Origin of the sequence: Synechococcus sp. BMK-MC-1 (genome assembly GCF_014279955.1) — a bacterium.
GTDB lineage: Bacteria > Cyanobacteriota > Cyanobacteriia > PCC-6307 > Cyanobiaceae > Synechococcus_C.
In genome coordinates, this window is record NZ_CP047939.1 from 1 (window position 1) to 55,023 (window position 55,023).

General features: G+C 62.0%; 59 protein-coding genes and 1 tRNA gene (1 of these 60 only partly in view). 33 read left to right on the forward strand and 27 right to left on the reverse strand.

The annotated features are described in order from the left end of the window. The first annotated feature begins 173 nt into the window (after positions 1–173). The 4 genes from dnaN (at position 174) to purF (ending at position 5,989) form a co-directional block, all read left to right on the forward strand. Positions 174–1,343 carry a DNA polymerase III subunit beta gene (gene dnaN / locus SynBMKMC1_RS00005; RefSeq protein WP_186472247.1) on the forward strand — a complete coding sequence of 390 codons (1,170 nt, stop codon included), beginning with the start codon at positions 174–176 and terminating at the stop codon, positions 1,341–1,343. A gap of 3 nt (positions 1,344–1,346) precedes the next feature. Next, positions 1,347–2,096, forward strand: coding sequence for an RNA methyltransferase (locus tag SynBMKMC1_RS00010; protein ID WP_186472248.1), 750 nt, complete (start codon positions 1,347–1,349; stop codon positions 2,094–2,096). A gap of 90 nt (positions 2,097–2,186) precedes the next feature. Beyond that, complete coding sequence (purL, locus tag SynBMKMC1_RS00015; RefSeq protein ID WP_370593960.1) at positions 2,187–4,484, forward strand: phosphoribosylformylglycinamidine synthase subunit PurL; 2,298 nt, start codon at positions 2,187–2,189, stop codon at positions 4,482–4,484. Beyond that, on the forward strand, positions 4,484–5,989 hold the full coding sequence (gene purF, locus SynBMKMC1_RS00020; protein WP_186472250.1) for an amidophosphoribosyltransferase: 1,506 nt from the start codon (positions 4,484–4,486) through the stop codon (positions 5,987–5,989). The genes purL and purF overlap by 1 nt, the downstream gene beginning before the upstream one ends. Positions 5,990–5,991: 2 nt before the next feature. On the opposite strand, the gene SynBMKMC1_RS00025 is transcribed toward purF, so the two are convergent. From SynBMKMC1_RS00025 to queG, 3 genes are all read right to left on the reverse strand, one after another. Continuing rightward, positions 5,992–8,457, reverse strand: coding sequence for a DNA topoisomerase (ATP-hydrolyzing) subunit A (locus tag SynBMKMC1_RS00025; RefSeq protein ID WP_186472251.1), 2,466 nt, complete (start codon positions 8,455–8,457; stop codon positions 5,992–5,994). An 89-nt stretch (positions 8,458–8,546) separates the two neighbouring features. Further along, a complete protein-coding gene (locus SynBMKMC1_RS00030; protein ID WP_011931941.1) occupies positions 8,547–9,443 on the reverse strand; it encodes a tetratricopeptide repeat protein in 897 nt (298 codons plus the stop codon). A gap of 15 nt (positions 9,444–9,458) precedes the next feature. Further along, positions 9,459–10,421, reverse strand: a complete 963-nt coding sequence (gene queG, locus SynBMKMC1_RS00035) for a tRNA epoxyqueuosine(34) reductase QueG (RefSeq protein WP_186472252.1) — start codon at positions 10,419–10,421, stop codon at positions 9,459–9,461. 41 nt (positions 10,422–10,462) lie between these two features. Between queG and SynBMKMC1_RS00040 the strand changes: the two genes are divergently transcribed. From SynBMKMC1_RS00040 to SynBMKMC1_RS00070, 7 genes are all read left to right on the forward strand, one after another. Further along, positions 10,463–11,122: an HpsJ family protein gene (locus SynBMKMC1_RS00040; RefSeq protein WP_186472253.1), complete on the forward strand. Its 660-nt coding sequence runs from the start codon at positions 10,463–10,465 to the stop codon at positions 11,120–11,122. A gap of 49 nt (positions 11,123–11,171) precedes the next feature. After that, the gene (locus tag SynBMKMC1_RS00045) at positions 11,172–11,909 is read left to right on the forward strand and encodes a DUF502 domain-containing protein (protein ID WP_041428714.1); all 738 of its coding nucleotides are present in this window, start codon (positions 11,172–11,174) and stop codon (positions 11,907–11,909) included. Between the two features lie 18 nt (positions 11,910–11,927). Then, positions 11,928–12,560 (forward strand): transcription antitermination factor NusB, encoded by a 633-nt coding sequence (gene nusB, locus SynBMKMC1_RS00050; RefSeq protein ID WP_186472254.1) that lies wholly within the window; start codon positions 11,928–11,930, stop codon positions 12,558–12,560. A gap of 5 nt (positions 12,561–12,565) precedes the next feature. After that, positions 12,566–14,026, forward strand: a complete 1,461-nt coding sequence (gene ftsY, locus SynBMKMC1_RS00055; RefSeq protein WP_186472255.1) for a signal recognition particle-docking protein FtsY — start codon at positions 12,566–12,568, stop codon at positions 14,024–14,026. 74 nt (positions 14,027–14,100) lie between these two features. Further along, positions 14,101–15,513: a PP2C family protein-serine/threonine phosphatase gene (locus tag SynBMKMC1_RS00060; protein ID WP_186472256.1), complete on the forward strand. Its 1,413-nt coding sequence runs from the start codon at positions 14,101–14,103 to the stop codon at positions 15,511–15,513. Positions 15,514–15,544: 31 nt separating this feature from the next. After that, a complete protein-coding gene (argH, locus tag SynBMKMC1_RS00065) occupies positions 15,545–16,957 on the forward strand; it encodes an argininosuccinate lyase (RefSeq protein WP_186472257.1) in 1,413 nt (470 codons plus the stop codon). 119 nt (positions 16,958–17,076) lie between these two features. After that, on the forward strand, positions 17,077–17,661 hold the full coding sequence (locus SynBMKMC1_RS00070; RefSeq protein WP_186472258.1) for an RNA-binding protein: 585 nt from the start codon (positions 17,077–17,079) through the stop codon (positions 17,659–17,661). Between the two features lie 18 nt (positions 17,662–17,679). On the opposite strand, the gene dusA is transcribed toward SynBMKMC1_RS00070, so the two are convergent. Next, a complete protein-coding gene (gene dusA, locus SynBMKMC1_RS00075) occupies positions 17,680–18,684 on the reverse strand; it encodes a tRNA dihydrouridine(20/20a) synthase DusA (RefSeq protein ID WP_011931950.1) in 1,005 nt (334 codons plus the stop codon). Between the two features lie 60 nt (positions 18,685–18,744). Here dusA and msrB point away from each other — a divergent pair, with 60 nt between their 5' ends. After that, complete coding sequence (gene msrB / locus SynBMKMC1_RS00080) at positions 18,745–19,263, forward strand: peptide-methionine (R)-S-oxide reductase MsrB (protein ID WP_186472259.1); 519 nt, start codon at positions 18,745–18,747, stop codon at positions 19,261–19,263. Between the two features lie 34 nt (positions 19,264–19,297). Beyond that, positions 19,298–20,497 carry an NAD(P)/FAD-dependent oxidoreductase gene (locus SynBMKMC1_RS00085; RefSeq protein ID WP_370593961.1) on the forward strand — a complete coding sequence of 400 codons (1,200 nt, stop codon included), beginning with the start codon at positions 19,298–19,300 and terminating at the stop codon, positions 20,495–20,497. A gap of 21 nt (positions 20,498–20,518) precedes the next feature. On the opposite strand, the gene SynBMKMC1_RS00090 is transcribed toward SynBMKMC1_RS00085, so the two are convergent. From SynBMKMC1_RS00090 to SynBMKMC1_RS00100, 3 genes are read right to left on the reverse strand one after another with little or no spacing between them, the layout of a single operon-like run. Next, positions 20,519–21,775 (reverse strand): type II secretion system F family protein, encoded by a 1,257-nt coding sequence (locus tag SynBMKMC1_RS00090; RefSeq protein WP_186472261.1) that lies wholly within the window; start codon positions 21,773–21,775, stop codon positions 20,519–20,521. A 16-nt stretch (positions 21,776–21,791) separates the two neighbouring features. Further along, positions 21,792–22,865, reverse strand: coding sequence for a type IV pilus twitching motility protein PilT (locus tag SynBMKMC1_RS00095; RefSeq protein WP_186472262.1), 1,074 nt, complete (start codon positions 22,863–22,865; stop codon positions 21,792–21,794). 10 nt (positions 22,866–22,875) lie between these two features. Further along, positions 22,876–24,561 carry a GspE/PulE family protein gene (locus tag SynBMKMC1_RS00100; protein ID WP_186472263.1) on the reverse strand — a complete coding sequence of 562 codons (1,686 nt, stop codon included), beginning with the start codon at positions 24,559–24,561 and terminating at the stop codon, positions 22,876–22,878. A gap of 95 nt (positions 24,562–24,656) precedes the next feature. Between SynBMKMC1_RS00100 and grpE the strand changes: the two genes are divergently transcribed. The 4 genes from grpE to rsgA are packed head-to-tail and all read left to right on the forward strand — an operon-like array spanning position 24,657 to position 27,706. Further along, positions 24,657–25,379: a nucleotide exchange factor GrpE gene (gene grpE, locus SynBMKMC1_RS00105; protein ID WP_255486232.1), complete on the forward strand. Its 723-nt coding sequence runs from the start codon at positions 24,657–24,659 to the stop codon at positions 25,377–25,379. A gap of 50 nt (positions 25,380–25,429) precedes the next feature. Beyond that, on the forward strand, positions 25,430–26,560 hold the full coding sequence (dnaJ, locus tag SynBMKMC1_RS00110) for a molecular chaperone DnaJ (protein ID WP_186472265.1): 1,131 nt from the start codon (positions 25,430–25,432) through the stop codon (positions 26,558–26,560). A gap of 2 nt (positions 26,561–26,562) precedes the next feature. Then, positions 26,563–26,805: a sulfurtransferase TusA family protein gene (locus SynBMKMC1_RS00115; protein ID WP_186472266.1), complete on the forward strand. Its 243-nt coding sequence runs from the start codon at positions 26,563–26,565 to the stop codon at positions 26,803–26,805. A 19-nt stretch (positions 26,806–26,824) separates the two neighbouring features. Beyond that, the gene (gene rsgA / locus SynBMKMC1_RS00120) at positions 26,825–27,706 is read left to right on the forward strand and encodes a ribosome small subunit-dependent GTPase A (protein WP_050815906.1); all 882 of its coding nucleotides are present in this window, start codon (positions 26,825–26,827) and stop codon (positions 27,704–27,706) included. Here rsgA and SynBMKMC1_RS00125 read toward each other — a convergent pair. From SynBMKMC1_RS00125 to murC, 3 genes are read right to left on the reverse strand one after another with little or no spacing between them, the layout of a single operon-like run. After that, the gene (locus tag SynBMKMC1_RS00125) at positions 27,681–28,022 is read right to left on the reverse strand and encodes a YbaB/EbfC family nucleoid-associated protein (protein ID WP_011931961.1); all 342 of its coding nucleotides are present in this window, start codon (positions 28,020–28,022) and stop codon (positions 27,681–27,683) included. The two genes, rsgA and SynBMKMC1_RS00125, sit on opposite strands and share 26 nt — an antisense overlap. A 24-nt stretch (positions 28,023–28,046) precedes the next feature. Next, positions 28,047–28,979, reverse strand: coding sequence for a UDP-N-acetylmuramate dehydrogenase (murB, locus tag SynBMKMC1_RS00130; RefSeq protein WP_186472267.1), 933 nt, complete (start codon positions 28,977–28,979; stop codon positions 28,047–28,049). Continuing rightward, positions 28,955–30,346, reverse strand: coding sequence for a UDP-N-acetylmuramate--L-alanine ligase (gene murC, locus SynBMKMC1_RS00135; RefSeq protein WP_370593962.1), 1,392 nt, complete (start codon positions 30,344–30,346; stop codon positions 28,955–28,957). Before murC ends, murB begins: the two co-directional genes overlap by 25 nt. 231 nt (positions 30,347–30,577) lie before the next feature. Here murC and gap point away from each other — a divergent pair, with 231 nt between their 5' ends. Then, on the forward strand, positions 30,578–31,603 hold the full coding sequence (gene gap / locus SynBMKMC1_RS00140; protein ID WP_011931964.1) for a type I glyceraldehyde-3-phosphate dehydrogenase: 1,026 nt from the start codon (positions 30,578–30,580) through the stop codon (positions 31,601–31,603). 63 nt (positions 31,604–31,666) lie between these two features. On the opposite strand, the gene thiL is transcribed toward gap, so the two are convergent. Further along, entirely contained in the window at positions 31,667–32,653 is a 987-nt protein-coding gene (gene thiL / locus SynBMKMC1_RS00145; RefSeq protein ID WP_186472268.1) for a thiamine-phosphate kinase, read from the reverse strand. Between the two features lie 6 nt (positions 32,654–32,659). Further along, on the reverse strand, positions 32,660–33,739 hold the full coding sequence (locus SynBMKMC1_RS00150) for a peptidylprolyl isomerase (protein WP_370593963.1): 1,080 nt from the start codon (positions 33,737–33,739) through the stop codon (positions 32,660–32,662). A gap of 71 nt (positions 33,740–33,810) precedes the next feature. On the opposite strand from SynBMKMC1_RS00150, the gene efp reads away from it, so the two are divergent. Both efp and accB read left to right on the forward strand, forming a co-directional pair. Then, positions 33,811–34,374 carry an elongation factor P gene (gene efp / locus SynBMKMC1_RS00155; RefSeq protein WP_006042657.1) on the forward strand — a complete coding sequence of 188 codons (564 nt, stop codon included), beginning with the start codon at positions 33,811–33,813 and terminating at the stop codon, positions 34,372–34,374. A 2-nt stretch (positions 34,375–34,376) separates the two neighbouring features. Further along, positions 34,377–34,856, forward strand: coding sequence for an acetyl-CoA carboxylase biotin carboxyl carrier protein (accB, locus tag SynBMKMC1_RS00160; RefSeq protein ID WP_186472270.1), 480 nt, complete (start codon positions 34,377–34,379; stop codon positions 34,854–34,856). Here accB and pdxA read toward each other — a convergent pair. Next, positions 34,843–35,871 (reverse strand): 4-hydroxythreonine-4-phosphate dehydrogenase PdxA, encoded by a 1,029-nt coding sequence (pdxA, locus tag SynBMKMC1_RS00165; RefSeq protein WP_186472271.1) that lies wholly within the window; start codon positions 35,869–35,871, stop codon positions 34,843–34,845. The two genes, accB and pdxA, sit on opposite strands and share 14 nt — an antisense overlap. Between pdxA and SynBMKMC1_RS00170 the strand changes: the two genes are divergently transcribed. Continuing rightward, positions 35,870–36,061: a hypothetical protein gene (locus SynBMKMC1_RS00170; RefSeq protein WP_011931969.1), complete on the forward strand. Its 192-nt coding sequence runs from the start codon at positions 35,870–35,872 to the stop codon at positions 36,059–36,061. The genes pdxA and SynBMKMC1_RS00170 overlap by 2 nt on opposite strands. On the opposite strand, the gene SynBMKMC1_RS00175 is transcribed toward SynBMKMC1_RS00170, so the two are convergent. Next, positions 36,027–36,953 (reverse strand): SDR family oxidoreductase, encoded by a 927-nt coding sequence (locus tag SynBMKMC1_RS00175; RefSeq protein WP_186472272.1) that lies wholly within the window; start codon positions 36,951–36,953, stop codon positions 36,027–36,029. The two genes, SynBMKMC1_RS00170 and SynBMKMC1_RS00175, sit on opposite strands and share 35 nt — an antisense overlap. A 54-nt stretch (positions 36,954–37,007) precedes the next feature. Between SynBMKMC1_RS00175 and SynBMKMC1_RS00180 the strand changes: the two genes are divergently transcribed. After that, positions 37,008–37,220, forward strand: coding sequence for a serine protease inhibitor (locus SynBMKMC1_RS00180; protein ID WP_255486234.1), 213 nt, complete (start codon positions 37,008–37,010; stop codon positions 37,218–37,220). Here the strand turns inward: SynBMKMC1_RS00180 and SynBMKMC1_RS00185 are convergent, their stop codons facing one another. After that, positions 37,221–37,655 carry an HNH endonuclease gene (locus SynBMKMC1_RS00185; RefSeq protein WP_011931972.1) on the reverse strand — a complete coding sequence of 145 codons (435 nt, stop codon included), beginning with the start codon at positions 37,653–37,655 and terminating at the stop codon, positions 37,221–37,223. A 252-nt stretch (positions 37,656–37,907) separates the two neighbouring features. On the opposite strand from SynBMKMC1_RS00185, the gene SynBMKMC1_RS00190 reads away from it, so the two are divergent. Further along, on the forward strand, positions 37,908–39,416 hold the full coding sequence (locus tag SynBMKMC1_RS00190; protein WP_186473255.1) for a DEAD/DEAH box helicase: 1,509 nt from the start codon (positions 37,908–37,910) through the stop codon (positions 39,414–39,416). Here SynBMKMC1_RS00190 and SynBMKMC1_RS00195 read toward each other — a convergent pair. The 3 genes from SynBMKMC1_RS00195 to SynBMKMC1_RS00205 form a co-directional block, all read right to left on the reverse strand. Beyond that, on the reverse strand, positions 39,371–39,763 hold the full coding sequence (locus tag SynBMKMC1_RS00195; protein WP_186472273.1) for a hypothetical protein: 393 nt from the start codon (positions 39,761–39,763) through the stop codon (positions 39,371–39,373). The genes SynBMKMC1_RS00190 and SynBMKMC1_RS00195 overlap by 46 nt on opposite strands. Next, entirely contained in the window at positions 39,763–40,167 is a 405-nt protein-coding gene (locus SynBMKMC1_RS00200) for a DUF6554 family protein (RefSeq protein WP_186472274.1), read from the reverse strand. The genes SynBMKMC1_RS00195 and SynBMKMC1_RS00200 overlap by 1 nt, the downstream gene beginning before the upstream one ends. A gap of 63 nt (positions 40,168–40,230) precedes the next feature. Continuing rightward, positions 40,231–40,746 (reverse strand): AbrB family transcriptional regulator, encoded by a 516-nt coding sequence (locus SynBMKMC1_RS00205; protein ID WP_186473256.1) that lies wholly within the window; start codon positions 40,744–40,746, stop codon positions 40,231–40,233. Between the two features lie 132 nt (positions 40,747–40,878). On the opposite strand from SynBMKMC1_RS00205, the gene SynBMKMC1_RS00210 reads away from it, so the two are divergent. From SynBMKMC1_RS00210 to SynBMKMC1_RS00220, 3 genes are all read left to right on the forward strand, one after another. Beyond that, the gene (locus SynBMKMC1_RS00210) at positions 40,879–41,148 is read left to right on the forward strand and encodes a hypothetical protein (RefSeq protein ID WP_011931977.1); all 270 of its coding nucleotides are present in this window, start codon (positions 40,879–40,881) and stop codon (positions 41,146–41,148) included. A 38-nt stretch (positions 41,149–41,186) separates the two neighbouring features. Beyond that, the gene (locus SynBMKMC1_RS00215; RefSeq protein ID WP_255486235.1) at positions 41,187–41,432 is read left to right on the forward strand and encodes a hypothetical protein; all 246 of its coding nucleotides are present in this window, start codon (positions 41,187–41,189) and stop codon (positions 41,430–41,432) included. 122 nt (positions 41,433–41,554) lie between these two features. Then, a complete protein-coding gene (locus tag SynBMKMC1_RS00220) occupies positions 41,555–41,803 on the forward strand; it encodes a hypothetical protein (protein ID WP_186473505.1) in 249 nt (82 codons plus the stop codon). Between the two features lie 23 nt (positions 41,804–41,826). On the opposite strand, the gene SynBMKMC1_RS00225 is transcribed toward SynBMKMC1_RS00220, so the two are convergent. Continuing rightward, positions 41,827–41,898 (reverse strand) — tRNA-Gly (locus SynBMKMC1_RS00225). A gap of 59 nt (positions 41,899–41,957) precedes the next feature. Beyond that, positions 41,958–43,109, reverse strand: coding sequence for an alanine--glyoxylate aminotransferase family protein (locus SynBMKMC1_RS00230; protein WP_186472275.1), 1,152 nt, complete (start codon positions 43,107–43,109; stop codon positions 41,958–41,960). Between the two features lie 55 nt (positions 43,110–43,164). On the opposite strand from SynBMKMC1_RS00230, the gene cbiD reads away from it, so the two are divergent. The 5 genes from cbiD to mrdA all read left to right on the forward strand — a co-directional run bounded on the left by cbiD (position 43,165) and on the right by mrdA (position 48,830). Continuing rightward, on the forward strand, positions 43,165–44,307 hold the full coding sequence (gene cbiD / locus SynBMKMC1_RS00235) for a cobalt-precorrin-5B (C(1))-methyltransferase CbiD (protein ID WP_186473257.1): 1,143 nt from the start codon (positions 43,165–43,167) through the stop codon (positions 44,305–44,307). 46 nt (positions 44,308–44,353) lie between these two features. Then, on the forward strand, positions 44,354–45,940 hold the full coding sequence (gene guaA, locus SynBMKMC1_RS00240) for a glutamine-hydrolyzing GMP synthase (protein WP_186472276.1): 1,587 nt from the start codon (positions 44,354–44,356) through the stop codon (positions 45,938–45,940). A gap of 63 nt (positions 45,941–46,003) precedes the next feature. Then, positions 46,004–46,615 (forward strand): hypothetical protein, encoded by a 612-nt coding sequence (locus SynBMKMC1_RS00245; RefSeq protein ID WP_041428720.1) that lies wholly within the window; start codon positions 46,004–46,006, stop codon positions 46,613–46,615. An 18-nt stretch (positions 46,616–46,633) separates the two neighbouring features. Next, positions 46,634–47,011, forward strand: coding sequence for a hypothetical protein (locus SynBMKMC1_RS00250; RefSeq protein WP_186472277.1), 378 nt, complete (start codon positions 46,634–46,636; stop codon positions 47,009–47,011). Between the two features lie 4 nt (positions 47,012–47,015). After that, positions 47,016–48,830 (forward strand): penicillin-binding protein 2, encoded by a 1,815-nt coding sequence (mrdA, locus tag SynBMKMC1_RS00255; RefSeq protein ID WP_186472278.1) that lies wholly within the window; start codon positions 47,016–47,018, stop codon positions 48,828–48,830. 9 nt (positions 48,831–48,839) lie between these two features. Here mrdA and SynBMKMC1_RS00260 read toward each other — a convergent pair whose 3' ends face one another. The 4 genes from SynBMKMC1_RS00260 to SynBMKMC1_RS00275 form a co-directional block, all read right to left on the reverse strand. Continuing rightward, positions 48,840–49,988, reverse strand: coding sequence for a glycosyltransferase family 1 protein (locus SynBMKMC1_RS00260; RefSeq protein ID WP_186472279.1), 1,149 nt, complete (start codon positions 49,986–49,988; stop codon positions 48,840–48,842). A gap of 13 nt (positions 49,989–50,001) precedes the next feature. Further along, a complete protein-coding gene (locus tag SynBMKMC1_RS00265; RefSeq protein ID WP_186472280.1) occupies positions 50,002–51,195 on the reverse strand; it encodes an NAD-dependent epimerase/dehydratase family protein in 1,194 nt (397 codons plus the stop codon). A 58-nt stretch (positions 51,196–51,253) separates the two neighbouring features. After that, a complete protein-coding gene (gene psb34 / locus SynBMKMC1_RS00270; RefSeq protein WP_011931988.1) occupies positions 51,254–51,421 on the reverse strand; it encodes a photosystem II assembly protein Psb34 in 168 nt (55 codons plus the stop codon). 100 nt (positions 51,422–51,521) lie between these two features. Beyond that, on the reverse strand, positions 51,522–52,334 hold the full coding sequence (locus tag SynBMKMC1_RS00275; protein WP_186472281.1) for a thiazole synthase: 813 nt from the start codon (positions 52,332–52,334) through the stop codon (positions 51,522–51,524). A gap of 107 nt (positions 52,335–52,441) precedes the next feature. On the opposite strand from SynBMKMC1_RS00275, the gene SynBMKMC1_RS00280 reads away from it, so the two are divergent. After that, positions 52,442–52,951, forward strand: a complete 510-nt coding sequence (locus SynBMKMC1_RS00280; RefSeq protein WP_186472282.1) for a hypothetical protein — start codon at positions 52,442–52,444, stop codon at positions 52,949–52,951. On the opposite strand, the gene SynBMKMC1_RS00285 is transcribed toward SynBMKMC1_RS00280, so the two are convergent. The 3 genes from SynBMKMC1_RS00285 to rpmI are packed head-to-tail and all read right to left on the reverse strand — an operon-like array spanning position 52,919 to position 54,136. Next, positions 52,919–53,512, reverse strand: a complete 594-nt coding sequence (locus SynBMKMC1_RS00285) for a hypothetical protein (protein ID WP_186472283.1) — start codon at positions 53,510–53,512, stop codon at positions 52,919–52,921. The genes SynBMKMC1_RS00280 and SynBMKMC1_RS00285 overlap by 33 nt on opposite strands. A 34-nt stretch (positions 53,513–53,546) precedes the next feature. Further along, on the reverse strand, positions 53,547–53,894 hold the full coding sequence (gene rplT, locus SynBMKMC1_RS00290; protein ID WP_011931992.1) for a 50S ribosomal protein L20: 348 nt from the start codon (positions 53,892–53,894) through the stop codon (positions 53,547–53,549). Positions 53,895–53,938: 44 nt separating this feature from the next. Beyond that, a complete protein-coding gene (gene rpmI, locus SynBMKMC1_RS00295) occupies positions 53,939–54,136 on the reverse strand; it encodes a 50S ribosomal protein L35 (protein WP_011931993.1) in 198 nt (65 codons plus the stop codon). A 59-nt stretch (positions 54,137–54,195) separates the two neighbouring features. Here rpmI and SynBMKMC1_RS00300 point away from each other — a divergent pair, with 59 nt between their 5' ends. After that, positions 54,196–55,023, forward strand: partial view of a SpoIID/LytB domain-containing protein gene (locus SynBMKMC1_RS00300; protein WP_186472284.1) — the 5' portion only. 750 nt of this gene lie beyond the right edge of the window; only the first 828 of its 1,578 coding nucleotides appear in the window; its start codon is at positions 54,196–54,198; its stop codon lies beyond the right edge, outside the window.

Genomic DNA, 55,023 nt, shown 5'->3' on the forward strand with positions numbered 1-55,023 from the left:
CGGGGTTTTCCACGTTTTCCCCACCCCCTAATACGGCTGTTTAGTAGTTCTTTTCTTGAAATCATTTCAATCCAGTAGAACGGGGACAGCACGTTGATCTCGGTGCCATTGCACTTCCGGCTCGCCTGTGAAACCTTGGGTGATCTCATTCCCCAGCTGCGGTCACCAACGCGATGAAACTGGTCTGTTCCCAGACGGAACTCAACAGCGCACTTCAGCTGGTCAGTCGTGCTGTGGCGTCCCGTCCCACCCATCCAGTACTCGCGAATGTGCTGCTCACCGCCGATGCCGGCACGGATCGACTGAGCCTCACGGGATTTGACCTCAGCCTGGGGATTCAGACCTCCTTGCCTGCTTCCGTCGACACCAGCGGGGCGGTGACGCTCCCGGCGCGATTGTTCGGCGAGATCGTGTCCCGTCTCTCCAGCGATTCCCCGATCACCCTGACCACCGATGACAGCGGCGAGCAGGTGGAGCTCACCAGCCTGAGCGGGAGCTATCAGATGCGCGGCATGCCGGCTGACGACTTCCCCGACCTGCCTTTGGTGGAAAACGGCACCGCGGTCAAGCTTGATCCGGCTGCTTTGGTTCGTGCACTGCGCAGCACGCTGTTTGCGAGCAGTTCTGATGAAGCCAAGCAGTTGCTCACCGGTGTGCACCTGCGTTTCGATCAAACCCGTCTGGAAGCCGCGTCCACTGATGGGCACCGTCTCGCCGTGCTGAGCGTGGATGATGCTTTACAGGACGCGATTGCCAACGAGGAGGCTCCCGATGCTGAAGGCAGTGCGGGGCTGGCGGTCACCCTCCCTGCCCGCTCCCTGCGTGAGGTGGAGCGTTTGATGGCTGGCTGGAAAGACAGCGATCCTGTCAGTCTCTTCTTCGAGCGTGGCCAGGTGGTGGTTCTGGCCGCTGATCAGATGGTCACCAGCCGCACCCTTGAAGGCACCTATCCCAACTACCGACAGCTGATTCCTGAGTCGTTCAGCCGCACCATGGCCTTGGATCGACGGGCCTTCGTGGCCTCTCTCGAGCGCATTGCAGTACTGGCGGATCAGCACAACAATGTTGTGAGAATCAGCAGTGATCCCAGCAAGGGGCTGATTCAGATTTCAGCTGATGCCCAAGACGTGGGCAGCGGATCGGAGTCTCTTCCCGCACAAATCGAAGGGGAGGAGGTGCAGATTGCCTTCAACGTGCGTTACGTGCTCGACGGCCTCAAAGCCATGGATGCTGAACGCATCGTTCTGTCCTGCAATGCACCGACCACCCCGGCGATTCTCTCGCCGGCGGATGATGGAGCCGGCCTCACCTATCTCGTGATGCCCGTGCAGATTCGCTCCTGAGCCTTGCCCCTGCCCGATCTGTTTCTTCTGAGCGATCTGCTTCGCCATCGCGTGCGCTGCGATCAGGGGTTGGACCATGGACCCGGTGTGATGGCCTGGATGCATCCTCCAGTGCATCGTCTGCTGGGTTGGGTCAGCCGTCCTTCTGCCTTGCGCAACCACCGAGACGTTTGGCGTCTGGATCAGTGTCGCGGCGTGGATGATCAGCAGGTGTATGTGAAAGGTTTCCCGGCGGAGACCGACCAGCTGACCCTGGATCGACTGCCCACGCTGTTGGATGCGGATCTCCTCGATCGGGATGGCGAGCGACTGGGTCAGATCGCTGACCTCGCCTTTGTTCCCACATCCGGTGAAATCCTCTACTACCTCGTCTCCCGCAGCGATCCAAGGCTTCCCGGTAGCAGCCGTTGGCGTCTCAGCCCCGAGCGCATCGTCGACCAGCAACCCGGACGGGTCTCCACAGCCCTGCGCAATCTTGATGATCTTCCCCAGGCTCGCGCCAGCGTCCGTCAGGACTTGGTGCGACGGTCCCGTCACTGGCGTGAGCAGCTCCAGCAGTTCGGTGATCGTGCCGGAGAACGGTTGGAAGGTTGGCTGGAGGAGCCCCCTTGGGAGGAACCCTCTTGGGGGGAACAGCCGCGGCCATCCCCCCAAGAGTCCCGCGAAGCCTGGGATGACGAGGACTGGTCAGAGCCTGGAGAGCCTCGCCGGGATCGATCCCGGTCTGATCACGACGAAGACCCCTGGATCTGAATGCGGAGGGCCTGCAGGCCGTCGGCAACACTGGGAAGAGATGAACGGTTGGCTGTGACTCAGTCCCCTTCAGCAGATGGATCCTTTGATGTGGCCTCTGCACTGCGCCAGGAAGGGCTAACGCAGGAGGATTACATCGAAATTCAGCGCCGCCTTGGGCGAGATCCCAACAGGGCGGAGCTGGGAATGTTCGGCGTGATGTGGTCCGAACATTGCTGCTACCGCAATTCCCGGCCACTCCTGCGTGGTTTTCCCACCGATGGACCTCGCATCCTGGTGGGTCCAGGAGAAAACGCTGGCGTGGTGGACCTGGGGGAGGGTCACCGCCTGGCGTTCAAAATTGAAAGTCATAACCATCCGTCGGCGGTGGAGCCTTTCCAAGGTGCCGCCACAGGGGTGGGAGGGATCCTCCGGGACATCTTCACCATGGGTGCTCGACCGATCGCTTTGCTGAATGCCTTGCGCTTCGGTCCCCTTGATGAACCTGCCACTCGAGGTCTTGTGGAAGGTGTCGTGGCGGGGATCTCCCATTACGGCAATTGCGTCGGGGTGCCGACCGTGGGCGGGGAGGTTGCCTTCGACCCCGCCTATCGCGGCAACCCCCTGGTGAATGCGATGGCTCTGGGTCTCATGGAGACCGATGACATCGTGAAATCGGGGGCCTCCGGTGTGGGCAATCCCGTGGTGTATGTGGGCAGCACCACGGGCCGGGACGGGATGGGCGGTGCCAGCTTCGCCAGTGCCGAGCTCAGCGCCGATTCCCTGGATGATCGCCCTGCGGTGCAAGTGGGCGATCCCTTTCTGGAGAAGGGATTGATTGAGGCTTGCCTCGAAGCCTTCCAGAGTGGGGATGTGGTGGCGGCCCAGGACATGGGCGCTGCGGGTCTCACCTGCAGCTGCTCGGAGATGGCGGCCAAGGGGAATGTGGGGGTGGAGCTGGATCTCGACAGGGTTCCAGCCCGTGAACAGGGCATGACGGCTTACGAGTTCCTGCTGTCTGAATCGCAGGAGCGGATGCTGTTCGTGGTGCAGGCCGGACGGCAGGAGGCGTTGATGCAGCGTTTCCGCCGCTGGGGGTTGCAGGCAGCTGTTGTTGGGCAGGTGCTTGAAGAACCCGTTGTGCGTGTGCTGCAGCACGGATCGGTGGCTGCTGAGGTTCCTGCCCGGGCTCTGGCGGAAGACACCCCGATCAATCAGCACACCTTGATCTCAGAGCCTCCAGAGGACATCCAGCAGCATTGGCGCTGGTTGGAAACGGATCTTCCCTCGGTGTCAAGGGATCACGACTGGGGGGCGGATCTGCTGGCTCTGCTGGATGATCCCACCATTGCCAGCAAACGCTGGGTGTATCGCCAATACGACCAGCAGGTCCTCGCCAACACGGTGGTGCCCGCCGGTGGCGCTGATGCTGCTGTGGTGCGCCTTCGGCCTCAGCAAGGGGATGCGTCGCTTCGGGGGGCGAATCGAGGGGTGGCGGCCACGGTCGACTGCCCCAATCGTTGGGTGGCTCTGGATCCCGAACGGGGGGCGATGGCCGCGGTGGCGGAGGCTGCCCGCAATCTCAGTTGCGTTGGGGCGGTCCCGGTAGCTGTCACCGACAACCTCAATTTTCCGTCTCCGGAAACGCCCAAGGGCTACTGGCAGCTGGCCATGGCCTGCCGAGGTTTATCCGAAGGCTGTCGGGTGTTGGGCACTCCCGTGACCGGGGGAAATGTGTCGCTCTACAACGAAACCCGCGCTGACGACGGCAGCCTGCAACCGATTCATCCCACCCCTGTGGTGGGCATGGTGGGGCTGGTTGAGGACCTTGGCCGGGTGGGTGGCCTGGCCTGGCGTCAAGCGGGCGATGCCGTTGTGCTTCTTGGGGTCTCCAGCGACGAACGCCAGGATGATCGGGTTGGTTTGGCCGGCAGCAGCTATCAGGGGGTGATCCACGGACTGCTGACAGGAAGACCTCCGCGGGTGGATCTCGATCTTGAGCAGCGCGTTCAGGCCCTGGTGCGCCAGGCCTGGGAGCAAGGACTGCTGGCCTCCGCCCACGACAGCAGCGATGGAGGGCTTGCTGTTGCCTTGGCTGAATGTTCGATCGCCTCGGGTCTCGGTGTGGATGGGGCATTGCCTGGCGACGGCGTTGCTCCTGAGCGCCGTCTTTTTGCTGAGGGGGGAGCCCGGATTGTTGTGTCGGTGCGGGCGGAATGCATGGATGCCTGGACCTCCCTGCTCGCTGATGAGGCCCATGCCGCTGTTCCGGTAACCATCCTCGGGGCTGTGGCTGATCACGGACGTTTCCGGCTCTCCCTGGGATCGCAACCCGTGCTGGATCAGGCCGTGCAAACCCTGACGGAGCGTTTTGATCAGGCGCTTCCCCGTCGGCTGGGAACAGCGTGATGCAGAATTCTGAAGGAAATCCGAAGTCGAGGCGGACCGTGCATCAGCTCGAGGCGGAGCGTCCCGATCGGATGGAGGAAGCCTGCGGCGTGTTTGCCGTTCAGGCCTCTGAGCAACCGGTGGCCAACCTGGCTTATTTCGGTCTGTATGCCTTGCAGCACCGCGGCCAGGAGTCCGCGGGCATCGCTGTGTTTAACCAGGGCAAGGTCCGTCTTCATAAAGACATGGGCCTGGTCAGTCAGGTGTTCGATCAAGACGTGCTCGCCCGGATGCCTGGCGATCTCGCCATTGGCCACAACCGTTATTCCACAACTGGCAGCAGCAGGGTCTGCAATGCCCAGCCAGTGGTTCTGATGACGCGCCTCGGTCCCTTTGCGCTGGCCCACAACGGCAATCTGGTCAACGCTGCCGAGTTGCGCGAACGCATTGATGACGGACAGGTGGAATTCACGTCCACCACGGATTCCGAGTTGATTGCGTTTGCTGTTCAGCAGGCTGTGGATCGTGGGCTCGACTGGAAGGCTGCGATCACCTCGGCGGTGTCGCTTTGCCAGGGCGCCTTCAGTTTGGTGATCGGCACTCCGGGAGCGCTCTACGGCCTGCGCGACGGATACGGCATCCGGCCCTTGGTGTTCGGGTCTCTCGGTGAGGAGTCCAGTGGTCAGTGGGTGCTCAGCAGTGAAACCTGTGGGCTCGACATCATCGGGGCCGCCTTCGTTGATGACGTTCAGCCTGGTGAGATCGTCACCTTCCTGCCCGGGGACCCCACCCCGCAAAGGGAGAGCTGGATTGAGCCCACCACGCGCATGTGCGTGTTCGAGATGATTTATTTCGCCAGGCCGGACAGTCGGTTTTTCGGTGAATCGCTGTACAGCTATCGCCAGCGCATCGGTCAGATCCTTGCCAGGGAATCGGCGGTGGAGGCTGATCTGGTCATCGGTGTTCCAGATTCCGGCATCCCCGCTGCGATCGGTTACTCCCAGGCCACAGGACTGCCCTATGCCGATGGTCTGATCAAGAACCGTTACGTCGGTCGTACCTTCATTCAGCCCACCCAAGCGATGCGCGAAGCCGGCATCCGCGTGAAGCTCAATCCCCTTCCCGATGTGCTCAACGGCAAACGCGTTGTGGTGATCGATGATTCGATCGTGCGCGGCACGACCAGTCGCAAGCTTGTTCAGGCCCTTCGCGATGCCGGAGCGACTGAAGTGCACATGCGCATCAGCTCACCACCGGTGACCCATCCCTGCTTCTACGGCATCGATACCGATACCCAGGATCAACTGATCGCTGCCCGCTACACCCTGGAGGAAATTGAGGCCCATCTCAAGGTGGACTCCCTGGCCTATCTCAGCAAGGAAGGAATGGTGGAGGCGGCTGGTGCTGACTCCAAACAGTTCTGTACCGCTTGTTTTGACGGCGATTACCCGGTGCCGATGGATGAGTCGATGCGCTCCAGCAAGCTGATGCTGGAGCCTGCCGGTGTGGCTGCCAACCTGGGTTGAGATCAGCTCAGAAGCGGAACAATCCGCTCGAGCGTTTCGCCGGATTTGAGTGTCAGGTCCTTGGGCTCAGTCGCGAGCAGCCGACCATGACGGCCGGATGAGGTGACGACGCCAACCAGTCCGGAGCCGGTACAAGCCGCACAGAGTCGATCCTCCGGGTCGCGTCCATCCTGTTCGGGTTGCCAACCGATCACACCCAGATCTCCCCGTTGGCAGGCACGCACAGCGTCGCGTGCCAGGGATTTGATTCTTCCTTGGCGGCTGAACAGCAGCAGCGGATCCTGCTGATCGGGATTTGTGGCGACGGCTGCAATCAGGGATTCCCCAGGAAGCAGTCGCATGGTCACGGGACCTTGGGCCAGCTTGCCCATCAAGGGCAGGTTGGCCTCGCTGACCGGGAGATGCAGGACGCGACCGAGATCACTGATCAGAGACAGGGCTCCTCCCTCCTGGCAGATCACGGCTGTTTTGAGTTCAATGCCCTCCTTGAGCTTCACCACACTGGCTGCCCGTCCGGAGAGGTCGAGCAGTTCCTGCATCACTAGCCGTTTGAAACGGCCGTCGCTGCTCAGCAGTCCGAGAGATGAGACCGCTGCCGCGTTGCTGTCAGCCTCTGCATCGGGCAGCTGCAAGACCGACACCACCGGATCTCCCTGCAGAGCCGTGGGCAGGAATCGCTCCAGGCTTCCGGGTTGCTGCCCTGCGAATTCCCAGCGAATCAGTGCAACCCGTCCGCTGGCAGTCACAGCCAGCAGTTTGGCCACGGGTTTGATCGGCAGGATGATTCGGGCCGGAGAAGGCTCATCCCCCAGTGCCGTTGGCTCATTGAGGTGCAGTCGGCCCATCAATTGCGGACTGATGACTTTCACCTGACCGTCGTCTTGGATCAGGATGCGCGAATCGGGAGGGAGGGCCTCGAGGGCCTGGCGGCGCTGCAGTTCAGCATTGGGGCGCTGACTGGCAGCCCGCTCCGCCAGGAGGTGATCTCCCCCTTCCACCAGGCGTGTGCGGCGAGGGGTGGCAAAACGCTTCTTGAGCTGACGCAGTTCCTGAACGAGGGCATCCAGCAGCTGATCGCGGTTGTCAAGGAGCAGCTTCAGGCGTTGGCGTTCCGCTCGCAGCTCCTCCGCTTCCTGCCGGAGGCTTTCCCGCTCCAAACCGGTTAACCGCCGCAGGGGCATGGCCAGCACGGCGTCGGCCTGCCGTTCGCTGAGATCGAGGTGCACCATCAGGCTGGCCCTTGCGGCCGCGGCATCCTGTGCCTCCTGAATCATGGCGATCACCCGCTGCAGGGATTGCAGGGCGGTGATCAAACCCTCCACCACCTCCAGACGGTCTTCCGCTTTGCGCAGGGCATGGCTTGTGCGCCGGATCAGGGTCAGTTCCCGGTAATCGAGGAACGTCTGCAGAAGCCGGCGCAGGGACAACTGCTGGGGTTGGCCATCCACGAGGGCCAGCATGATGGCGCCGAAATTGCTCTGCAGGGATGTCCGGCGTTGGAGATCCTTCAGAACCGCATCGGGATCGGCATCGCGGCGCAGTTCCACCACGACGCGCATTCCTTCGCGGTCGCTTTCATCTCTGATGTCGGCGATGCCGCCGATCTTGCCGTCATTGACCTGTTCAGCGAGCTTTTCAATCCACCCGGCCTTACTCAGCTGGTAGGGCAGTTCGGTCACGATTACCGCATTGCGTTTGTGACGGCCCTTGCCGAGTTGCACCTCTTCCACATGGGCGACACCGCGCATGGGAATGCTTCCGCGACCGCGCAGGTAGGTGTCTCGGACCCCGCTGCCCAACAGCACTTCACCGCCGGTGGGGAAATCGGGTCCAGGGATCAGGCTGAGCAGCTTGTCGTCGCTCAGATCCGGTTTGCGCACCAAGGCGATCAATCCATCCACCACCTCTCCCAGGTTGTGGGGCGGGATGCTGGTGGCCATGCCCACAGCGATGCCTGAACACCCATTCAGGAGAAGAAAGGGAAGCTGGGCAGGCAGAACCGTGGGTTCCTGCTGAGACCCGTCGAAGTTGTTGGCGAAGTCGACGGTGTCGTTGCCGATCTCGTCGAGGAGGCCTTCATGGGCGATCGGCGCCAGGCGGGTCTCCGTGTAGCGCATGGCGGCCGGCGGGTCGTCATCGACCGATCCGAAATTGCCGTGACCATCCAGCAGGGGGTGACGGCTGGAAAAGGTCTGCACCAGACGAACAAGGGCGTCGTAGACCGCCTGATCGCCGTGGGGGTGGTATTTGCCCAGAACATCACCGACGACCCGTGCACATTTGCGATAGGGGCGATCAGGTGTGAGGCCCAGTTCATGCATCGCGTAGAGGATGCGGCGTTGAACCGGTTTCAGTCCATCGCGGACATCAGGCAGCGCCCTGCCCACGATCACGCTCATGGCGTACTCGAGGTAGGAGCGCTGCATCTCTTGATGCAGGGCGATCGGTTGAACGCGCTCCTCGGCCATCCGTTTTGGAATCAAGAAGGCAGAAGGGGCCTCAGCCTACAGATCTTCTTTCGCTTGACCAGCCCAAAGACCGCGGAAAGGGCGGCTATTCATTCAGCCGTTGTGGGATCAGCATTGGCCTCGGCCCGTTCCACGGCTCCTTTCAAAGCTCCTTCCGAGAGCAAGGTTTCCGTGGCTTGACGCAGTTTCAGGCCCCAGAGTTGGTTTTCCTGATGACCCGGGAGGACGTAATTGGGGTCCTCCGCAAGGGCCTTGCGTGCCAGTTCGATCGATTCAGTGTCTCCGGGTTTCTGCTTGTTGAGAGCCGCAGCCAGCGCCAGCATCGGTTCAGCGTTGCGTTTGATCGTGAGCACGGAACGCCAGCGTTTGATCGCTTCGCGCGTGTTGCCCATTTCGAAGAGCACCAGCGCCTGATTGTTGAGCGCCTCCCAAAAACTCGGTTTGATGGTGGTGGCCTGTTCAAAGGCACGCAAGGCCTGGCGCAGGTCGTCCTGCATCACCCGAGCATTGCCGAGATCGAAGTAGGCCCCTGCGTTCTTGGGATCAAGTCGCAAGCCCTCATCCAACAAGTCAATGGCGTCATCGGGGCGGTTGTCCCGTAAAGCCAGGGAGGCTTCCGCGAACCAGAGCCCTGCTTTCCCGGGGTTCAGAGATTTGGCCTTGGCCAGGGATCCCGCTGCAGCCTTGAGTTGATCACTGCGGAGCTGGGCTTCCGCCAGCACCGACCACAGGCGTTCGTCGTTCGGTTGCAGCCGAACAGCCAGAGCTGCCAGACGGGAGGCTTCCTCCGGCTGGCCGAGTCTCAGCAGCTGTGCAGCTGTGCGGCCGATGCCGATGCCTGCACCTTCCAGTTCTTCGGTGCTGGGCGTGTACACGTAGGGGACCAAGGCCCTGGCAGGGGGCGTTGTGGAGGCACCAACCAATCCCAGGGTCAGGGAGAGCACTAGGGACTTCTGCCAGAGCTTCCAGGTACGTGCCGGTCCCATCGTTGAACCCAAAAGTCAGCTCAGGGTAGGTCCGTCATCGAGGCGTGCCGCTTCTGCGTTGCGACGCCACATCCAGGGTTTGATGCGTTTCAGTGCCGACCCTTTCAACCGTTCCGCCCAGTCCTGATCTGTCCAGCTCTGGATGCGTTCCGGGGTCAGATCCAGCAGCCAGGGTCTCGGCTGCAGGTCGGGATCTTCACTGGAGGGCACATCAGCCTGATTGAAGGGGCAGACGTCCTGGCAGATGTCGCATCCGGCCACCCAGGGGCCTAGGGCATTGGCGATCGCTGCTGGAAGCCGCTCACTGCGGTTTTCAATCGTGTGGTAAGCGATGCATCGCCTGGAATCCACCACAAAGGGTTCGGTGATCGCTTGCGTCGGGCAGGCGTCCAGACAGGCACGGCAACGCCCGCACCGGGATGCAGCCGGTTCATCAGCCACGAGGGGTTCCGTGGTCAGCAGATGTCCGATCACCATCCACGACCCTCGCGTGGGGTGAATCACGTTGCTGTGTTTTCCGATCCAGCCCAGCCCAGCTTCCTCAGCCCAAGCCTTATCAAGCAGGGGTTCAGCATCCACGCAGGCCCGCCAGCGGCAGTTCGGTTGTTGATCCTGGAGCCAGCGACCCACTCTCCGCAGGCGCTGGTTCACCACCCGGTGGTAATCGCGGCCCCAGCCGTAGCGAGCCACCGCCAGGCGGTCGTGGCGGCGGTCGTGGGCCACGTGATAGTTCAGCCCAACGGCCAGCACACTTTGGGCTCCGTCCAACAAGGTGTCTGCTGACCGGCGTCGCGGTGCTGCCATCCAGCCCATATCGGCTTGGTGTCCAGCGTCCAGCCAACGTTGCAGAGCCTCCGTGCGCAGGCGCAGGCGAGGACTGCCAGGGAGGGAGGCGATGCCGACGGGTTCAAATCCCTCGGCTCGGGCCCGCTCCTTGAGAGCCAAGCTCAGCTGCGCTCCGACGTCGGGGACGTTCACGAAAACTAACCGTAAAGTTGGGCACCTTTTGACATCGTGACGTGTCTGCTTCCCACCAGGAGTCCTCACCTCGTCTCGCGCCGCTCCTGCGTTGGCTTGGGCTCACCCTGGTTCTGCTTCTCGCTCTGCAGATCGGTGTGGTGCTCAGCGCTGCGGATTGGAGTGATGAGGTTTACCAGCAGCTCCTCATTGAGCGGTTGGTCAATCAGGCGCCGATGGGATTCATCGGTCTGTTGCTCATGCTCATCGCGTCGCGGTTGGATCAGCCCGGATCAGCGCGTCCGCCGATCCGGATCGTGGTCTGCATTCTTTCGGCACTGATGGCTCTGGCCATGATCGCCGTGATTCCCCTTGGCATCAGTGGCAATCAGTCCCTCTCCGGTGAAGCCGACCAAAGCCTGAACCAGAAGCGAGGGCAGTTGGAGATGGCAAGACAGCAGTCCGCCAATCCCGACAACGTGAAGATTCTCGGTGAGCAGCTTGCCCAGGCCGGTCAGCTTCCCGCTGATGCAACCGATGAGGACAAGACCAAGGCGGCGCAGGAGTTCATCGACAATCAGTTGTCACAGATGGATCAGCAGATCCAGCAGGCCGAGCGCCAGCGCAATCTGGCCGTGAATCAGCGACGGTTCGGCGGCACCTTCAGTGCGGTGGTGCTTGCTGTGGCTCTGGCACTGCTGGCTGTAGCCGCTGTGCTCTGATCGCTGGTTAGGTTGGTTGCACACGTTGGCCGCAGGCCCCGGGCGTTCCTTGGTCCAGTCCAATCCAAGACCTGATCAGCCACTTGGCGCCAGGCTTCAACAGGATCTCAAGAATGACCTGATCGCAGGTCTGCTTGTGGTGATTCCTTTGGCAACCACGATCTGGCTGGCCACGATCGTCAGTCGCTTCGTGCTGGCCTTTCTCACGTCGATCCCCAAGCAGTTCAATCCGTTCATCACGCTCAATCCGCTTCTGCAGGATCTGATCAACCTGGCTCTCGGGCTCACGGTTCCTTTGCTCGGAATCCTGTTGATCGGTCTGATGGCTCGAAACATCGTCGGGCGTTGGTTGCTTGAGTTCGGTGAAGGAACCCTCCTGCGCATTCCCTTGGCGGGATCGGTTTACAAAACCCTCAAACAACTGCTTGAGACTTTTCTGCGCGATAACTCCCAACGCTTCCGAAGGGTTGTGCTTGTGGAATATCCCAGGGAGGGTCTCTACAGCGTTGGGTTTGTCACCGGAGAAGTCGGCCCTTCGCTGCAGTCAGAACTGGAAGAGCGCTTGCTGAGTGTGTTTATTCCCACTGCACCCAATCCCACCACCGGTTGGTACACCCTCGTCCCTGAATCGTCTGTAAGGGATCTGGATCTTTCCGTTGAGGATGCGTTCAAAACGATCATTTCCGCTGGAATCGTGAATCCTGACGCCCGGGAAGCGCCTGCCGGCCGCAGCTTTTCGAGCCTGATCGCCCAGCTCAGAGCCTCTGTGGCACCCTCCTCCTCCTGAGTCGTTCGTTAACGATCCATGCAGACCCGTTCCCTCTCCCGAGAGCTCGCCCTCCTCGTTCTCAGCCAGTGCGCAGAGCGGGATCGCTCTCTGTCTGTGGAGTCTCTCGAGGCGCTTCTGCAGAAGGCTCTGGAGAGTTTGATGCAGCATTGGCGCGAGGTTCTCGATCGCTGCGCCGCTGATCTCGAGAAAGCCCAGCAATCGTTACTGGACAGCGAGCTGCAGGAGGGATCAACGGCTGCAGTCATGCCGGTTCGCGAGCATCTGCGTGACTCCTTAACCAGCGCGGAGCAAGTGTTGAACGGTCTCTCCGCCAGCCTTGAATTGCCCCGATTGTTGGCCTTGGCTGATCAGGAGATGGTGCAAAAGGAGGCGATGCGCAGGATTCAACTGGTTCTCGATGCCCGTCCATCCCTGGATGATCAGCTCGACAGCGTGATGGAAGGCTGGCGTTTGAGCCGTCTTCCCCGCATCGACCGCGACATCCTTCGTCTTGCTGTTGTTGATCTGCAGTCGATGAAGACGCCAGCGTCCGTTGCTTGCAATGAAGCTGTTGAGCTCGCCAACCGCTACAGCGATGAGCAAGGTCGCCGCATGATCAATGGGGTGCTGCGCCGCCTGCAGAATGCCTCTTCCCAGGCAGTGTCCTGACCCCCATGGTCTACGACTGGTTCAACCGGCAGTCTGAGGCTGCTCCAACCCCACCTCCAGCTGATGCCGACGCGTCAGCGCAGGAACCGCAGCAGGACGCGGCCGCCAGTGCGGATGACGATCCTCTGGAGTGGGCACGGCAGGCCTACGCCCGTTTGAAAGCTCAGAAGGAGCAGGCGAACGCGACCCCTGCGGCACCCCAATCCGACTCCCCGGCAGAGCCAGAGACCAAGCCCGAGCCTGAACCAGAGCCAGCGCCAGCGCCAGCGCCAGCCGAACCCGAGCCAACACCTGTGGCTGGTTTGTCTTTGCTCGAGCAGGCCGCGGCCCAACGCCAGGAACGACAGCAGCAGCTCGAACAAGAGCCGCAGGTTGCTCAGCAACCGGTCGCCGAGCAACCGGTTGCTGCTGCAAGCGTTGAAGTGGATCGCGAGCAGGACGAGCCCAGTCTCGGCGCGTTCGACGACACCTTCACCTGGTCGGCGGAGGTGTTGGCCGCCCAGGGTCGTGAGGCAGAGCAGGTCACCCTCGAGGAGATCGACTGGCTCGGTCGCTTGCGCCAAGGCCTTGAGAAAACCCGCCAGGGTTTTGTCTCCGGGCTTCTGGAGAACTTGGGTGATGACCCCCTCACCCCGGAGGTGCTCGATGATCTGGAGTCGTTGCTGCTTCGTGCCGACGCTGGCGTGAAGGCCACCGATCAGGTGCTGGATGCTCTGCGCAAGCGCATGAACGAGCAGGTGGTGGACCCGAGCGAAGGCATCCGCTTTCTCAAGGAGCAGCTTCGGGATCTCTTAGAGGCTCCGATCAAGTCCAGCGGCGTGGATCTTTTGGCCCCTCAGCGCGGTCAGCTGAACGTTTGGCTGATGGTGGGTGTGAATGGCGTGGGGAAGACCACAACCCTCGGCAAGCTGGCCAACCTGGCGGTGCGTAGCGGCTATTCCGCCATGATTGCCGCCGCTGATACGTTCCGGGCGGCTGCGGTTCAGCAGGTGCAGGTTTGGGGTGATCGCAGTGATGTTCCTGTGGTGGCTAACCCATCGGACAATGCGGATCCTGCAGCTGTGGTGTTTGATGCCATCGGGGCCGCCCGGTCGAAGGGCACGGATCTGGTGCTTGTGGACACCGCTGGCCGCCTGCAGACCAAACACAACCTGATGGAAGAGCTCAACAAGATCCGGCGGGTTGTGGATCGATTGGCTCCTGATGCAACTGTGGAATCCCTGCTTGTGCTCGATGCCAGCCAAGGCCAGAACGGTCTCAAACAAGCGATGGCCTTTGCGCGTGCCGCCGGGTTGACCGGGGTGGTCATCACCAAACTCGATGGCACGGCCCGAGGGGGTGTTGCTCTCGCTGTTGCCTCCGAAGCCGGGCTCCCGATCCGTTTCATCGGTGCCGGTGAAGGAATCCGTGATTTGCGGCCGTTCAACAGTTTTGAATTCGTGGAAGCTTTGCTCGCCTCTCGCTGAGTGCTCGCTTGCCCTCGGGCTGCAGTTACCGGTAGTAAACCTTGCTACGTTGCGGGTCCTGCCATGGTGATGCTGTGAGCAGCAAGCCACCACGGCGACATCCGGCCTCTCCTGCCCGTAGTGCCAGTCAGCAGCCCCTGACGGCCACGGCGTCCTTGCGTCAGCTGCTCGACAGCTTGGTTCGTGAACAACGTTCCAACCAAGAGCTGTTGGTGTCGCTCGGTTTTGCGTTGCGCAGTTTCACCAACCTCAACCGTTTTCTCGAACTGGTTCCGGTGGTGGCAGCGCGTCTGGTTGGTGTGGAAGGCGCACTGCTCGTGCCGTTTCAGGGGGATGGTCGCCTCTGGGCCGATCAGATTCAGATGCTCCCCGGCGTGCGTTCAGAGTCGCTGCTCCAAACGTTGAGCCAGCATGAACCTGGCCGGTCTGCAGGGTTCGGTTCCGATGACGCCCTTGTGCTGGCGCTGGATCGCCTGGTTCAGGGTCAGCTGGGCTCCTCTGGACTGTTTGCCACCTCTGTGGTGGCGAGGGGCCGGCAGCGCGGTCGTCTTTATGTGTTCGAGCCCAAAGGATCGCTGGTGTGGAGCGATGTGCATCGCCGGCAGGTGCAACTGGTTGCTGACCTCACCGGAGTCGCGATCGAAAATGACCAGATGCTGCAGGAAGCCAGGCGCCATGAGCGCGTGGATCGTCAGCTCAGCATCGGTGCGGAGATCCAGGCGCAGCTTCTGCCGGATCATTGCCCGGTGATTGAAGGGGTGGAACTGGCGGCGCGCTGTCGGCCGGCGTTTCAAGTGGGAGGCGACTACTACGACTTCATCCCCATGCGCCCGGAGTTAATTGGACGCCGCCGTGAACGGGGTCGCTGGGCCTTGGTGATGGGTGATGTGATGGGCAAGGGGGTGCCTGCGGGTCTCCTGATGACCATGCTGCGCGGCATGTTGCGCGCTGAGGTGCTGAGCGGATTGCCGCCGGATCGCATTCTTCACGATCTCAATCAGCTGGCTCTTGAGGATCTGTCTCAGTCCCATCGCTTCGTGACCCTGTTTTATTCGGATTTCGATCCGCGCTCCCGGCGCTTGCGCTTTGCTAACGCGGCCCACAATCCGCCTTTGATCTGGCGCGCTCAGCAACGCACGATCAGCCGTTTGGATGCGCCGGGGTTGTTGATCGGTCTGCAGCCCGAGGCGGATTACGGCACTGGCTCCGTTGTGTTGGAACCTGGAGATGTGCTGCTCTATTACACCGATGGTGTCACTGAAGCTCCAGGGATCACAGGGGATCGCTTTGACGAGGCAAGGCTGATTCGCAGCCTGGAATCAGCCTGCCGCTCTGGCACGGGGTCTCAGGGCATTCTCGATCAGTTGTTCGACCGCCTGGATCGTTTCGTTGGCGCCGATCGTCAGCTGGAAGACGATGCCTCCATGGTGGTGTTAAAGGTGCGCGAGGAGGTGATGCTGCCTTCAGTTCCCCGTTCTCCGGCCTGACAAGCTGTGGAGATCTGAGCAGAGGTGAGCGATGGCTGGCGGAGTGACAGGAGGAGGCTCCGCAACCTGGAGTGATCGTTTCGAGCAGGGATTGCATCCAGCGATCGAGCGTTTCAATGCCTCCATCGGTTTCGACATCACCCTTCTGCAGGAGGATCTCGATGGATCCATGGCCCATGCCCGTATGCTCGCGCAGTGTGGTGTGATCCGTGAAGCTGAGGCGGATCAACTCTGCGGTGGCTTGGAGCAGATTCGGGCCGAGGCAGCTGAGGGCCGTTTCCAGCCAGGCCTGGACGATGAGGATGTGCACTTCGCCGTGGAGCGCCGGCTGATCGCTCTCCTGGGACCTGTCGGTAAGAAATTGCATACCGGCCGCAGTCGCAATGACCAGGTGGGCACGGATCTGCGCCTCTGGCTGCGGCGACGCATTGATGAACTCATTCCCCAGGTGAAGACGTTTCAACGGGCTCTTCTGCGTCAGGCCCTGAGCCATCGTCGGACCTTGATTCCCGGTTACACCCATCTGCAGCGGGCGCAACCGGTTTGTCTGGCCCATCACCTGCTGGCTTATGTGGAGATGCTGGAGCGGGATCGTCAGCGTCTTGAGGATGTGCGCAAACGGGTGAATGTTTCACCGCTCGGTGCCGCGGCGCTGGCGGGAACGCCCGTGCCCATCGACCGGCGCAGCACGGCCGCGGCTCTTGGTTTTGACGGCCTCTATGCCAACAGCCTTGATGCCGTGAGCGACAGGGATTTTGCGGTGGAGTTCTCGGCGGCCATGTCTTTGGTGATGGTGCATCTCAGCCGCCTTGGGGAAGAGGTGATCTTCTGGGCTTCCGAGGAATGCGGCTTTGTTCGGCTCAGTGATCGCTGCGCGACGGGCAGCAGCCTGATGCCTCAGAAAAAAAATCCCGATGTTCCCGAGTTGGTGAGGGGAAAGTGCGGACGGGTGTTTGGTCATCTCCAGGGCTTGCTCACGATGATCAAGGGCCTTCCCCTGGCTTACAACAAGGATTTTCAGGAAGACAAGGAGGCCCTGTTCGACGTGGTCTCCACCGGTTCTCAGTGCCTGGAAGCGATGACGATCTTGATGGACGAGGGCCTCAGCTTCCGGGAGGACCGTTTGGAAGCTGCGGTGGCTGCTGATTTCTCCAATGCCACCGATGTGGCCGATTACCTCGTGGCCCGCCAGGTTCCCTTCCGGGAGGCCTATCAGATCGTCGGCTCTGTTGTGAAACAGTGTCTGAGCGAGGGGGTGTTGTTGCGCGACCTCAGCCTCGAGCGCTGGCAGAGCTTTCATCCGGCGATTGAATCCGATCTCTATGACGCATTGGCTCCGCGCCAGGTTGTGGCGGCGCGCACCAGTGAGGGCGGAACTGGCTTCGATCGTGTGGAGGAACAGTTATCGGCCTGGAGTGAGCGCTTGGACTTAGCGAATGGATGAACATTTCGCGTGGACGGGTCTACGCTGAACAAGCCGGAGGTGCCGCGTTCCTTCACCGGATCTTGACCCGATGGCTTGTCTGATCCCCAGGGTCACTTTCATTCAGGTTCATCAGGAACGTGAGCATTTTTGTAGGCAATTTGCCCTTCCGCGCTGAGCAGGAAGACGTCATTGAATTGTTCGCTGCCTTTGGAGAGGTCACGAACTGTGCCCTCCCCCTGGAGCGCGACACCGGCCGCAAACGTGGTTTTGCTTTTGTGGAGATGGCTGATGACGCGGCCGAGGCCGCGGCCATCGAAGCCCTCCAGGGTGCGGAGCTGATGGGCCGTCCCCTGCGCATCAACAAAGCGGAGCCCCGCGGCAGCGCACCCCGTCGTGGCGGTGGTGGCTACGGCGGCGGTGGCGGTGGCTATCGCGGCGGCGGCGGTGGTTACGGAGGCGGTGGCGGTTACGGCGGCGGTGGAGAACGCCGTTCGGGCGCCCGAGGTTGGGAAGATCGCAGTTACGGCGGTGGAGCCTCTGGTGGTGGTGGCTACGGCGGTGGCGGTGGCGGCTACAACGATGGCGGCGGTGGCGGAGATGACGGCCGCAGCCGGCGCCGGCGTGGTGGAGCTGCACCCAGTGAGGGTGGTGGATTCAACGATGGCGGTTACGGCGGCGGCGGTGGAGATGACTACGGCGGTTACGGCGGCGCTGAAGGCTGAGCTCCTTGTGCTGCCTCGTTAGAGCCCGGCATCGATCAGCTGCCGGGCTGAGGCCTCCAGCACCGTGAGATCGGCGCCGCTGCGCTGTGCCTTTTGGCCCAGGTCACGGCGCCAGTGACGGGCTCCGGGAACGCCTTCCACCAGTTGCACGAGATGGCGGCCAATGTCCCAGAGCCGGCCTCCGCGTTGCAGGTGGCGTTCGGCGTGGGGAATCAGGCCGATCAGCACATCCGATGCCCGCACGGTTTGCGGGGCATCGCCATAGATCAGCGTGTCGACTGAAGCCCAACGCAAGGGGTGGGCGTAGGCCGCACGACCCACCATGGCTCCATCACAGTGCTGCAGGGCATCAAGGCATTGTTCCGGCGTGTCGAGGCCTCCGTTCAGTTCGATCGTGAGCTGCGGTCTGCGCGCTTTCAGGGCGATCACCCGGTCGTGCTGCAAGGGCGGAATCGTGCGGTTCTGTTTGGGGTCGAGACCCTCCAGCCACGCTTTGCGCGCATGCACGCTGAAGCGAGAGGCTCCGGCATCGGCCACCCGGTCCACGAAGGCCGTGAGCAGGTCGTCGCTGTCGAGATCATCGATGCCCACACGGTGCTTCACCGTGACGGGCCGATCGCTGGCCGACACCATCGCCTCTACGCACTGCGCCACTCGCTCGGGTTCCGCCATCAGACAGGCACCGAAATTGCCGGCCTGCACCCGCGGGCTGGGGCAGCCCACATTCAGGTTGATCTCGTCGTAGCCCCAGTCTGCGGCCATGCGGGTGGCTTCGGCCAGCAGCTGGGGGTCATCGCCTCCCACCTGCAGAACAATCGGATGTTCTTCTGGATCGAAACCGAGCAGTCGTTCCCTGCGGTTGCTGTGGTGCAGCGCCTGGGCCACCACCATTTCGCTGTAGAGCAGTGAACGGCGGCTGATCTGTCGCATCAACTGGCGGAAATGCCGGTCGGTGCAGTCCAGCATCGGGGCGACGCTGAAACGCCAGGGGGGTTCCCGATCGGCATCGGTGAGGGAATCCATCCCTCCATGGTGCCTGTCCCTGGGGTTCGGTTTGCTTAGAACGGATGGAACACAGCTGAGATGACAGCGATGACTCCCACCGTTGAGCAGTGGTTGTTGAGCCGCCGGTCCCTGATGGTGGCGATGGCAGCGAGTTTGTTTGGCGTGTTCAGGGCTCCAGATCGGGTGTTGGCGGCTTCCAAAGCCTCGGATGCGGCCTGGGATCTGACGGACGCAGACTGGAAGAAGCGCCTCACACCGGAGGCCTATTCGGTGTTGCGCAAGGAGGGCACGGAACGTCCGTTCACGAGCGCGTTGAACAACGAGAAGCGAACCGGCACGTATCACTGCGCCGGTTGCGACATGCCCTTGTTCTCCTCCAACGCCAAGTTCGACAGTGGCACCGGCTGGCCCAGTTTCTTTGAGCCTCTACCCGGTGCGATCGCTACGAAAGTAGATTTCAAACTGATCGTTCCGCGCACGGAATACCACTGCAGCCGCTGCGGCGGACACCAGGGCCATGTGTTCAATGACGGCCCCCGGCCAACCGGTAAGCGCTACTGCAACAACGGCGTTGCCCTGCGCTTCCAGCCTGCTTGATCTGATCGTTGTTGGTGGTGGTCCTGCCGGAACGATGGCAGCGATCACCGCTGCCGAGCAGGGTCTGGAGCGGGTTCTGGTGCTCGAAGGCACCCCGGAGCCCCTGCAGAAGGTGCGCATCAGTGGGGGCGGTCGCTGCAATGTGACCCATGCCTGCTGGGATCCGCGCGAGTTGGCCAGCCACTACCCTCGTGGCAGCAGACCCTTGCGTGGTCCGTTCAGTCGCTTCGCCTGTGGTGATGCGATCGCCTGGTTTGATGAACGGGGTCTCACCCTGGTGGAGGAGCCCGACGGACGCCTGTTCCCCCAGGAGAACCGATCGGAAGCGGTGATCCGCTGCCTGCAGCAGGCGGCCGCTGCCGCGGAGGTGCAATGGCAGATGCGGGCGATGGTGCAGCAGATCACGCTCCATCCTGAAGGTGGGTTTCTGGTAGAGGGTCGCGGCCTGGAGCAGCCCCTGCGAGCCCGCAGCGTGATGCTGGCCACCGGCGGTCATCCCAGTGGCCGCAAGTTGGCTGCAGCGCTGGGTCACCAGGTGGTGCCACCGGTGCCGTCGCTGTTCAGCCTCTCGCTGCAGGCCCGGGAGCTCAGCGCTTGCAGCGGCATCGCCCTGGATGATGTGGGCCTGGATCTGAAGTTGGGTGATCAGCGCTTTCGCCAGACCGGCCGGGTGCTGATCACCCACCGGGGTTTGAGTGGACCGGCCACGTTGAGGCTGTCCGCTTTTGCGGCCCGGGCTCTGCATCAGAGCCACTACAAGGGTGATCTGAAGGTGGATTGGAGTGCTGGGCTGGGCCGCTCCGGGGTGGAGCAGCGCTTGCAGCAGTGGCGGCTGGAGCAGGCTCGTCGCACCGTGTCAGCGGCCAAGCCTTTGGATCACCTGCCGCGTCGTCTGTGGCAGGTTTTTCTGGCATTGGCTGGTGTGGAGGCGGAGCGGCGCTGGGCAGATCTGCCGCTGAAGGCCGAGCGTCAGCTGCTGGAGATTCTCTGCGCGCAGCGGCTGAAGATCCAGGGACGTGGTCCCTTTGGAGAGGAGTTTGTAACGGCTGGCGGTGTGGATCTCGGTGAGGTGAACCTGGCCACGATGGAAAGCCGCCGCTGCCCTGGTTTGTATCTGGCTGGTGAGTTGTTGGATGTGGATGGAGTGACCGGCGGCTTCAATTTCCAGGCCTGCTGGAGCGGCGGCTGGCTGGCGGGGATGGCGATTGCAGGAGTTGATCCAGCGGATCGATAGGGACGAGATTGTTGATTCTGTTTATTGAATCTGATCAAACACGGTGAACATCGGCAGGTACATCGCCAGCAGAATGGAGCCCACAATGCCGCCCACCACCACGATCATCGCGGGTTCCAGCATCGAGGTGAGCGCTTTCACGGATGCCGAAACCTCGTCTTCGTAGAAGTCGGCCACCTTGCTGAGCATCTGGTCCATCTCACCGGTTTCCTCGCCGATCGAGAGCATGCTCAGGGCCATCTCCGGCAGCACCTTCTGGCGGGTGAGCGCCGTGCTCAGCAGCACGCCTTCCTGCACCAGGCCGCGCGATTCCAGGATGGCGTCGGAAATGATGGAGTTGCCTGCTGTTTCGCTGGAGATCTCAAGCGACATCAAGATCGGTACGCCAGCGCGGGTGAGTGAACTGAAGATTCGGCAGAACTGGGCGGTGGCGGTTTTCATGATCAAGTCGCCAAACAGCGGAACTTTGAGCATCAGGCGATCAATCACCCGGCGGCCCTTGTGGGTGGCGTAGTAGCGGCTGAACAGCCAGATCCCCACCAGCAGCACTCCAGCGAAGACGAGTGCTGCCGAAGAGCGCAGCAGTTTGCTCAGGTCCACCATCAGCTGCGTGAACAAGGGCAGTTCGGCCCCCAGGTCTTCGAAGATCCCCGCAAAGGTGGGAATCAGAAAGATGGTCATTCCCAGGAACACCAGAATCGCGATCACCAGAACGGCCACTGGGTAGCCCAGGGCTCCTTTGATCTGGTTCTGCAAGCGGGCGTTGTCTTCCAGAAGTTTGGCCAGGCGCTTCAGTGATTCATCGAGCACGCCGCCCGCCTCGCCGGCTTCCACCATGGCCACGGTGAGTTGATCAAACACCTTCGGCCACTGGCGCATGGCAGCTCCCATGGCTGTGCCCTGGTTCACTTCCAATCCCACCGCGGTAAGCGCCTTCTTGAACATCGGCAGCTTCTGCTGGGTGGCCATCAGATCGAGGCTGCGCACGATCGGTACGCCGGCATCCACCAGCGCGGCCAGCTTGCTGGCCCATACCGCTTTGTCTTTCACGCCGGGGGGCTTCTGGAACAGTTCCCCGAGATCCAGGGACAGAATCCCTGCGCTGTTCTTCGCCTCTTTTGGCTGTGCTCCTGTTGATGTCTCTGTGGCTTTCAGCTCCGTGGCCTTGATGCCACGGCGGCGCAGTTGCTTGCGCGCTGTCTGGAGATCGCTGGCCCGGATCGTGATCGAGCGCGACTGACCGGTGGCGGAGGTGTAGCTGGCGGTGAATTTGGCCATCGCGATCCTCAGCGCCTCAACCGGCCGCGAGCCGATCCAGTTCGGATGGTTTGCTGGCTTTGGCTCTGGCTTCCTGCAGGCTGATGTCTCCTCGGCTGACGAGATCCGCCAGAGCCTTCTCCAGGGTCTGCATGCCCAGTTCGCCACCGGTCTGAATCTGCGAATACAGCTGGGCGGTTTTTCCTTCGCGGATGAGATTGGCGATGGCCGGTGTGTTGATCATGATTTCCTGCGCCATCACCCGACCGAATTGCCCAGGCGCCGGGTTGCTGCGGCGGCACAGGGTCTGGGAGAACACCGCCACCAGGCTCCCTGAGAGTTGCACGCGGATCTGGGTTTGTTGCGCGGGGGGGAACACATCCACCATGCGGTCCACGGTTTGGGCCGCTGAGCTGGTGTGCAGGGTGCCGAACACCAGGTGCCCGGTTTCAGCAGCGCTGATCGCCAGCTGGATGGTTTCCAGATCGCGCATTTCTCCCACCAGGATCACGTCGGGGTCTTCCCTGAGGGCTGCTCGCAGTGCATTGGCGAAACTGCGGGTGTCTTCATTGAGCTGGCGTTGGTGCACCAGGCTCTGATCGCTTTTGTAAACGAATTCGATCGGATCCTCGATCGTGAGGATGTGCTCGGCGCGGCTGTGATTGATGTGATCCAGCAGGGCCGCGAGGGTGGTGGTTTTGCCTGACCCAGTCGGGCCGGTCACGAGCACCAATCCCCGGGGTCGTTTGCTGGTTTCCACCACCACGGGGGGCAGATTCAGCAGCTCGATGCTGGGGATTTTGCTGCCAAGAGCTCGCAGACAGGCCGCATAGCTGCCCTTCTGGCGATACACGTTCACCCGGAAGCGGGCCACGCCTTTGAGTCCATAGGCACAGTCGAGCTCCCAGGTTTGCTCGAGCGTTTTGCGCTGGCTGTTGTTGAGCATGGAAAAGATCAGCCGGTTGCAGCTTTCTTCCATCAGGGGCTCGTCGCGCATGGGCCGCAACTGGCCGCTGAAGCGGCCGTAAGGGGGTTGACCGCTGGCGATGTGCAGGTCGCTACCGCCCGCTTCCACCAGCTCCTGCATCAGGTCTTCGATCATCACTTCCATGACGCAGCCCTCAATGGCGTGGGGTAAGGCAGTACGGACATTCCAGCCAACCTTCCTGAAGTCCGCCACCACATCCGCTGCAGGTGAGCGTTCTCAGGGCTCGGGCCCGCCGTTCGGACTCCAGGCCGGCATCGGTGAGCACCATGCGGCCCACTTCCTCCAGGGTGGTGCGTCCTTCGCGCACGAGATCGAGGCTGTAGCCCAGCAGCGTTTTCATTCCTGATTCCAGGGCCAGCTGGCGCACCATGTCGGTGGTGGCTCCCTTGGCTACTGCAGCGGCCATCACTTCATTCATGCGCAGCACCTCGTACACCCCCACCCGGCCCTTGTAGCCGCTGCCCTGACAGCTGGGACAAGCGTCCGGATGTCCCTCGCGGTGATTGGCCTTGAAGAACGTCACGCCCTCTTCATTGCTGGTCATCAAGCCGAACCGCCCGAGCTCCTCAGCTTTCGGGTGATAGGCAAGGCGGCAGTCGGGGCAGACACGCCGCAGCAGGCGTTGGGAAACGATGCCGATCAGCGACGCGCTCACCATGAAGGGCTCAACGCCCATTTCATCCAGTCGGGCGATGGCGCTGGGTGCGTCGTTGCAATGCAAGGTGGTGAGCACGAGGTGACCGGTGAGTGCTGCCTCGATGGCGGTTTTGGCCGTTTCCAGGTCGCGGGTCTCGCCCACGAGCAGCACATCCGGGTCTTGGCGCATGAAGGCCCGCAGCGCCTGGCTGAAATCGAACCCTTTCTCTCGGTTCACCTGGCATTGGGTGATGCCGGGGAGGGTGTATTCGATCGGATCTTCCACCGTGGAGATGTTGATTCCAGGGTCGTTGCGTTCGGCCAGCAGGGAATAGAGCGTGGTCGATTTCCCCGATCCGGTGGGTCCGGTCACCAGGATCATGCCGAAGGGTTTGGAGCCCAGGGACCGCACGGTGTCGAGCGTTGTCTCACTGGTAATCAGCTTGTCCAGGCCCAGTTGGGTGGCGGAGCTGTCCAGCAGTCGCAGCACGATCTTCTCCCCGAAGCGACTGGGTAGGCAATTCACCCGAAAGTCCACGGTGCGGTTCTGGAATCTGCGCCGAATCCGCCCGTCCTGGGCCACCCTGCGCTCGGCGATATCCAGATCCGCCATGATTTTGAAGCGTGAGGTCACCGCTGGCACCAAACGGCTTGGCAGGGGCTCGATGCTGGTTTGCAGCACGCCGTCCTGGCGAAACCGCAACTGCAAGCCAGCCTGCTGGGGCTCCACATGAATGTCGCTGGCTCCCAGCTGCAGCGCCTGCATCAGGATCCGGTCCACGAGATTGATCACCGGTGAACGATCGGCATCGTTCAGTCCGTCTTCCAGATCCACGATCGAAGACGACTGCAGTTCGGCCTCATCGGGGTCGTCCTCCAGCACTCCGTCCACGCTGAATTCCGCGAGATAGGAGCTGGCGGTGTCGGCAATGCTCTCCGGTGCTTGCTGAGGAGCTTGCGCGTGTTCCTGCTGTTGTTCTTGCTTCTGCTCTTGGAGTGCTTCTGCCGGAGCTGGTTCGAGAAGGCTGCTCAGGGTGGCTGTGAGCTCGCCGTGGCGCTTCGGATCCAGTCCCAGCGCTGTCAAATCGTTCAGAAGATCCGGTTTGTCGGCGCTGCTGAGGGTGCCTGGGATGGTGCGTTTCAGCAGCAGTTCCAGCTCCAGTCGGCGGCGATCGTCACTCACAGCACATCAAATCCAAAAGGTGCGGGCTTCCGCCGCTTGTGGGAGGCCTACCTCACCTATCAACATGTCTAGACGTGAATTCGCAACCGGTCAGCATGAGTGGCGACGCCTCCACCCCTGAGCAGGATCCGGCCCAGGTCGTTGCCGACGGGCAGCAGCCTGCAGAGACGCCCAATGATCCTCTCGAGACCCCCTCGGCTTCCGATCCCGGCTCGGCGGCTGAGGCTTCCCCTCAGACCGGTAACAACGAGGCTCGCCTGGAGCAACTGGAGCGGGAGCACACCACCCTGCGCGACGAACACGATGTGTTGCGGGGGCAGTACATGCGCATCGCTGCCGACTTCGACAATTTCCGCAAGCGCCAGAGCCGGGATCAGGATGATCTCAAGATCCAGCTCACCTGCAGCACGCTGAGCGAGATTCTTCCTGTTGTCGACAATTTCGAGCGCGCACGCCAGCAACTCGATCCCCAGGGAGAGGAAGCTCAGGCTCTGCACCGCAGCTATCAGGGCCTCTACAAGCAGCTGGTTGATGTGCTCAAGCAGCTTGGTGTGGCTCCGATGCGCGTGGTGGGTCAGGAGTTCGACCCCACCCTGCATGAAGCGGTTCTCAGGGAGCCCAGCGATGCCCATCCCGAAGATGTGGTGATCGAGGAGTTGCAACGCGGCTATCACCTCAACGGCAAGGTGCTGCGGCACGCCATGGTGAAAGTGTCCATGGGCCCAGGCCCGCAGGATGGCGCCTCTTCTCAGCCTGCCGAAGCACCAGCGGCGGATGCTCCCGCTGAGGACAGCGGTTCCGGCGATGGCAACGGTTGAGCCAATGATCAGACTCCTCCCCTTACTGTGACCTTCGGGATTTCCAGCTGATGGCCGATTATTACGAGCTTCTCGGTGTCAGCAGGGATGCCGACGCCGACACCCTCAAGCGTGCCTACCGCCGTCTGGCTCGCCAGTACCACCCGGATATCAACAAGGAGCCTGGGGCTGAAGACCGCTTCAAGGAGATCGGTCGGGCCTACGAGGTGCTCAGCGATCCACAAACACGCGGTCGTTACGACCAGTTCGGTGAGGCCGGACTCGGTGGTGCCGCCGGGATGCCCGACATGGGCGACATGGGCGGTTTCGCTGACCTTTTCGAAACCTTCTTCAGTGGCTTTGGTGGTGCCGCCGGCGGAGCCCGTCAGCAGCGTCGCCGCGGCCCCCAGCAGGGGGACGATCTCCGCTACGACCTCACGATCGACTTCGATCAGGCGGTGTTCGGCCAGGAACGGGAGATTCGTGTGCCCCACCTGGAATCCTGCACCACGTGCGGAGGCAGTGGGGCCAAGAGCGGCAGTGGTCCCACCACCTGTTCCACCTGCGGCGGGGTCGGCCAGGTGCGCCGTGCCACCCGCACCCCCTTTGGAAGCTTCACCCAGGTGGCGGAATGCCCCACCTGCAACGGCAGTGGTCAGGTGATCGCTGACCCCTGCAACGCCTGTGGTGGCCAGGGTGTGGTGCAGGTTCGTAAAAAGCTGCGGATCAATATTCCTGCGGGTGTGGACACGGGCACGCGTCTGCGGGTCGCCGGTGAGGGCAACGCGGGCCTCCGTGGTGGCCCCTCCGGCGATCTGTACGTGTTCCTCACCGTTAAGTCCCACCCCACGCTGCGGCGCGATGGCCTCACCGTGCTGTCTGAGGTGAAGGTGAGTTACCTGCAGGCGATCCTTGGTGACAGGATTGAGGTGGAGACGGTGGATGGCCCCACCAGCCTGGAGATTCCTGCTGGTACGCAGCCCAATGCCGTGCTCACCCTCGAGAACAAGGGCATTCCCAAATTGGGTAACCCTGTGGCTCGGGGCAATCAGCGGGTTGCCGTCACCGTGAAACTTCCCACCCGCTTGAACGACGAGGAGCGCGGTTTGCTCGAGGAGCTCGCTGGACACCACTCCGCCAGAGGGGAACAGCATCACCATCACAAGAGCGGACTGTTCGCGCGGCTCTTCGGGCAGCGCTGACCATGGCAGTCCTCCAGCCTGATCAGGTGCTGGATCTGTGCGGAACGCCCTGTCCGCTCAACTTCATCCGCTGCCGGCTTGCCTTGGAATCCCTCGCCCCAGGGCAGTGCCTGCAGGTGGATCTCGATCCCGGTGAACCTGAAGAGATGGTGGTGCCCGGTCTGCGCCGGGATGGCCATGGGGTCACGGTGGAACGCCTGGGGCCTGATCGGGTCCGCCTGTTGGTGATCTGCAGCGGTGAGTGAGGCTGCACCCGATGGCGGCATGGTGGTGGCGCTCCAGGCCAACTACCTGGAGGTGGAACTGGATGCCCCATCGCCCGGCACGCCAGCCCGTCTTCTCTGCACCCGTCGCACCCGGCTCAACCATCGCGGTGCTGCTGTGCATGTGGGGGATCGGGTCACGGTGGAGGCGATCGATCCAATCCAGGCCCGTGCTGTTGTGTCCGCCGTGGAACCCCGCAGCAGTTTCCTGGTGCGGCCTCCGGTCGCCAATGCCTCCTGTGTGCTCGTTGCTTTGGCTGCGGAGCAGCCTGCGTTCGATGCCGATCAGGCCAGTCGCTTTCTGCTCACTGCGGAACAGACCGGTCTGCAGGTGCAGCTGGTGCTCACCAAGTGCGACCTTCTGGCGCCTGAGCAGCAGCTGGCGTTGAAGCAGCGTCTGGAGGGCTGGGGCTATGCCCCCGTGATGGTGTCGGTCCAGACAGGCCTCGGTTTGGATCCGTTGCGCGCCGTACTCGCGTCTCAGGCCATCACCGTGCTCTGCGGCCCTTCAGGGGTGGGTAAAAGTTCGCTGATCAATGCCTTGCTGCCAGGTCTGGCCCTGCGGGTCGGCGCTGTGTCGGGACGGCTGCAGAGGGGCCGGCACACGACGCGGCATGTGGAGCTGCACCCCTTCAGCCCAGGCGCCCGTGTGGCGGATACACCCGGCTTCAACCGACCGGACCTGCCTGGGGATGCCCGCAATCTTGAAGTGCTGTTCCCGGAACTCCGGGACCAGCTCACCATTCATCCCTGTCGCTTCCGCGATTGTCTCCATCGCGATGAACCGGGCTGTGGAGTCAGTCGCGACTGGGAGCGCTATGGGTTCTATCGCGGAGCGGTGGAGGAACTCCTGGGGATCAGCCGCCCATCCCGGGGAGGTTGAGATCGAGGCCTCCGGTGAGATCTTGCATGCGCTCTTTCATGGTGGCGGTGGAGCGTTCGTAGGCCGATTGGAGAGCAGCGAGAACAGCTGCTTCCGCAGTGTCTTGGCCCTCGTTCAGCAGACTCGGATCCAGCTTCACGCGCAGGGGTTGTTGATTGCCGGAGAGCCAGATGCTGGCTCGACCGTCCTCACTGCTGCCCTCGATTTCCATGGCATCGAGCTCTTCCTGCAGTTTCTGGGCGTCCTGCTGGATCTGCTGGGCCTTGCGGAAGGCTTCGGTGAGCTGTCCGAAATTGGGAAGTCCGAAACCGGCCATGGAACTGCTGAAGGAACTGGAAGGTTAATCGGGTGTCTCGAAGCCCAGCCGTTTCACTTCTGGATGCAAGGCAATGCCTTTGGCCTCCATCACTTCGCCTTGCACCAGGCTGATCAGGGCGCGGATGTCGTTCGCTGAGGCATCGCCAGTGTTCACGATGAAATTGGCGTGAAGCTCAGACACCTGGGCACCACCGATGGACCGTCCTTTGAGCCCAAGGGATTCGATCAGCCGCCCGGCTTTCTCCGGTTCGGGGTTGCGGAAGACGCTGCCGCAGCTGGGCAGTTTGTAGGGCTGGGTGGAGGTGCGATGGTTGAGGTTGCCACTGGTGCGGCGTTGCAGTTCGGCCGGGTCGTGACCGGGTTCGAGCTGAAATTCGGCGGCCACCACCAGGTGCCGGTTGCTTTGCAGGGCACTTTGGCGGTAGCTGAACGCCAGTTCGTCCCGACTGAGGGTGGCGAGGCTGGGTTGTGCGTCGCTGAAGCGGATCACATCCACACTGATCAGCTGTTCCGCCGTGCAGCCTCCCTGCGCTCCGGCATTCATCACGGCGGCACCGCCCACCGTGCCGGGGATCCCTACAGCCCACTCCAACCCTTGCAAGCCAGCTTTGGCAGCACGCCTGGCCAGGGTGGGCAGCGGCTCTCCAGCGGCGGCACGCACGCGTCCCGTGTCTGCATTCAACGCACTGCCTTGCAACCGTCTCAGGCAAAGGGTGAGTCCGGGCAAGCCGCCGTCGGCGATGAGCAGATTCGATCCCGCTCCGATCATGTGAACGGGGAGTCGTCTCTCCCTGGCCCACTGCAGGAGCTCTGGGATCTGCTCGGTGCTGGTTGGTTCAGCCAGCCATTGCGCCGGACCGCCCACGCGCCAGGTGGTGAACTCCGCGAGCGGAACCTTCTGTTGCAGGACACCGCAATCCTGCAGAGCCGTCAGGCTGCCAGTGCCGGTGGACATGACGCCTGACCCTCGCTTGAAGACTGCGACAACCGCGACCAGAGGCTGTTCACATCACCGGCACCCATGGCCAGGACCAGATCATCGGGGAGGCTGTGTTCCTTCACGAGGCTGACGAGCTCATCCATCGTTGATGCCACCAGAACGGATTGCTGGGTTGATAGCTCCTGCATGACGCTGGCCAGCGCTTCACTGTTCACCCCTGGCATTTCAGCTTCACCGGCGGCGAAGATCGGAGCCAGCAGCACCAGTTCAGCGGAAAGCAGTGCCCGGGCGAATTCGGTTTGGAATTCCTGGGTGCGGCTGTAGCGATGGGGTTGGAACACAGCGACCAACCGCTGCGGTGATCGAGGCAGAGGGCTGCGACCACTGGAGACCATCAAGTTGGCCATGTTCAGTGTTGCTGCCACTTCGCTGGGGTGATGGGCGTAGTCGTCAACGATCTGCCGGCCCTGCCAGTCGCCTCGATAATCGAACCGGCGCCCTGGGGTTTTCAGCTCTGAGAGGTGGCTGATCAAGTGTTCGAGGGGCACACCCTCCATGCGGCAGGCGGCTAGCGCACCGATGGTGTTGCTCAGGTTGTGCAGTCCGGGCATGGGCAGGGTGATCTGCCCCACAAAAGTCCCTTGTTCGTAGAGGTCGGCGATGGTGCGATCGCCTTCCAGAGCCACGGGCAACCCTGCAAAATCCACGTTGTCGCTGCGCTGGACCGACCACCAGGCATCGGCTTGGAAGTGCTCGCTGAGGATGGGATCGTCCTGATTGGCAAGCAAGCGTTTGCAGCCGTCTCCGAAGCGTTGAAGGGTTGCGATCAGGTCGTCCAGATCGCGGTAGTGGTCGGTGTGATCCAGTTCGAGATTGGTGATCACACCCAAAGAGGCTCTGAATTTCACCAGTGAGCCATCGGATTCGTCGGCTTCAGCCACCAGAAGGCGTCCTTGGCCGGCATGGCCGTTGCTGTCGTAACAGGGAACGATGCCACCAATCACAGCTGTGGGATCTTCGCCTGCACCATGAAGAAGGGTGGTGACCACCGTGCTGGTGGTGGTTTTGCCGTGGCTGCCAGCGATGGCGATCGATGGTTGCTGGTCGATCAGCGCCGCGAGTAAATCCGAGCGATGCCACACCTCGAGCTGCCGCTCTCTGGCGGCAACCAACTCAGGATTGTGATCGGGAATGGCACTGCTGATCACCACGATGGGTGAGGAACGATCCAGACGATCCAAGGCCTGGAAGTTGGCGGCAGCTTGGGACTCAAAGGCCACCATCCCTGCGGTTTTGAGGCTCTCCATGGCGGGAGACAGCCGGCGGTCCGAACCGCTGACGCGATGGCCTCGGCTGAGCAGAATCCGCGCCAGCGCAGACATACCAATGCCGCCCGCACCGATGAAGTGCACAGGCGATTGAATGTCAAGCGTGCAGACCAATGACCGCAACCGGGAACACGCACGATAAATCAGCTTTTCGAGCTGACCAGCAGTTCAGGAACTTTGTAGCTCTGGGTTGATGGTGATCAAAAAATCCTGCGTAACAAGTTAAATCCCGTGATTTCTGTATGATCGGCGGCCAAACCCAGTAGCGGATCACCCGCTTTTGTTATGACCCTGCGCGTTGCGATCAATGGATTCGGCCGGATTGGTCGCAATGTGATGCGGGGTTGGCTGAGCCGCGGAGCCGATACCGGACTCGAGATCGTGGGGATGAACTCCACATCCGATCCCAAAACCAGCGCCCACCTCCTCACCTACGACTCGATCCTCGGTCACATCGATCGCAGCGTTCAGATCGAAACCACCGACGACACGATGATCGTCAACGGCAAGGAGATCAAATTCTTCGCTGATCGCAATCCCCTCAACTGCCCCTGGAAGGATTGGGGTGTGGATCTGGTGATCGAGTCCACCGGTGTGTTCAACACCGATGAGAAGGCCAGCATGCACCTTGAAGCCGGTGCCAGCAAGGTGATCCTCACGGCGCCTGGCAAAGGCGATGGTGTGGGCACCTTCGTGGTGGGTGTGAACGACGATCAGTACCGCCACGAAGATTGGAAAATCCTTTCCAACGCCAGCTGCACCACCAACTGCCTGGCTCCGATCGTGAAGGTTCTGGATCAGAGCTTCGGCTTGGATTGGGGTCTGATGACCACCATTCACAGCTATACCGGTGATCAGCGCATCCTCGACAACAGCCACAGGGACCTGCGTCGTGCCCGTGCTGCTGCCCTCAACATGGTTCCCACCACCACCGGTGCTGCCAAGGCTGTGGCTCTGGTTTACCCCGAGGTGAAGGGCAAGCTCACCGGTTTCGCCATGCGCGTGCCCACCCCCAATGTGTCCGCTGTTGACCTCACCTTCGGTCCGTCCCGCGCCACAACCGTGGATGAGGTGAAGGCTGTGATCAAGGCCGCTTCCGAGAACGGCATGAAGGGCATCATCAAGTACAGCGACCTGCCCCTGGTTTCCACCGATTACGCTGGCACCAACGAATCCACCATTTTTGATGCCGACCTCACCTACGCCATGGGTGACAAGGCGGTGAAGATCCTTGCCTGGTACGACAACGAGTGGGGCTACAGCCAGCGCGTGGTGGATCTGGCCGAAGTGGTGGCCCGCAACTGGAAGTGATCCAGAAGAGCGCACTGACTTGCGTGTTTCGATCCCCCCTGCCAAGGGGGGATTTTTTATGGCCTAGGTCGCTCCGTAATGGGCGAACCCCTCAGCGACCACCGGTGCGTTGTCGTGGCTCCAAACGATCGCTTTGGCTTGATCGGTGATCACTCCCACCTGCCGGCAGGACGGTTGCGCGTCAATCCAGGCTTTCGCCCAGGGTTCGGGGAGGGTGACCACCAGTTCGAAGTCTTCTCCGCCACTCAGGCACCAGCGTTGCCAGAGCGGACCCTCGGGCCATCTTCCTGCCCGAGGCAGTTTTGTCGTGTCTAAAACAGCGCCGCAGCCACTGCTTCGGCAGAGGCAGTCGATGGCTTGAAGCAGACCGTCGCTGCTATCGGTTCCACCGGCTCTCCAGGGAAGCCCCCCTGGCTTGCTCATCACCAGTGACCTGAGCGCATCAAGCCTCGGCTGTGGACGCTGGTGCTGTTGGATCGCCTGTTCTTTGAGAGCCTCCGGCAGGGTGACGCTCTGCAGCGAGGACTCCTCGAGAAGCAGGGCCAGCCCCAGGCGGCTCAGACCATGGGCTCCGCTCACCACGATCCAGTCGCCAGCTCTGGCCTGGGACCGGTGCAGCCGCAAGGGCCCGAGCGTGCCCAGTGCAGTGATGGAGAGCATCCTCGCGGGGCCCTGGGAGCAGTCGCCCCCCAGCAGCACGCCCCCACTGTCCTGGAGGAGGGAGTCGATGCCGCGGTAGACACCCTCCACCCAACTCCAGGGCGTGTGGCCTGGCGCGACGAGCCCCACCGTGATTCCCAGGATCTGGTCCACACCGCTGGCGGCCAGGTCGGAGAGATTGGCGGCCACAGCACGCCAGCCCACATCCAGCGCTGCCGTGGTCGCATCACTGAAGTGGATGGTCTCCACCAGCACGTCGGTATTCACCAGCAGATCCCCAGATGGCTGCTGCAGTTGAGCGGTGTCGTCGTCGAACTGACCTGGTGGGGCGAAGCGCGCCAAGCGCCGCAGCAATTCCGCTTCTCCCAGGTCTGCCAGGGTCTGCGTCACAGCCGATCAGGCGTGGGCCTGCAGCCGATCGGCTCCATCCACCACCGCAATGCGGTTGATCTGGTCGTCCACGCTGAGTTCCTCGAGAACATCGAAGCCATCCACCACATACCCGAACGCGGCATTGCGTCCATCCACCAGATTCAGACCGGCAGGGGTGAGCTCCGCTTCGTAAAGAAACAGGAAGAACTGGGAAGAGCCGTCATCGAGTGCCTGATCGGAATGGGCCCAGCCGAGGGTACCGAGGGTGGAGAAGGGCAGCACGGGCGTGGCCTTGTACAGGCCCACATCTTCAAAAGTCTCGTTGTAGAAGGTGTCTGGCTCTCCGGGTACACGAATTTCCAGGGGCACATGCCGTTCCTGCTTGCTGGTTGGATCCACATATCCGATGGCTGGCCCTTCGGGATCGCCGCTTTGCAGGATGTAGAAGTCTTCCGCTCTGGAGAAGGGAAGGCCGTCGTAGAAGCCCTTCAGGCTCAGGTCGATGAAGGCGCCGGCCGTGAGGGGTGCGTTGTATCCATCCACCACGGCCGTGAGATCGCCCTGGGTGGTGCTGATCACCACGGTGGCTCGCCCATTGAGGCGGGGCAGGTCATCGAACTCCGCGGGAATGGCAGGGATCCGGTCATCAATCAGCAGGAATTCGAGATCGCCGATCGTGGTCAACGTCTGCCGGCGGCTCTGGATGAACCCTGCCTTGTCCGTGGCATCCACTTGTTCCTGCAGTTGCACGAGGCCGTCTTTGACCGTGTTGAGCAACTGTTCAGCCTGCGGGCGATCGGCGTCGGGAACGGCGTTGAGAATGTTGTTGGAACGCGTGTTCAGCAGCGCTTCGCTGCGGCTGATGGTGCGTCCGAGGGCGCTCCAGCGCTTGGCCCGTAAATCATCGCTGGTGCCTTCCAGGCGGTGCTGCAGTTCGCGCAGGTCCTCCTGGTCCATCGGCAGGGAATCCCGCAGGATCGCAGCGGGATCCTGCACAGCATTGCCCTGGGGCAGTCCGGCCCAGACCGGTTCGGCCCCAAGCAAGCCGACCACGATCAGAAGGCTGAGCAAGCCAGTACCCCAACGCTGAAAAGCCAACCGAATCGCCAAGGAGAACCCCAGGTGCTGAAAGGACTTTGGCACAGCCGTATGATCCCCTGAACCGTTCAGCGGGAATGATTTCCAGCAACGACTTTCGCACTGGTACCACCATCGAGCTGGACGGTGCCGTCTGGCGCGTGGTCGAGTTCCTGCACGTCAAGCCAGGCAAGGGTTCTGCCTTTGTGCGCACCAAGCTCAAGGCGGTGCAGAGCGGCAACGTGGTGGAGAAAACCTTCCGCGCTGGCGAGATGCTGCCCCAGGCCATCCTCGAGAAAGCCACGCTTCAGCACACCTACATGGAAGGTGAGGACTATGTCTTCATGGACATGGGCACCTACGAGGAAACGCGCCTGTCTGCCAAGCAGATCGGAGAAAGCCGCAAGTACCTCAAGGAAGGCATGGAGGTGAATGTCGTCTCCTGGAATGACAAGCCCCTGGAGGTGGAGCTGCCCAATTCGGTTGTGCTTGAGATCAAGGAGACGGATCCCGGCGTGAAAGGTGACACCGCAACCGGTGGCACCAAGCCCGCCATTCTTGAGACCGGTGCCCAAGTGATGGTGCCTCTTTTTCTTTCCATTGGTGAGAAGATCAAGGTCGACACCCGCAACGACACCTACTTGGGTCGGGAGAACAGCTGACCATGCACCTCGACCACGATCAGCTGAATCAGCTTCTCGACAAGCTGGCAGAGAGCGATATTCAGGAATTCCGTCTCGAGGGCGACGACTTCCGTTTGGAGGTTCGCCGCAATCTTCCTGTTTCGGCTGTTGCCCCCCAGATGGTGCCCGTTGCAGCCGCTCCCTCCCCGGCGCTCGAGATCAAGTCGATCAGCGAGTCTTCGTCCGCTGCTCCTCCTGCCGCTGCAGGAACCCGCTCGGATCTGGTGGATGTCACGGCACCGATGGTGGGAACCTTTTACCGGGCTCCTGCTCCCGGTGAAGCTGCCTTTGTGGAGATCGGCAACCGCATCGCTGCTGGACAGACGATCTGCATTCTCGAAGCGATGAAGCTGATGAATGAGCTGGAGGCCGAATTAAGCGGCGAAGTGGTGGAGATCTTGGTGGACAACGGCACCCCCGTGGAATTCGGTCAGGTGTTGATGCGCGTCAAGCCTGGCTAAGCGTCCAGGCCGCTTCGATGGCCGACAGCATGCTGTCGCAGCGCGCGATTCCCTGGGCGGCGATGTCGAATCCCGTTCCATGGTCGGGTGATGTGCGCAGAAACGAAAGGCCGAGGGTGGTGTTCACGGCCTGGTCAAAGGCAAGCAACTTCACAGGAATCAGTCCTTGGTCGTGGTACAAGGCCAGAATTCCGTCTGGTCCGGACGCGTCGCTGCGGCTCCATGCCTGCGCTGCACTCAGCCAGCAGGTATCCGGCGGCAGAGGTCCCTTGAGCCGGATCGTTGGGTTGGCCTGCGCCCATTGATGCAGCAAAGGCGTGAGCCATTGCTCTTCTTCGCTGCCGAGCTGGCCTTTCTCGCCGGCGTGGGGATTGAGACCGGCCACCAAAAGTTCGGGTGATGGATTGAAGCGCTGGCAAAATCGGGTCAGGGTCTCCAGTTTGCTGCGCACCAGCGCTGGTGTGAGGGCTTGAGACACCTGTTGCAGGGGGATGTGGGTGGTGGCCAGAAGGGTGTTTAGTCGCCATCCCGTGCTGGGTGACACGGCGGTGAACAGCATCGATGCGGATTCGGCTCTGTCGAGTTCGGCCAGGCGCTCGGTCTGCCCGGGATAGGGATGGCCCGCCGCATGCCAGGTGTGCTTGGCGATCGGCGCTGTGACCAGGGCCCGCCCGTGCCCTGCCTGGACCAACTCAACAGCGCGACTCAACCAGCGGAATCCGGCTGCCCCACCAGCGGCCCCCGCGTCGCCTGGATTCACGGGACCGCCGGGGATCGGAAGGTCTTCCACGTCCAGGTCATCTGGATCCGCCAAGGGAACGCCCGTGAGGTTGCGCAGGCGTTGATGGGTGCGTTTGAGGCTGGCTCTGCAGCCCACCAGCAACGGTTTCATGCCCTCTGGACAACGCGGATGGGCAAGGGCTTTGAGGGTGACTTCCATGCCGATTCCGGCGGGATCCCCTAAAGCGATCACGAGATGTTGATTAGCGTCGGTGCGTTGATGGAGCGGGATCATGCTGCGCTGGCTGGTGATCGGGTTGCTGCTCTATGGCCTGGGAACTGCTCTGAGGCAGGGATGGCTGGAGGTTCAGTGGAGCCAATTTCTCCATGACGCTGGGCTGACGTTCATCGATCCCGACCAGCCCCTTGAATTGCATGAACTGCCCATGTTTAAGCCTGAGACGACGCAGTCCCCGACTCCCTGAGGGTCTCGACCGCGAGGCATTGCGCCAGGCCGCTGCGGTAGGTCGGGTGGATCAGCTCGTAACCGAGATCCTCACGCAGGCGCCGGTTGCTCACCCGCCGGTTGTCTGCCCAGAAGGATCGGGCCATGGCGCTCATGCCGGCTTCGGCTTCGGCGAACGCTTTGGGTTGGGGAAGCTCGCAGTTCAGCAGGGATGCGGCGTAGCGGTGCACCGAAACGCTCGCTGCTGGTTCGTCATCGCACACATTCACGATCTCTGGATGCTGACCCTGCGCGGAGCAGTGCATGAGATGGAGGGCGGCCGCGGCCACGTCATCCACATGAATGCGGCAGAACATCTGCCCTGGCTTATCCACCGGCTGCAACGTTCCTGCTTTGACCGCAGCGAGAGGGGAGCGGCCAGGCCCATAGATTCCTGGTAAGCGCAGGATCTGCAGGGGGAGTCCGCTGGCCTGCCACTCCTGCTCGCACGCCAGCCGTCGCCGGCTTCGCTCTTGGCTGGGTTGTGGAAGGTCGTTTTCGCAGACCCAGGCTCCGTCGGTGTTGCCGTACACCCCTGTGGTGGAGAGATAGCCCACCCAGCGCAGCGGCCATCGCTTGATCTGATCGCCGAGCGTTGTCAGCACTGGATCGTTGCCATCGCGATCGGGCGGGATGGTGTTGAGCAGATGGGTGACACCCTCGAGCTGGTGAGGATCGGGGCCCTGTCCGCTTGCCGAGTCGAAGGTGAGGTGTCCGCTGCCTGGAGCGGGTTTACGCCGGGTGCTGATCACGGGGATCCCCAGGGCAGCAGCGAGGGCCGCGAGCCGGCCGCCACTGAACCCGGCGCCCAGGATGCAGAGCTTGGATCCAGCAGGGAGGGGCTTGCAGCGGTTGACAAGCGATTCAGGCATGAGTACAAACGTATTATTCGCCATTCAGTCGTGACCGGATCTTGTCTTTCCCTGGTGTCATCCCAGAACTCCATGCTGCCGCGTCGTGCGCCGATCCGCAGGGCTCGTGCCGCAGCTCGTCAGGACACCGGCTTGCTGCGCGCCGTGATGGCCGCCGCTGCTGCTGCATTGGTGAGCGGAGCGTTTCTGTTAGCTCCAGAGCAGCCGGAGCAGCAAGCTTCTATCTGCCAACAGCACCATTCAGTGGATGCCTGCCGGGTTTGGTGATCAGGCCACCTGGAAGGCCCAGTCGTTGTCGTCCTGCTGATTGGTTAACAGCGGGTCTGCATCGGTGGAATCGGCTGTTGCTTGTTGAAGATCAGGTTGGGCCCATTGCAGCAGGCGCAATGCCAGGCGCAGATCCCCATCCATCCAGGCGCGGATCGCCATGGCGCGGCGTGGATCATAAAAACGCTGACGCCGGTACCAGTCGAAGACATCGGCATCCGACTTGTGGCCATTGCATGACAAGCAGGCCGGTACGCAGTTCTCGGTGATGCTTAATCCGCCCCGACTTCTCGGTAATACATGATCGATTGATTCAGAAGGTTTGCCGCAATAAATACAGCTTTTACCGGTATAAGTATGAAGCGATTGACGCCATCTTCGGACACGTAATTTAGGACAGAGATCTTCGAGAAAGACTGCATCTCTGCTGTGCATCCGAATCATTCGGTTGCTTGAAGTGTGCCGTGACCACCACCATCGTCAATGTGTTCAAGACTGCATTTTGGCGATTTCGTTGTGAATGCTTGGGGACGGTGTCTGCCCCCTTGTTTCTCTCGCTGAAAGGCATAAGATAATGGCTGCTGAATTGGGTCCACGGCGGGATCTCCTCCTGGCTGCAGTTTTGGGTTAACGCCATCGGGCCTTGTGCGCGCAACGTATCCCTTCGATGCGGTCACCCATGCGCAAATGGGGCGCATCCGTCCTCGCGGGCTCTGGCGCGGTGCATCCCTCGGTTGGGAATTCCCGCTCGCAGCGGCTGAGACCTTGCTGGAGCGTTTTGGTGCCCGCTTTCGTGTGGAGGATGAGCTCCTGCGCTGGTTGCATTGGCACCGGCACCCCCTGCCGCCTCTGCCCCATCACCGTGAGCTGATTGCCCAGGCTGATCTCAATCGACCCTTGGTCGATGGCCGCAAGCCTCTTCCCCATCAGCGATCCGGTGCCCGTTGGCTCCTCGCCCGTCGGGGAGCGCTTCTCACGGACGAGATGGGGCTCGGTAAAACGCTCACCGCGCTGCTGGCAGCGCGAGCGCTGCTGCGGGTGGTTCCTCTGCGCCTTCTGGTTGTCGCCCCGGTGGGTCTGCATCCCCACTGGCAACGGGAAGCGGCGGCCGTTGATCTTGGGCTGTGTCTGCACAGCTGGGCACGGCTGCCCAGCGAACTTCCTGAAGCGGGCACCGTCATGGTGGTGGATGAAGCGCACTACGCCCAGACGATGCAGGCGCAGCGCACCCAAGCTTTGCTGCGCTTAGCCCGTCATCCGCGCCTGCGTGCGATTTGGATGCTCACGGGCACGCCGGTGCGCAATGGCCGACCGATTCAGCTGTACCCCCTGTTGGCTGCGATTGACCATCCGCTCGCCCGTGATCAGCGCTCCTTTGAGGAGATGTTCTGTCAGGGCCACTGGAGCGAACGCGGTGGACAGCGACGCTGGCGTGTGGATGGAGCGAGCCGTCTGGAGGAGTTGCGCAGGCTCACCAGGCCATTGGTGCTGCATCGCCGCAAGCAGCAGGTGCTGGGCCTGCCTCCGAAGCGTCGCTCCTTTCTGCCTGTGGCACTGGAGCCCAACCAAGCCCGTGGCATGGACCACCGTCTTGCGTTGGTGGTGGAGGACTATCGCCGTCGCGTTAAGGCCGGAAAGGTGCGTTCTGATGCTGAATCTCTCGCGGTGCTGACGTCATTGCGTTTGATTGCCGCGGAATTCAAGCTGCCGGCCGCTGAACGTCTCGTGCAGCAGCTGCGGGCGCAGGGCGAATCCGTGGTGCTGTTCAGCTCCTTTGTGGCGCCCCTCGTGCTGTTGCAGCAACGTCTGGGTGGAGCCTTGCTCACCGGTCGGCAGAAACCGGAGGAGCGTCAGACAGCGGTGGATCAATTTCAGGCTGGGTCGACCGATCTGCTGCTGGCGACCTACGGGGCCGGTGGTCTGGGATTCACGCTTCATCGAGCCCGTCAGGTGGTGCTGTTGGAGCGCCCCTGGACCCCTGGCGATGTTGATCAGGCCGAGGATCGCTGCCATCGGCTGGGCATGGATGGGGAACTCGTGAGCCATTGGCTTCAGCTTGGTCCAGCGGATCAGCTCGTTGATGGACTGGTGGCCAGCAAGGCCAGTCGCATCGAGCTGCTGATGGGCCCGCGACGGGTGAGCGTTGAACGTCAGTCGTTGCCGGCGATGGTGGCCCGCAGCTTGCAGGATTGCTGACGCACGCTCAGCTCATGCAGCAGCAGCGGGTCGGGCTTTGGTTGGAATTCAACGTTCTTGATCAGGCGTGCGGCCTTGGCCACGTCGTTGCAGGCCTCATCCGGTCTGTCCATCAGGTTGAAAATCAACGAGCGATCCACCAGGGGAGCTGGATTGCGGCTGTGGGCGCGAACCACCGCATTGCAGCGATCCAAGGCGGCATCCAAGCGCTCGAGATTCAGATTTTCCAGACACTCGGAAGCTCCGATTTCAGCCTCCTGGGTTGAGGAGGCTGGATTGGAAGGCCTCCCGCAGCCCATGCAGCTGACCAGCAACCCGCCGAGAACCAGACCGGAAACGAGCCGCATCAGTAGCTGTAACGATCGTCAGCATCCCAGTTGGGAATCTCCGAACTGTCGCTGCTGCTGCTTGTTGTGTTGGTGGATGCAGACGCACGGCCGGATCCGCCGAAGAGATCGCCGAGGTATTGGCCGCAGTCAGGGAAGCTACCGGGATCTTCCACCACGGCCTCGGTGATCATCACAGCGGCGTGTTCGGGCGAGGTTTTGAACAGACCGCTCCCCTGGCGCTTGATCAGCGCGTAGGAGGCTTCCCAACTCACGTTGTGGTTGTTGCCATTGCTGCGCATGTAGCAGTAAACCTGCGCGCCCTTACCGGCGGGACCGTTGGCTGCGGCCTGCGCTGGGGCCGCTGACCACAGCATCCCCGCCATGGGCAGCAGCAGAGCAAGGCGCATGGGAAGGCTGGCCATCGGTAGACAGTTGAGGCGATCTGCGCCAACGTATCGATTCTTGATTCGCTGTCCAGAGCTGGATCAGGAATTGCCGAGGCCAAGGGGGGCCAGCAATTTCACCACCAGGGGCAGCACGAGGAGCACTGTGACCAAGCGGACGGCGTGCAGAGCTGCCACCGCCGCACCAACGCCGTAATCGGCAGCGACCAGACTCATGCCGCTGATGCCTCCGGGCGCCGCACCCAGCAAGGTGATCAAGGGATCCACACCGAGCAGCCGGCTGGTCCAGAGACCGATCGCAATCCCTGTGAGGACCAGGGTCACCGTGATCAGCACCGCAGGTCTCCAGAGGTTCTGCAACTGATCGAGGGAGGCCCGTGTCAGACCGGTGCCGATCACCGTGCCGATGCCGATCTGCAGCGCCGTTCGCGTGCCGCTGGGCCACTCCGCCACCTCCACGCGTCCGCTCATGCTCACCACGGCAGCTCCGATCAGCGCTCCGGCGAGCGGCGCCGCTGGAAGCCCTGTTTTCAGTGCCAGCAGTCCAAAGACGGTGCCTGCCAGCACGTACACCAGCAGTGTCAACAGAGAAGTCAGCACAACAAACTCCCAGCGGGTGGTTGTTCAGTCTCTGTCCACAGTGGCATCACCCGATCCACAACTTGCGGGTCCGACTTGAGGGTCTGTGCTGCATGTGTTGTGATCAGCCCATCACTGATCCTGTCCCGGATGACCCAGTCCGTGTCTTTCCGTATCACCCGAACGGCTGAGGATGTCGCTCAGACACTCAACGCCTTGTCTCAACGCCTGATCAGGTTGGAGCAACGCCTGGAAAGTGTTGAACTGCAGATGAAGCAGCAACGCAGCGAAGCGCAGACGATGCCGGCTGAAGAGCTGCATCGCCTGGATGGTGTCGATCAGTTGCTGCTCGAGTGTCAGGAGCTGCTTGGTCGTTCAGAACACCAGCTGGACGAACCGGATGTGGATCTGGCCGCATGAGGCTGGTCAGGGGTGGCAAAATAAAAAGAAAGCCAACCATGGCACTCACAACTCTCTCCACATCTGGTAACCGCGGTTCCGGAAACGTTTCGCGACCAGGCTGTTCCTCCTCAGGTCTGCCCATGCCAGGACACCGTCGCAGCTTTTTTGAAGGTGGTCACCAGCTGGAAAAGCTGGAGTTCGCTCTTGCCGTTGCGATCACCCGCGGTGATGACAACCGATCTGAGCTTCTTCGGGCTCAGATTGCTGAGCTGGGCGGCAACGTTGAAGAACCTGGCACCTGACGCCTTGGTTTGACATTCAGTGAACGATTGAGTGTGTCTTCAAAGCACTCAGTGACGCGTTGTGTTGGGCTTTTCTTTGTGATCTTTTGTTGATAGAGTTCAGGTAAGTTAAAAGTAGAGACGTGGTTGCCACGCCATTGAAGTCATCAGCTCAGACAACAACACCGAGTTCTACGCGTGAGCAATGCTTTGAACTGGCTGAACAGTATTACGAGCAAGCACGCCTCAATGCAGAGGCTGGGCAGACGTCAGAAGCTGCTCAATTGATTCTCAAAGCGCTTGATCAGGAGCGTCGCGCCGGAAGTGTGGGCCCGCAAGTGATGCAACTGATCAAGCCGCGTTCAGTACCTGCGTGGGGCAATCGCAGCTGAAAACGATTAAAAAGTTTTAGGCAAGCGGGTGACCGGACTCGAACCGGCGACGTTCAGCTTGGGAAGCTGACATTCTACCACTGAATTACACCCGCGTTTTGGGCATGATGCTATCTCATGCCCTTGCTGAAAGGTTTGCTGAATCGTGCTTCTTTCAGCTGTTCAGTGCTGCAGAAGCTGCGCTGAGCCCAGCGCCCATCGTCCCTTTGTGCAGACCCAAAGACTGCAGCACCGATTCGATGGCGGCCACAGCTGTGAGCACATCGCGATCACAGACAAACCCAAGATGGCCGATCCGGAACACCTGACCTTTGAGATGGTCCTGTCCGCCAGCCAGCAGGATGTCGAATCGCTCCTTGACTGTTTTACGCAGCTGTTCAGCATCAATTCCTTCCGGTGCCACAGCGGTGATGGCAGGGCTGCCGTAGCCTTCCGCCGCGAAAAGCGGCAGACCGATGGCCTTCATCGCTGCAGTGGCTGCAGCGCGATGGCGTGCGTGCCGGGCGAAGATCGCATCCAGCCCCTCCGCCTGCATCATCTCCAGAGCCGCATCCAGGGCGAAGTAGAGATTCACCGCCGGCGTGAATGGGTTGCTGTTTTTCGCCGCTGTTTTTCGATAAGGACCCAGATCCAAATAGAACTTGGGAAGGTCGGAGCGTTCGTAGGCGCTCCAGGCCCGATCGCTCATGGCCACGAAGCTCAGGCCAGGGGGCATCATGTAGCCCTTTTGGGAGCCTGAGGCCACCACGTCGAGGCCCCAGGCATCCATGGGAACGTTGGTGGCGCCGAGGCTCGTGACGCAGTCAGCGATGGTGAGCGCCACGCCGTGGGCCTTCACGTGGCTGCTGATTGTTTCCAGATCGTTGATCACTCCGGTGGAGGTTTCGGAGTGCGTGAGGATGACTGCCTTGATGGCTTTGTCGTTATCAGCCTCGAGAGCCTTGCGGAAGGCTTCAGGGTCGAGAGGCTGGCCCCACTCGGCCTTGATCACCTCCACATCAAGTCCATAGGCCCGCGCCACTTTCACCCAGCGCTCACCGAACTTGCCGTTGTCTCCGCAGAGCACACGATCGCCGCGGCTCAGGGTGTTGATGATGCCGGCTTCCATGGCCGCCGTGCCGCTTCCGGTGATCACCAGCACGTCGCTGCTGGTCTGATGCAGCCAGCGCAACTGGGCATTGGTGCGCTCCACCACGGCCTGGAATTCCCCGCTGCGGTGACCGATCGGGTGTCGCCCCATGGCCTTCAGCACCGTTTCGGGCACCGGGGTGGGCCCGGGAATCATCAGGGTCAGCTTGTCCTGCACGGCCTCTGGAGTGCCAATCCTCCATCCTAAAAAACGACCTGCTGCTCGCTCCGCTATCGCCGCCCCTGTTGTTGATTCCGGATCCGGACTCACCCTGCCGGTGTGGGTGGCGGCAGCAGCCCGTGCTGCCACCCAGGTGCTGCAAGGCCATCCAGCGCCGGACCGGGTCAGCCTGACGATTCCTGGGGAGGCTGCTCCCCGCAGCGTGCCGATTCAGGCGGCGAGTTCTGTGCGAGATGGTGCGCAGGCCTTGGCCGTCAGCGTGTGTGATCCCGGTCCTGGCCTCGACCTCACCCGTGGTTTGGAGATCTGGGTGCTTGCCTGCTGGGGTCCTGCCGATCAAGGTTGGCTGTCGTTGAAGGCCGGGGCGGGGGTTGGTCGCCTTGAGAGCGATGGCTCCCTGTGCATCTCTGGTTTCGCCAGGGATTTGCTGGAGAGCAATCTCCACGACCTCGTGCCCAGCGGCCAAGGTCTGGACCTTGAGGTGGTGCTGCCCCGGGGCCAACAGTTGGCGCAACGCACCAGCAACGCCGCCTTTGGTGTGGTGGAGGGCCTGGCGCTCATCGGCACCCAGGCTGAGGTGCAAGCCAGTGCTTCTCCAGATCAGCTCCAGGCCGCGCTGGATCAGCTTCAGTCCCTGACGGGGGCATCCGATTTTCAGGGGCGGCTCACGTTGGTGATCGGTGAAAACGGTCTTGATTTGGCCCGATCGCTCCAGCTCTCGGCCCATCAGCCTCAGCTGAAGGCCGGTAACTGGATGGGTCCTCTGCTGGTGGCTGCCGCTGAAGCGGGAGTGCAGGAGCTCCTGCTCTTCGGCTACCACGGGAAATTGGTGAAGTTGGCCGGCGGCATCTTCCACACCCATCACCATCTCGCGGATGGGCGTTTGGAGGTGCTGGTGGCCCAAGGGGTGAAGCAGGGCTTGCCGGGTGAATACCTGCGTGGCTTGATGGCTGCTGCCTCCCTGGAAGACGCCTACCACTGGCTGGCGGATCAGGATCGGGATCAGGCTGTGGCCTTATGGCAAGCCATGGCCGCGGCGGTGGAAGAGCGAAGCCTGGCCTACCTGGCCCGCTACGGCTGCAACTCCATGGGCGTGGGCGCAGCTCTCTTCGATCGGCAACGTCGGTTGCGCTGGGCAGGACCGCGTGGGCAGGAGATGCTCAGGCGTTGTGAGGTCCTTCTCTACGCTGAGTGATCGGCCGCTGATTGCGCGGCCACCCGTTCCACGGCTCACGGGCGAGATGTCACAGGCTCCGAATGAAGGTCAGCGTCAGCCGGCCATTGTCATTCTTGATTTCGGCTCTCAGTACTCAGAACTGATCGCCCGGCGGGTCCGGGAAACCGAGGTGTTCTCGGTGGTGCTCGGTTACAGCACCACGGCCGAGGATTTGCGCCGGATGGCACCGCAGGGAATCATTCTCAGTGGCGGCCCCAGTTCCGTGTACGCGGAGCATGCACCCCTGTGTGACCCCGAGATCTGGAACCTGGGGATTCCGGTGCTTGGGGTTTGCTACGGCATGCAGCTGATGGTGCAGCAGCTGGGTGGTCGGGTGGTGGCGGCCACCGGTAAGGCCGAATACGGCAAGGCACCGCTTGAGGTGGATGACCCCACCGATCTGCTCACGAATGTGGACAACGGATCCACGATGTGGATGAGCCATGGGGACTCGGTGGAGGCCCTGCCGGACGGGTTTGTGCGTTTGGCTCATACCGCCAATACGCCCGAGGCGGCGGTGGCCAATCATCAGCGCAGGCTCTACGGCGTGCAGTTCCACCCCGAGGTGGTGCATTCCACCTGCGGAATGGCGATGATCCGCAATTTCGTTTATCACATCTGCGGCTGCGAGCCGGATTGGACCACGGCGGCGTTCATCGAGGAAGCCGTGAAGCAGGTGCGCTCCCAGGTCGGTGACAAGCGGGTGCTGCTGGCTCTGTCCGGGGGTGTCGACTCCTCCACCCTGGCCTTTCTGCTGAAGAAGGCCATCGGTGATCAGCTCACCTGCATGTTCATCGACCAGGGATTCATGCGGAAGGGGGAGCCGGAATTCCTCATGGATTTCTTTGATCGCAAGTTCAACATTCACGTTGAATACATCAATGCTCGCCAGCGTTTTCTCGACAAACTCAAAGACATCACCGATCCAGAGCAGAAGCGCAAAATCATCGGCACGGAGTTCATCCGTGTGTTCGAAGAGGAGAGTCGCCGCCTGGGGCCCTTCGATTACCTGGCCCAGGGAACGCTCTATCCCGATGTGATCGAGAGTGCCGGCACCGACGTGGACCCCAAAACCGGTGAGCGGGTGGCGGTGAAGATCAAGAGCCACCACAACGTGGGTGGTTTGCCGAAGGATCTCCAGTTCAAGCTGGTGGAGCCCTTGCGCAAATTGTTCAAAGACGAAGTGCGCAAGGTGGGTCGCTCGCTCGGTTTGCCCGAGGAGATCGTCCGGCGTCATCCCTTCCCAGGGCCTGGTCTGGCCATCCGCATCCTCGGCGAAGTGACGGCCGAGAAACTCAACTGCCTGCGTGATGCGGATCTGATCGTCCGCGAAGAGGTGAAAGAGGCGGGGCTCTATCACGAGATATGGCAGGCGTTTGCCGTGTTGCTGCCCGTGCGTTCCGTGGGTGTGATGGGTGACAAGCGCACCTATGCCTGGCCGATCGTGTTGCGCTGTGTGTCCAGCGAGGACGGCATGACGGCGGACTGGTCGCGGTTGCCCTACGACCTGATGGAGACCATCTCCAATCGCATCGTGAATGAGGTGAAGGGCGTGAATCGGGTGGTTCTCGACATCACCAGCAAGCCACCGGGCACGATTGAGTGGGAATAAGGGGGCGCAGGGGCTGGTGGGCCAGGCTTAGTGCCGATACTCTTGGCCCCCGGCCTCAAGTCTGTGACCGCTGCTCAACAGCAGGACCTGCAACTTCAGCGTCGTCTGCAGCAGGACAGCATCCAGTTGGCAGGCAAGACCATTTACATCAACCCGTTTCTCTATTGGAGACGGTTTGACAGCAATACGGACCGCTGGTTGCGGGAACCCGGCCAGCTCAGCGAAGAGCAGATCCAGCAGAACCGTGTGCGCTTCTATCCGGAGCTCGAGTGGGCGCTTCTTGATGAGCGTGACCAGGAGATCAAGGATGGGGCCGTTGAGATGTTTCTCAAAAGCCTTGAGCTGATCAGCACCTTCCACCCCGAGCTCACCTCCGGACAGCTTCTGGAGGTGGAGCGCAAGATGGCCATCACCAAGAAACGCTCCTTCGAGCGGTGGGTTGAGAAGTCCTATCGGCGCAGATCCCGGGAGGAAACCAGGGAGAAGCGGCGTTTTGCCCGCAACCGTTTCTGGCGGGGATGGGGCGAATGGATCGCCCTGGACACCACCCATCAGGCCCTGGTGCCGATGGTGGCTTTGCTGGTGCTCTCCGCTGTTGCGGGCTGGTCCCTGGGGTCGTCCCGATCCAGCTGTCCGACACTTGTGCTTCCGCCGGAGCAGACTGGAGTTCGTTGAGTAAGGCGTTCGGAATCCATGGCTGAAGGCCAACCGCTGGATGAGCTGCGTCTGACTTTGATGCAGGACGTGCTGCCCATGGGACTGGCTTTTGTGGATCGGGTGCGCAGCGAAGGGCCGGCTCGGGTTGTTGAGTCGTTGTCCCAGGGGGATGATCCCCTGGCCGACCTGCGCAAGGAAGGCGAACCTGCCGCGCGGGTGCTGAGAGAGCGACTGGATCAGATCAGTCCGGGCCTTGGGAATCCCGTGATGTCGGTGCAGGTGGAGGTGGAGGAGCCCGCCGAGCCCCAGTCCTCGTCTTCGCTCCCGGACGATCCCAAGGAGCTGCAGGAGGTGCTGGACCGCATTGAGACGCGCCTGCAGCGGCTTGATGCCCTGATCACCCCAGGGGATTAACTCTGTGACCGGTTTTGCGCAGGGGGATGGGCAGCGTCATGCCGGTTTACGCCAGCAGCCACTGGTGCTGCTGGGTTTTGTGCTGTTGGTGAGCACCGCCATGGTGTCCCGCCTGGTGTGGCTCCAGGTGCTGGAAGCGCCGCGCTTTCGCCAACTCGCTGATGAGAACCGCATTCGTCTAGTGCCGCGCTCGCCCACACGCGGTCGGCTGTTGGATCGCAAGGGCCGGGTGCTGGCCTCCAGCAAGCTCACCTACTCGCTGTATGTGGAGCCGCGTCTGGTGGATGACGCGGCGTGGCCGGAGTTGCGCGATCGCCTGGCTCGGCTGCTGAATCTCGATGCGGACGTGCTGGATCAGCGTCGGGGTGGCGGCTTTGCCAGGGATGGTTACCGCATCAATCTGGCCACGGATCTCAAGCCGGAACAGGTGCTGCGTTTCCGCGAGCAGGCACTCGGGCTCAAGGGGGCGCAGGTGGATGTGGACATCCTGCGGGCCTATCCCCATGGAACCCTGGCGGCCCATGCCCTCGGTTACACCCAGCCGATCACGGAAGACGAATACAAATCGCTGGCCAAGAAGGGCTACAAGATCCGTGATCGGATCGGCCGGATCGGTGTGGAGGCGGCCTACGAATCCCACTTGCGCGGCGCCTGGGGCGGCCAGATGCTCGAGGTGAATGCCATGGGTGAGGTGCAGCGCCACCTCGGTGACCGTCCGTCGGTGGCGGGCAAGGATCTCACCCTCACCCTGGATCTCGACCTGCAGAAGGTGGCCGAGCAGGCCCTGGCGGACAAGCCTGGGGGCGCCATCGTTGCCATGGATCCAAGAACGGGCGCCATCCTGGCGTTGGCGAGCAAACCCACCTTCGATCCCAACTTCTTCTCCAAACTCGTCACCACCCAGAAGGAGTACGACGCGCTGTTCTCCAACCCGAAGAAGCCCTTGCTTTCGCGGGCGATGAATCCTTACGACCCCGGCAGCACCTGGAAGGCGGTGACAGCGATGGCTGCCATGGAGTCAGGCAAATTCCCGCCGGACACCAAGTTGCCCACCATGGCGTGCATCACCTACGGCGGTCATTGCTTCCCCGACCACAACGGCGCTGGTTTCGGCACCATCGGTTACGCCGATGCGTTGCGCTTCTCCAGCAACACTTTCTTCTATCAAGTGGGGGTGGGAGCCGGTTCTCGCGCCCTGCAGAAAGCGGCGACAGCCCTGGGCTTCGGGCAGAAATCAGGGATTGAGATCGGCTGGGAGGAAAGTGTCGGTTTGGTGGGTGATGAAGACTGGGCCGCGGCCGGTCGCGGCTGGGCGGAACCGGGAACAACCCCATGGATTCCGGAGGACATGGCCAGTGCGTCCATCGGTCAGTCGGTGGTGCAGATCACGCCCCTGCAGCTGGCTCGGGCCTATTCGGTGTTTGCCAACGGTGGCTGGCTGGTCACACCCCATCTGGCGGATCAGGGTCTGGACTGGACCGATGCCTCCCGTCGCACCAAGGTGGACATGAAGCCTTCCACCCTGGCCAAAATCCGAGAAGGTCTGCGCAAGGTGGTGTCGGATGGCACTGGGTTTGGCCTCAACGGGCCGGGCATTCCACCAGCAGGAGGCAAGACGGGCACCGCGGAGGACAGCACCGGCGGTCCAGACCATGCCTGGTTTGCCACCTATGCCCCCTATCCCGAGGGAGAGATTGTGATCGTGGCCTTTGCGCAGAACACGCCCGGGGGAGGGTCCGTGCATGCGTTGCCGATGGCCAAGAAAGTGATGGAGGTGTGGAACCGCAACCGTGCGCAGCCGATCCCGTCGCCTTCGTGAACGCCTGATTCAGGCCGCTGCGTTCAGCTGAGGTTGCTTGAGAACCTGGCGGTAATACCCGCGCAGCTGTTCGGTGGCTCCGGCCCATCCCCAGCGTTCCGCTTCTGAGCGGGCCGCATTGCGCAAGGCCTGGCGCTCCACGTCGTTGCCCAGCAGGCGTTGGGTGGCTGCGATCAGGCTGGCTGCCCCGCCATCGGCGCCGTCGGGTTCATAGAGGCAGCCATTCACCCCGTCGCTGATGATGTCGGGAATGCCCCCGCGGTTGGCCCCCACCACCGGGCAACCGGCAGCCATGGCCTCCAGCAGCACCAGACCCAGGGTTTCGGTGCTGGAGGGGAAGAGGAAGGCGTCGCCGCTGGCGTAGGCACCAGCGAGCTCCTCGCCGGCCAGGTAGCCCACGAACGTGGTGGCGGTGCCCTCGAAGTGCTTCTCCAGTTGCTGCCGGTGCGGTCCATCACCCACCAGGGCGAGGCGGGCGTCGGGGAGGGCCTTGAGCACTGGTTTGATGCGCTCGATCTGCTTCTCAGCGGAGAGACGGCCGACGTAGAGCAGCAGGGCTCCGCGATCGTCATGGCGGCCGAGCAGGCGCTGGCGGAGCTCAGCACTGCGCAGTTCTGGCCGGAACAGCTCGGTGTCCACCCCGCGCTGCCAGAGGTCTGTGTGTTGAATTCCCTTGTCGCTCAGTTCCTGCACCATGGCGGTGGACGTGCAGAGATTGAGCAGCGCCTGGTTGTGGGCTGCTTTGAGCAGTTCCCAGAGCAGGGGCTCGAGCATGCCCATGCCGTAGTGCTCGAGATATTTGGGCAGATGGGTGTGGTAGCTCGCCACCAGCGGAATCGATTTGGCTTTGGCCAGCCAGATCCCGCCTAAGCCCAGCACCGCGGGATTCACCACGTGGATCAGGTCCGGCTGGAAGCTGTCGATCGCTTCGGAGACCGCGGGTCGTGGCAGCGCCAGCTTGAGTTCGGGGTAAAGCGGCAGAGGCATGGCTGGAACGCCGATCAAGCGCGCTCCCATGTACTCCTCGGGACAACCCTCCGGACAAAACACGATCACTTCATCACCGGCATCCACCAGGTGTTTCACCGTTTTGGTGAGACGGGTGACGATGCCATCGACCTTGGGAAGGAAGGTCTCGGTGAAGAAGGCGATTTTCAAGGGAGTGCCCTGATCAAGCGGTGGCGATGGCCTGGGCCTGGGTTTTGGTCCAGGCGGAGGTGCAGAGGATGCGGTTGCGATCGCAACGGTCGGCGTAGCGCGTCGCGATCTCCACCACTTCCTTGAGCAGGCCGTCATCGAGGGTGGTGGGATTGAGTCCCAGCTCGATGAAGCAGCGGTTGTCCACGATCAGGTCGTTCTCCACGGCCTCATTGCGGGGGTTGGGGAGGTTGTTGACCTGCGCACCGGTGAGGGCGGCGACCTTTTTGGCCAATTCACCCACCTGATGACTTTCGGTCATTTGGTTGAAGATCTTCACCCGTTCGCCCTGGGTTGGTGGGTTCTCCAAGGCCAGCTGCACACACTTCACGGAATCGCGGATGTGAATGAAGGCGCGGGTCTGGCCGCCGGTGCCGTGCACGGTGAGGGGGTAACCGATGGCCGCTTGCATCAGGAAGCGGTTGAGCACCGTGCCGTAGTCGCCGTCGTAATCAAAGCGGTTGGTGAGGCGCGGGTCGCGGTCGGTGGCATCGGTGTTGGTGCCCCAGACGATCCCCTGGTGCAGGTCGGTGATGCGGACCTTGTCGTTCTTGTTGTAGTAGAGGAACAGCAGTTGATCCAGCGTCTTGGTCATGTGATAGACGCTGCCCGGGCTGGCGGGATGGAGGATCTCCTCCTCGAAACGGCTGCCGTCCGGCTGGGGGACCTCCACCTTGAGGTAGCCCTCGGGAATCGTGGCGCCGCGGTGGGAGCCGTAGCCGTACACGCCCATGGTGCCGAGGTGCACCACATGGATGTCCTGGCCGCTTTCCACGATCGCGGCGAGCAGGTTGTGGGTGCCGTTGACGTTGTTGTCGACGGTGTAGCGCTTGGTGGCGCTGCTCTTCATCGAATAGGGAGCAGCGCGCTGTTCGGCGAAGTGCACCACGGAGTCGGGCTTTTCCTCGATCAGCAGATCCAGCAGCCGCTGATATTCGTGGGCGATGTCCATGGGCACGAAGCGCATGGGTTTGCCACCGATCTCCTCCCAGGCCTTGAGTCGCTCGCCAATCGAGGTGATCGGGGTGAGTGACTCCACCTCAAGGTCGACATCGATCTTGCGCCGACTCAGGTTGTCCACGATCAACACGTCATGGCCCTGATCAGCGAGATTCACGGCACAGGGCCAGCCGCAGAAGCCGTCACCACCGAGAACGAGAACTTTCACCTCAAACTCCTGCTGAAGCGTGCAAGCCGCCAATCTGGGGCAAGCTACTACAGGCTTTTCAGCTGATCGCCACCGTGAAAGCCATCAGGGCGATCACAAGCAGGGAGCCGCCCATCAGGATCAGTCGGGAGCCATTGCTGTGGCTGGCTTCCTTGCTCAGCACCTCCATGCGAGGCTCTTTTGCGAAAGCGTTCAAACGGCCTCCGTCCTCCTGGGTGACCTGCATGGGTTCCTCCTCAATTGGTTCGGACCTTATGGAGCTGATCGGGCAGGGGCCTGAATCCTCAATGCAGCTTCATGGGACTTGATCTGTCGTTACAGACACCTCAGTCGTTGACCTTGCCGGTGGTGGGTGAGCTGGGTGAGGCCTGAGCACGGGTGGGCAGCCGGCCCGCTTGGAAGGCCTGGCGCCCCGCCCGCACGGCGGAGGCCATCGCTTCGGCCATCAGCGGTGGGTTGCCAGCCAGGGCGATGGCACTGTTCACCAGAACGGCGTCTGCTCCCATTTCCAGGGCAGCCGATGCTTCGCTGGGCACGCCGATGCCTGCATCCACCACCACGGGCACCGAAGCGTTTTCGATGATCAGGGCGATGTTGGAGGCGTTGCGCAACCCCTGCCCAGACCCGATCGGGGATCCCAGGGGCATCACCGTGGCGCATCCCACCTCTTCGAGGCGTTTGGCCAGCAAGGGATCCGCATTGATGTACGGCAGCACCGTGAAGCCCTCCTTCACCAGCTGTTCAGCCGCTTCCAGCGTTCCGAAGGGGTCTGGCAACAGGTGACGGCTGTCGGGAATCACTTCCAGCTTCACGAACGTGTTGTTCTCCTGGCCGGCCAGCCGGGCCAGTTCCCGACCCAAACGCGCCACCCGGATCGCTTCCTCTGCCGTGGTGCAGCCAGCGGTGTTGGGAAGCATCCAGATCTTTGTCCAGTCGATCGCTTCCATCAGTCCGGCGTGCCCGGCCGCCCCCGTTTGCACCCTGCGCACCGCCACGGTCACCATGTCGCAGTCGGAACGCTCCAGGCTCTGTTGCATCACCGCCAGATTCGGATACTTTCCCGTGCCGGTGAACAGCCTGCTGCGGAACTGGCGGCCACCGATCACAAGCGTGTCGGTGCTGGTCGGGGTCGAATCCATGAAAAGGAACGGAGGGACTGGTTAGGGAACCGGATCGGAAAACGGACGCGCACCGCTGAGGGGCACTACCGTGCGTCCCATCATCCGTTCTCGTCACGTCTGTCACCATGGACATGAACGCGCCGATTGAGATTCCGGCGACTTTCGAACCGTCTCTGCCCCTGGACAGCTCCGTTCTGGAGGAGCCCCTGGTGTTGGACGGAATGGTTCAACAATTCGATCCGGTGCTGCGTGCGGCTGATCTGGCTGCCTCGATGCCCCGGCAATGGTGCGGCAGCTACAAGTCGTTTACGTCCGGCAGCACTGTAGAGGTGAAGCTCACCCTGGCGAGCGTGGAACCGATCGGTCAGATGGTGAACCTCCGGGGTGATATGGAGATCGCCGGTGTGAGCACTCCCGTGCAGGGCAACCTCAATGCCACATCCGATCAGCTCGACCTGCTTCCTCTGGCCGGTGAGCTGGCCGATGATCTTGAGGCCGGTGGTGATTTTCTCGGACTGCAGGGATTGAGCCTGTCCAGCTGGCAGGCACCCCGACTCACCAACCTGGGAGGCAGCCTGAGCTTGGCTCCCAGTTGCTCCCGTTCAGAACCCCTTCCCGTCCGCGCTCTCTGGTGATTCGTTCGTTGGGGTTGCGTCTGAGCGGCTGCTGGCTTGACGCTTGGCAGCCCGCTCGAGGCGTTTGAGGCGTTTTTTGGCGGTTGGATTGTCGGGTTCGAGGTTGAGAACCTTGCGGTACAGCTCGCAGGCTTCATCACGATTGAGCAACCGTTCCTCGGCAAAAGCGAGGTTGTTGATAGCAACGGGATACTCCGCTTTGGCCTGCAGGGCCAATTTGTAATGCCGGATCGCTGTTGAGAAATCCTTCTGGGCAGCCAGCGAAAAGCCCAGAGCGTTCTGGATCAGTGCGCGCGCTTCCTGCGGTTCGTTTCCGAGCCGTTTCACGGCTTGCCTCAGGGTTGCCGTGGCTTGGGGATACAGACGCTTGCGCAGCTGAACGGAGGCCAGCTCATAGAGATCACCGGCGTCGCGGGATCCGGCCGCATCCGCCTGCTCGAGACGGATGAGGTTTTGTTCATCGCGGCGGACGCGCAGGAGTTGTCGACCAACGACAACAGCGACGATTGCGAGCAGGCCGATGAGGCCCAGCAGATAAGTCTGCGGGAGGAGCGATTCCATGGAGGGAAGAGAGGGTCCCGAGGCGGGACGCTACTCAACCCTGCGTGGCATTCACCACAGTTGTGAAGCTAGAAGGATCAGCCACAGCCAATTGCGCCAGCATCTTGCGGTTGATGCGCACGTCGGCCTGCTTCAAGCCACCGATCAGACGGCTGTAGCTCACGCCGTTGAGACGTGCTGCTGCATTGATGCGTGCAATCCACAGACGGCGGAAATCACGCTTGCGCCGGCGCCGGTCGCGGTAGGCATTGCACAGGGCCTTCATCACCCGCTGGTTAGCGGTGCGGAACAGGGTTCCGTTGCTGCCACGGAATCCGCGAGCTAAGCGGAGAATTTTGTTGCGGCGCTTGCGGGCGACATTGCCTCTCTTGACGCGTGCCATGAATTTGGTGGGTGATTAAAAAAACGATCGTGCGCTGAAACTGATCAGGCGTAAGGCATCATCAGGGCCACCCGATCTTCGTCCGTCCGGTCCACCACAGCTTTGGTGGCCAGGTGGCGCTTCAGTTTCGGGCTCTTGTGATCCAGCAGGTGGTTGCGGAAGGCGCGCCGACGTAGGAACTTGCCAGTGCCTGTTGCTTTGAACCGCTTGGCGGCTGCTTTGCGGGTCTTGAGCTTGGGCATGTCTCTGGCGGCACGGGGCACAAACGAAGACAATAGAACCTCACCCTCCCCGCAGCCAAATGTCCGGTGTCCGATCCTTGGCCCACCTGCTGGTGCTGCCGGTTGTGGCGACTGTCGGTTGCCGGGCGCAAGACCTCAAGTCGATGCCGCCGGCCCCGCAGGCTCCGGCGCTGCCCACCCACCGCTCCGTGCCGGCGCCGCCCTCTGCTGGACAGGCGGTTCTATGGGTGTCGCTCGCCGATCATCTGGGCCGGGGCACCCAAGCGCAGCGTTCCGCGCCTCTGCTCACGCTCACCAGTGCCGGCCCAGCACCGCTGCAGCTCCTTGATGCCAGCGGCACCGTGGCGGCCGATGGTCCAACCCTGCGGTTCAGCTGGCGGTTGGTGCCTCTGGAGTCTCCCCTTGCCGTGGCCAGGCGGGTGGCAGGGCCTCTCGCCAGTTTCGAATCCGCTGAGCGGCTGGCGCAGCGTTGGCGGGATCAGGGTGTGGAGGCCAAGGTCGCTCACCCCGACGAGTGGGAGGTGTGGGCACCGGCCGATGCGCCGGATCTTCCCGGTGTGCCGTTGCGTGATGTCACATCCACGCTTGCGGCCGAGGTTCGACCTGTTCTGGAGGGGCCAGAGGGTGGCCGCACGCTCCAGGGGCCTCTGCAGGTGCAAGCCCCCAATGGGCTGCGCTGGAAGGGTGGTGTGATGCGTGGCCCCTTCCGGCTGCAGGCCGATGCCTACGGCAGCTGGACCTTGCTGGAGCAGGTGCCTGTGGAGCGTTATCTAGAAGGCGTGGTTCCCCATGAGATCGGCGCAGGCTCTCCCCCTGCAGCGCTGCAGGCCCAGGCGGTTTTGGCTCGGACCTGGGCTCTGGCCAACAGCCATCGTTTCGCGATTGAC

Bases quoted from the DNA above. Each gene is read 5' to 3' on its own strand.
- efp (WP_006042657.1), top strand. From the start codon at position 33,811: ATGATTTCCAGCAACGACTTTCGCACTGGTACCACCATCGAGCTGGAC.
- SynBMKMC1_RS00095 (WP_186472262.1), bottom strand. From the start codon at position 22,865: ATGGAAGTGATGATCGAAGACCTGATGCAGGAGCTGGTGGAAGCGGGC.
- SynBMKMC1_RS00215 (WP_255486235.1), top strand. From the start codon at position 41,187: ATGGCACTCACAACTCTCTCCACATCTGGTAACCGCGGTTCCGGAAAC.
- SynBMKMC1_RS00280 (WP_186472282.1), top strand. From the start codon at position 52,442: ATGGACATGAACGCGCCGATTGAGATTCCGGCGACTTTCGAACCGTCT.
- SynBMKMC1_RS00185 (WP_011931972.1), bottom strand. From the start codon at position 37,655: ATGCACAGCAGAGATGCAGTCTTTCTCGAAGATCTCTGTCCTAAATTA.
- msrB (WP_186472259.1), top strand. From the start codon at position 18,745: ATGACAGCGATGACTCCCACCGTTGAGCAGTGGTTGTTGAGCCGCCGG.
- psb34 (WP_011931988.1), bottom strand. From the start codon at position 51,421: ATGCAGGTCACCCAGGAGGACGGAGGCCGTTTGAACGCTTTCGCAAAA.
- murB (WP_186472267.1), bottom strand. From the start codon at position 28,979: ATGTCCACCGGCACTGGCAGCCTGACGGCTCTGCAGGATTGCGGTGTC.
- SynBMKMC1_RS00125 (WP_011931961.1), bottom strand. From the start codon at position 28,022: ATGGCCGGTTTCGGACTTCCCAATTTCGGACAGCTCACCGAAGCCTTC.
- rpmI (WP_011931993.1), bottom strand. From the start codon at position 54,136: ATGCCCAAGCTCAAGACCCGCAAAGCAGCCGCCAAGCGGTTCAAAGCA.
- SynBMKMC1_RS00175 (WP_186472272.1), bottom strand. From the start codon at position 36,953: ATGCCTGAATCGCTTGTCAACCGCTGCAAGCCCCTCCCTGCTGGATCC.
- purF (WP_186472250.1), top strand. From the start codon at position 4,484: ATGCAGAATTCTGAAGGAAATCCGAAGTCGAGGCGGACCGTGCATCAG.
- guaA (WP_186472276.1), top strand. From the start codon at position 44,354: ATGTCACAGGCTCCGAATGAAGGTCAGCGTCAGCCGGCCATTGTCATT.
- SynBMKMC1_RS00030 (WP_011931941.1), bottom strand. From the start codon at position 9,443: ATGGGACCGGCACGTACCTGGAAGCTCTGGCAGAAGTCCCTAGTGCTC.
- SynBMKMC1_RS00200 (WP_186472274.1), bottom strand. From the start codon at position 40,167: ATGGCCAGCCTTCCCATGCGCCTTGCTCTGCTGCTGCCCATGGCGGGG.
- SynBMKMC1_RS00170 (WP_011931969.1), top strand. From the start codon at position 35,870: ATGCTGCGCTGGCTGGTGATCGGGTTGCTGCTCTATGGCCTGGGAACT.
- nusB (WP_186472254.1), top strand. From the start codon at position 11,928: ATGCAGACCCGTTCCCTCTCCCGAGAGCTCGCCCTCCTCGTTCTCAGC.
- rplT (WP_011931992.1), bottom strand. From the start codon at position 53,894: ATGGCACGCGTCAAGAGAGGCAATGTCGCCCGCAAGCGCCGCAACAAA.
- SynBMKMC1_RS00090 (WP_186472261.1), bottom strand. From the start codon at position 21,775: ATGGCCAAATTCACCGCCAGCTACACCTCCGCCACCGGTCAGTCGCGC.
- SynBMKMC1_RS00190 (WP_186473255.1), top strand. From the start codon at position 37,908: ATGGGGCGCATCCGTCCTCGCGGGCTCTGGCGCGGTGCATCCCTCGGT.
- SynBMKMC1_RS00085 (WP_370593961.1), top strand. From the start codon at position 19,298: ATGGCAGCGATCACCGCTGCCGAGCAGGGTCTGGAGCGGGTTCTGGTG.
- murC (WP_370593962.1), bottom strand. From the start codon at position 30,346: ATGTCTGCGCTGGCGCGGATTCTGCTCAGCCGAGGCCATCGCGTCAGC.
- SynBMKMC1_RS00210 (WP_011931977.1), top strand. From the start codon at position 40,879: ATGACCCAGTCCGTGTCTTTCCGTATCACCCGAACGGCTGAGGATGTC.
- SynBMKMC1_RS00115 (WP_186472266.1), top strand. From the start codon at position 26,563: ATGGCAGTCCTCCAGCCTGATCAGGTGCTGGATCTGTGCGGAACGCCC.
- SynBMKMC1_RS00285 (WP_186472283.1), bottom strand. From the start codon at position 53,512: ATGGAATCGCTCCTCCCGCAGACTTATCTGCTGGGCCTCATCGGCCTG.
- SynBMKMC1_RS00275 (WP_186472281.1), bottom strand. From the start codon at position 52,334: ATGGATTCGACCCCGACCAGCACCGACACGCTTGTGATCGGTGGCCGC.
- dusA (WP_011931950.1), bottom strand. From the start codon at position 18,684: ATGGATTCCCTCACCGATGCCGATCGGGAACCCCCCTGGCGTTTCAGC.
- pdxA (WP_186472271.1), bottom strand. From the start codon at position 35,871: ATGATCCCGCTCCATCAACGCACCGACGCTAATCAACATCTCGTGATC.
- gap (WP_011931964.1), top strand. From the start codon at position 30,578: ATGACCCTGCGCGTTGCGATCAATGGATTCGGCCGGATTGGTCGCAAT.
- SynBMKMC1_RS00025 (WP_186472251.1), bottom strand. From the start codon at position 8,457: ATGGCCGAGGAGCGCGTTCAACCGATCGCCCTGCATCAAGAGATGCAG.
- dnaJ (WP_186472265.1), top strand. From the start codon at position 25,430: ATGGCCGATTATTACGAGCTTCTCGGTGTCAGCAGGGATGCCGACGCC.
- argH (WP_186472257.1), top strand. From the start codon at position 15,545: ATGGCTGGCGGAGTGACAGGAGGAGGCTCCGCAACCTGGAGTGATCGT.
- SynBMKMC1_RS00250 (WP_186472277.1), top strand. From the start codon at position 46,634: ATGGCTGAAGGCCAACCGCTGGATGAGCTGCGTCTGACTTTGATGCAG.
- rsgA (WP_050815906.1), top strand. From the start codon at position 26,825: ATGGTGGTGGCGCTCCAGGCCAACTACCTGGAGGTGGAACTGGATGCC.
- ftsY (WP_186472255.1), top strand. From the start codon at position 12,566: ATGGTCTACGACTGGTTCAACCGGCAGTCTGAGGCTGCTCCAACCCCA.
- SynBMKMC1_RS00195 (WP_186472273.1), bottom strand. From the start codon at position 39,763: ATGCGGCTCGTTTCCGGTCTGGTTCTCGGCGGGTTGCTGGTCAGCTGC.
- grpE (WP_255486232.1), top strand. From the start codon at position 24,657: ATGAGTGGCGACGCCTCCACCCCTGAGCAGGATCCGGCCCAGGTCGTT.
- dnaN (WP_186472247.1), top strand. From the start codon at position 174: ATGAAACTGGTCTGTTCCCAGACGGAACTCAACAGCGCACTTCAGCTG.
- accB (WP_186472270.1), top strand. From the start codon at position 34,377: ATGCACCTCGACCACGATCAGCTGAATCAGCTTCTCGACAAGCTGGCA.